Annotated in this window: 52 protein-coding genes and 1 pseudogene (2 of these 53 only partly in view); 35 read left to right on the forward strand and 18 right to left on the reverse strand. The window is 62.8% G+C overall.

Going from position 1 to position 56967, the window contains the following annotated elements:
- Both MKZ40_RS08160 and MKZ40_RS08165 read left to right on the forward strand, forming a co-directional pair.
- Window positions 1-186: the 3' portion of a type II toxin-antitoxin system RelE/ParE family toxin gene (locus MKZ40_RS08160; RefSeq protein ID WP_175088830.1), read on the forward strand. 108 nt of this gene lie to the left of the window's left edge; only the last 186 of its 294 coding nucleotides appear in the window; the start codon falls outside the window, past its left edge; it ends in the stop codon at window positions 184-186.
- A gap of 14 nt (window positions 187-200) precedes the next feature.
- A complete protein-coding gene (locus MKZ40_RS08165) occupies window positions 201-530 on the forward strand; it encodes a HigA family addiction module antitoxin (protein WP_153635856.1) in 330 nt (109 codons plus the stop codon).
- Between the two features lie 144 nt (window positions 531-674).
- On the opposite strand, the gene MKZ40_RS08170 is transcribed toward MKZ40_RS08165, so the two are convergent.
- The 4 genes from MKZ40_RS08170 to MKZ40_RS08185 form a co-directional block, all read right to left on the reverse strand.
- Entirely contained in the window at window positions 675-1667 is a 993-nt protein-coding gene (locus tag MKZ40_RS08170; protein ID WP_175088829.1) for an EamA family transporter, read from the reverse strand.
- 163 nt (window positions 1668-1830) lie between these two features.
- On the reverse strand, window positions 1831-3012 hold the full coding sequence (locus MKZ40_RS08175; protein ID WP_175088828.1) for a DMT family transporter: 1182 nt from the start codon (window positions 3010-3012) through the stop codon (window positions 1831-1833).
- 198 nt (window positions 3013-3210) lie between these two features.
- Window positions 3211-3945, reverse strand: coding sequence for an AraC family transcriptional regulator (locus MKZ40_RS08180; RefSeq protein ID WP_175088827.1), 735 nt, complete (start codon window positions 3943-3945; stop codon window positions 3211-3213).
- Window positions 3946-4008: 63 nt separating this feature from the next.
- Window positions 4009-4470: a carboxypeptidase regulatory-like domain-containing protein gene (locus MKZ40_RS08185; RefSeq protein ID WP_175088826.1), complete on the reverse strand. Its 462-nt coding sequence runs from the start codon at window positions 4468-4470 to the stop codon at window positions 4009-4011.
- A gap of 583 nt (window positions 4471-5053) precedes the next feature.
- Between MKZ40_RS08185 and MKZ40_RS08190 the strand changes: the two genes are divergently transcribed.
- The 4 genes from MKZ40_RS08190 to MKZ40_RS08205 all read left to right on the forward strand — a co-directional run bounded on the left by MKZ40_RS08190 (window position 5054) and on the right by MKZ40_RS08205 (window position 9834).
- Window positions 5054-5602 carry a sugar dehydrogenase complex small subunit gene (locus tag MKZ40_RS08190; protein ID WP_175088825.1) on the forward strand — a complete coding sequence of 183 codons (549 nt, stop codon included), beginning with the start codon at window positions 5054-5056 and terminating at the stop codon, window positions 5600-5602.
- Window positions 5603-5756: 154 nt separating this feature from the next.
- Window positions 5757-7370: a GMC family oxidoreductase gene (locus MKZ40_RS08195; RefSeq protein WP_175088824.1), complete on the forward strand. Its 1614-nt coding sequence runs from the start codon at window positions 5757-5759 to the stop codon at window positions 7368-7370.
- A gap of 2 nt (window positions 7371-7372) precedes the next feature.
- Entirely contained in the window at window positions 7373-8902 is a 1530-nt protein-coding gene (locus MKZ40_RS08200) for a cytochrome c (RefSeq protein ID WP_175088823.1), read from the forward strand.
- A 398-nt stretch (window positions 8903-9300) separates the two neighbouring features.
- Entirely contained in the window at window positions 9301-9834 is a 534-nt protein-coding gene (locus tag MKZ40_RS08205) for a hypothetical protein (protein ID WP_175088822.1), read from the forward strand.
- A 121-nt stretch (window positions 9835-9955) separates the two neighbouring features.
- Here MKZ40_RS08205 and MKZ40_RS08210 read toward each other — a convergent pair whose 3' ends face one another.
- From MKZ40_RS08210 to rbsD, 8 genes are all read right to left on the reverse strand, one after another.
- Window positions 9956-11002 (reverse strand): hypothetical protein, encoded by a 1047-nt coding sequence (locus tag MKZ40_RS08210; protein ID WP_217485811.1) that lies wholly within the window; start codon window positions 11000-11002, stop codon window positions 9956-9958.
- A gap of 340 nt (window positions 11003-11342) precedes the next feature.
- Entirely contained in the window at window positions 11343-12554 is a 1212-nt protein-coding gene (locus tag MKZ40_RS08215) for a dicarboxylate/amino acid:cation symporter (RefSeq protein WP_175088820.1), read from the reverse strand.
- A gap of 312 nt (window positions 12555-12866) precedes the next feature.
- Window positions 12867-14009: an MFS transporter gene (locus MKZ40_RS08220; protein ID WP_175088819.1), complete on the reverse strand. Its 1143-nt coding sequence runs from the start codon at window positions 14007-14009 to the stop codon at window positions 12867-12869.
- A 363-nt stretch (window positions 14010-14372) separates the two neighbouring features.
- Window positions 14373-15398, reverse strand: coding sequence for a LacI family DNA-binding transcriptional regulator (locus tag MKZ40_RS08225; RefSeq protein WP_175088818.1), 1026 nt, complete (start codon window positions 15396-15398; stop codon window positions 14373-14375).
- A gap of 146 nt (window positions 15399-15544) precedes the next feature.
- Window positions 15545-16447, reverse strand: coding sequence for a ribose ABC transporter substrate-binding protein RbsB (rbsB, locus tag MKZ40_RS08230; RefSeq protein ID WP_175088817.1), 903 nt, complete (start codon window positions 16445-16447; stop codon window positions 15545-15547).
- Between the two features lie 122 nt (window positions 16448-16569).
- Entirely contained in the window at window positions 16570-17547 is a 978-nt protein-coding gene (gene rbsC, locus MKZ40_RS08235; RefSeq protein WP_107334720.1) for a ribose ABC transporter permease, read from the reverse strand.
- On the reverse strand, window positions 17547-19178 hold the full coding sequence (locus MKZ40_RS08240; protein WP_153635846.1) for a sugar ABC transporter ATP-binding protein: 1632 nt from the start codon (window positions 19176-19178) through the stop codon (window positions 17547-17549). The genes rbsC and MKZ40_RS08240 overlap by 1 nt, the downstream gene beginning before the upstream one ends.
- Window positions 19178-19831: a D-ribose pyranase gene (gene rbsD, locus MKZ40_RS17205; protein ID WP_217485810.1), complete on the reverse strand. Its 654-nt coding sequence runs from the start codon at window positions 19829-19831 to the stop codon at window positions 19178-19180. Before rbsD ends, MKZ40_RS08240 begins: the two co-directional genes overlap by 1 nt.
- Before the next feature lie 175 nt (window positions 19832-20006).
- Here rbsD and fliD point away from each other — a divergent pair, with 175 nt between their 5' ends.
- From fliD to MKZ40_RS08335, 18 genes and pseudogenes are all read left to right on the forward strand, one after another.
- Window positions 20007-21464, forward strand: coding sequence for a flagellar filament capping protein FliD (fliD, locus tag MKZ40_RS08250; protein WP_153635844.1), 1458 nt, complete (start codon window positions 20007-20009; stop codon window positions 21462-21464).
- Window positions 21465-21645: 181 nt separating this feature from the next.
- Window positions 21646-22047 carry a flagellar export chaperone FliS gene (gene fliS / locus MKZ40_RS08255; protein WP_153635843.1) on the forward strand — a complete coding sequence of 134 codons (402 nt, stop codon included), beginning with the start codon at window positions 21646-21648 and terminating at the stop codon, window positions 22045-22047.
- Window positions 22048-22049: 2 nt separating this feature from the next.
- Window positions 22050-22385, forward strand: a complete 336-nt coding sequence (locus tag MKZ40_RS08260) for a flagellar protein FliT (protein WP_153635842.1) — start codon at window positions 22050-22052, stop codon at window positions 22383-22385.
- Between the two features lie 454 nt (window positions 22386-22839).
- Window positions 22840-24381: a hypothetical protein gene (locus MKZ40_RS08265; protein WP_153635841.1), complete on the forward strand. Its 1542-nt coding sequence runs from the start codon at window positions 22840-22842 to the stop codon at window positions 24379-24381.
- Between the two features lie 927 nt (window positions 24382-25308).
- Window positions 25309-25641 carry a flagellar transcriptional regulator FlhD gene (gene flhD / locus MKZ40_RS08270; RefSeq protein ID WP_166018115.1) on the forward strand — a complete coding sequence of 111 codons (333 nt, stop codon included), beginning with the start codon at window positions 25309-25311 and terminating at the stop codon, window positions 25639-25641.
- A complete protein-coding gene (flhC, locus tag MKZ40_RS08275; RefSeq protein ID WP_153635839.1) occupies window positions 25638-26204 on the forward strand; it encodes a flagellar transcriptional regulator FlhC in 567 nt (188 codons plus the stop codon). The genes flhD and flhC overlap by 4 nt, the downstream gene beginning before the upstream one ends.
- A 315-nt stretch (window positions 26205-26519) precedes the next feature.
- A complete protein-coding gene (gene motA / locus MKZ40_RS08280; RefSeq protein ID WP_131432100.1) occupies window positions 26520-27389 on the forward strand; it encodes a flagellar motor stator protein MotA in 870 nt (289 codons plus the stop codon).
- Window positions 27390-27535: 146 nt separating this feature from the next.
- Complete coding sequence (motB, locus tag MKZ40_RS08285) at window positions 27536-28510, forward strand: flagellar motor protein MotB (RefSeq protein WP_153635838.1); 975 nt, start codon at window positions 27536-27538, stop codon at window positions 28508-28510.
- Window positions 28511-28592: 82 nt separating this feature from the next.
- A complete protein-coding gene (gene cheA, locus MKZ40_RS08290) occupies window positions 28593-30800 on the forward strand; it encodes a chemotaxis protein CheA (RefSeq protein WP_175088816.1) in 2208 nt (735 codons plus the stop codon).
- 75 nt (window positions 30801-30875) lie between these two features.
- On the forward strand, window positions 30876-31415 hold the full coding sequence (locus tag MKZ40_RS08295; protein WP_153635836.1) for a chemotaxis protein CheW: 540 nt from the start codon (window positions 30876-30878) through the stop codon (window positions 31413-31415).
- A 281-nt stretch (window positions 31416-31696) separates the two neighbouring features.
- Window positions 31697-33493 (forward strand): PAS domain-containing methyl-accepting chemotaxis protein, encoded by a 1797-nt coding sequence (locus MKZ40_RS08300; protein WP_153635835.1) that lies wholly within the window; start codon window positions 31697-31699, stop codon window positions 33491-33493.
- A gap of 71 nt (window positions 33494-33564) precedes the next feature.
- Entirely contained in the window at window positions 33565-34401 is an 837-nt protein-coding gene (locus MKZ40_RS08305; RefSeq protein ID WP_153635834.1) for a CheR family methyltransferase, read from the forward strand.
- 176 nt (window positions 34402-34577) lie between these two features.
- Window positions 34578-35777 carry a chemotaxis response regulator protein-glutamate methylesterase gene (locus MKZ40_RS08310; protein WP_153635833.1) on the forward strand — a complete coding sequence of 400 codons (1200 nt, stop codon included), beginning with the start codon at window positions 34578-34580 and terminating at the stop codon, window positions 35775-35777.
- A 165-nt stretch (window positions 35778-35942) separates the two neighbouring features.
- A complete protein-coding gene (gene cheY / locus MKZ40_RS08315) occupies window positions 35943-36332 on the forward strand; it encodes a chemotaxis response regulator CheY (protein WP_131432094.1) in 390 nt (129 codons plus the stop codon).
- 155 nt (window positions 36333-36487) lie between these two features.
- On the forward strand, window positions 36488-37246 hold the full coding sequence (cheZ, locus tag MKZ40_RS08320) for a protein phosphatase CheZ (protein ID WP_153636876.1): 759 nt from the start codon (window positions 36488-36490) through the stop codon (window positions 37244-37246).
- A 253-nt stretch (window positions 37247-37499) separates the two neighbouring features.
- Window positions 37500-38624, forward strand: a pseudogene (gene flhB / locus MKZ40_RS08325) (flagellar biosynthesis protein FlhB); the annotation flags it as partial.
- 390 nt (window positions 38625-39014) lie between these two features.
- Window positions 39015-41111 carry a flagellar biosynthesis protein FlhA gene (flhA, locus tag MKZ40_RS08330; protein ID WP_153635831.1) on the forward strand — a complete coding sequence of 699 codons (2097 nt, stop codon included), beginning with the start codon at window positions 39015-39017 and terminating at the stop codon, window positions 41109-41111.
- Window positions 41112-41343: 232 nt separating this feature from the next.
- Window positions 41344-41784, forward strand: a complete 441-nt coding sequence (locus MKZ40_RS08335) for a flagellar protein FlhE (RefSeq protein ID WP_172978674.1) — start codon at window positions 41344-41346, stop codon at window positions 41782-41784.
- Window positions 41785-42053: 269 nt separating this feature from the next.
- Here the strand turns inward: MKZ40_RS08335 and MKZ40_RS08340 are convergent, their stop codons facing one another.
- From MKZ40_RS08340 to flgA, 3 genes are all read right to left on the reverse strand, one after another.
- Window positions 42054-42527 (reverse strand): flagellar protein FlgN, encoded by a 474-nt coding sequence (locus tag MKZ40_RS08340; protein ID WP_153635829.1) that lies wholly within the window; start codon window positions 42525-42527, stop codon window positions 42054-42056.
- The gene (gene flgM, locus MKZ40_RS08345) at window positions 42524-42802 is read right to left on the reverse strand and encodes a flagellar biosynthesis anti-sigma factor FlgM (protein WP_153635828.1); all 279 of its coding nucleotides are present in this window, start codon (window positions 42800-42802) and stop codon (window positions 42524-42526) included. The genes MKZ40_RS08340 and flgM overlap by 4 nt, the downstream gene beginning before the upstream one ends.
- Window positions 42803-43106: 304 nt before the next feature.
- Window positions 43107-43940: a flagellar basal body P-ring formation chaperone FlgA gene (gene flgA, locus MKZ40_RS08350; protein WP_172978673.1), complete on the reverse strand. Its 834-nt coding sequence runs from the start codon at window positions 43938-43940 to the stop codon at window positions 43107-43109.
- A gap of 362 nt (window positions 43941-44302) precedes the next feature.
- Here flgA and flgB point away from each other — a divergent pair, with 362 nt between their 5' ends.
- From flgB to flgL, 11 genes are all read left to right on the forward strand, one after another.
- Complete coding sequence (gene flgB, locus MKZ40_RS08355) at window positions 44303-44698, forward strand: flagellar basal body rod protein FlgB (protein WP_306424408.1); 396 nt, start codon at window positions 44303-44305, stop codon at window positions 44696-44698.
- Window positions 44698-45174 carry a flagellar basal body rod protein FlgC gene (gene flgC, locus MKZ40_RS08360; protein ID WP_175088815.1) on the forward strand — a complete coding sequence of 159 codons (477 nt, stop codon included), beginning with the start codon at window positions 44698-44700 and terminating at the stop codon, window positions 45172-45174. The genes flgB and flgC overlap by 1 nt, the downstream gene beginning before the upstream one ends.
- A 54-nt stretch (window positions 45175-45228) precedes the next feature.
- Window positions 45229-45918, forward strand: coding sequence for a flagellar hook assembly protein FlgD (locus MKZ40_RS08365; protein WP_153635824.1), 690 nt, complete (start codon window positions 45229-45231; stop codon window positions 45916-45918).
- Between the two features lie 132 nt (window positions 45919-46050).
- Entirely contained in the window at window positions 46051-47310 is a 1260-nt protein-coding gene (flgE, locus tag MKZ40_RS08370) for a flagellar hook protein FlgE (RefSeq protein ID WP_153635823.1), read from the forward strand.
- 76 nt (window positions 47311-47386) lie between these two features.
- Entirely contained in the window at window positions 47387-48154 is a 768-nt protein-coding gene (locus tag MKZ40_RS08375) for a flagellar basal body rod protein FlgF (RefSeq protein ID WP_153635822.1), read from the forward strand.
- Between the two features lie 26 nt (window positions 48155-48180).
- Window positions 48181-48963: a flagellar basal-body rod protein FlgG gene (gene flgG / locus MKZ40_RS08380; RefSeq protein ID WP_153635821.1), complete on the forward strand. Its 783-nt coding sequence runs from the start codon at window positions 48181-48183 to the stop codon at window positions 48961-48963.
- Between the two features lie 106 nt (window positions 48964-49069).
- Window positions 49070-49747 (forward strand): flagellar basal body L-ring protein FlgH, encoded by a 678-nt coding sequence (locus MKZ40_RS08385; RefSeq protein ID WP_153636875.1) that lies wholly within the window; start codon window positions 49070-49072, stop codon window positions 49745-49747.
- A gap of 158 nt (window positions 49748-49905) precedes the next feature.
- Window positions 49906-50991 (forward strand): flagellar basal body P-ring protein FlgI, encoded by a 1086-nt coding sequence (locus MKZ40_RS08390; RefSeq protein ID WP_172978739.1) that lies wholly within the window; start codon window positions 49906-49908, stop codon window positions 50989-50991.
- Window positions 50991-52448: a flagellar assembly peptidoglycan hydrolase FlgJ gene (flgJ, locus tag MKZ40_RS08395; RefSeq protein ID WP_175088814.1), complete on the forward strand. Its 1458-nt coding sequence runs from the start codon at window positions 50991-50993 to the stop codon at window positions 52446-52448. The genes MKZ40_RS08390 and flgJ overlap by 1 nt, the downstream gene beginning before the upstream one ends.
- Window positions 52449-52608: 160 nt before the next feature.
- Window positions 52609-54240 carry a flagellar hook-associated protein FlgK gene (gene flgK / locus MKZ40_RS08400; protein ID WP_153635819.1) on the forward strand — a complete coding sequence of 544 codons (1632 nt, stop codon included), beginning with the start codon at window positions 52609-52611 and terminating at the stop codon, window positions 54238-54240.
- Between the two features lie 10 nt (window positions 54241-54250).
- A complete protein-coding gene (gene flgL / locus MKZ40_RS08405) occupies window positions 54251-55510 on the forward strand; it encodes a flagellar hook-associated protein FlgL (RefSeq protein WP_175088813.1) in 1260 nt (419 codons plus the stop codon).
- A 135-nt stretch (window positions 55511-55645) separates the two neighbouring features.
- On the opposite strand, the gene fliR is transcribed toward flgL, so the two are convergent.
- From fliR to fliP, 3 genes are all read right to left on the reverse strand, one after another.
- The gene (fliR, locus tag MKZ40_RS08410; protein WP_242007635.1) at window positions 55646-56443 is read right to left on the reverse strand and encodes a flagellar biosynthetic protein FliR; all 798 of its coding nucleotides are present in this window, start codon (window positions 56441-56443) and stop codon (window positions 55646-55648) included.
- A gap of 60 nt (window positions 56444-56503) precedes the next feature.
- Window positions 56504-56773 (reverse strand): flagellar biosynthesis protein FliQ, encoded by a 270-nt coding sequence (fliQ, locus tag MKZ40_RS08415; protein WP_153635817.1) that lies wholly within the window; start codon window positions 56771-56773, stop codon window positions 56504-56506.
- A gap of 170 nt (window positions 56774-56943) precedes the next feature.
- Window positions 56944-56967: the final stretch of a flagellar type III secretion system pore protein FliP gene (fliP, locus tag MKZ40_RS08420; RefSeq protein WP_153635816.1), read on the reverse strand. It continues 744 nt past the right edge of the window; only the last 24 of its 768 coding nucleotides appear in the window; its start codon lies off the right edge, out of view — the gene reads right to left on this strand; it ends in the stop codon at window positions 56944-56946.

Raw genomic sequence — 56967 nt, forward strand, 5'->3', positions numbered from 1 at the left:
ATTCTCGATGCCGCAAGTCAGGAGTCTGATCTGAGGGTTCCACCGAGCAATCGGTTCGAGCATCTGCAGGGCAATCTCGCAGGTTATTGCTCGATTCGTGTCAACAAGCAGTATCGACTCATCTTCCGGTGGGAGGCGGGGGTCGCCCATCAAACATATCTAGACCCGCATGCTTACAAGGGCTAGAGGAGGTAGCAGTGATGAGAAACACCCAGCGACGCCCGCTGACGGTAGGAGAGATGTTGACGGCAGAGTTTCTGGAGCCGATGAACATCGATATCCGCACCCTGGCCGAGGCGATGGGAGTGCACAGAAATACCCTGAGCCGTATCGTGCATGACAAGGGCACCTTGACGGCACCGATGGCCATCAAGCTGGCGGCTGCGCTAGGCAATACGCCGGAGTTCTGGCTCAACATCCAGCATGCCGTGGAGCTTTGGGATGTGCGACATCGTGCCTACGCGCAGGATGCCAAGGGCGTACGTCGGATAACACCGCAAGTGGATGCCGGCGAGCTTGCCTCGCATTGACGGCGCGCGCTCTTCACGGCGAGTGATTGAGATGGCGTGAGCCCGAGAGCTTATGCCCAGCAATGCAAAGCCCCAGCCTGAAACTCAGGCTGGGGCTTTGTGCTTTGCGCATTTGGTAACGCCTCGTCGTGCCGCTCACATTGATCAAGCGGTCGCTGGCTTCACCTGAATTACTAGACAGACGGCGATCAGCGCCATGCCGAGCCAGCCGAGCGGAGCAATATGTTCCCCGACGATGGTGACGGCGAGCAGGGCGGCGACCAGCGGTTCGAACAGGGTGAGCAGGGTGGCCTTGCTGGCGGCAACGGTCTTCAGGCCGTAGCCGAATGCAATATAGCCAAGGAACATCGGTACCAGCGCCATGTAGAGTGCGACCGATGTGTTGCCGGGGGTGGCGAACAGGCGCGGGTCGGCCACCAGCATGCTGAGACCCAGGCCGGCGATCAGCGCGATACCGGCGACGCCGAACAGGCTGCCCATGGCAGCGCGGGCGTGGGTGCCGTGGTCCATCATGCGCCGGGCGATCAGCGAATAGGCGGCGTAGGTCGTGCCGGCGATGATGCCCAGCAAGATGCCGGTCAGGCGTTGCCAGTGAGCGTCAGACACGCTCCCTGACCCTGTCCCCATCGTGTCGCCGCCGGCGCTGATGGCGGCAATATCTCCTCCATGAGTGGCCGTTTCGCCCACCGCCATCATCACCACACCGGCAATGCCCAGCGCGAGGCTGAGATACCAGCTCAGCGTGAGTCGGTGGTGGCCGAACAGGCGCTCCAGAATCGCCGCTGCCAGTGGCGACGTGGCGATGGTGATCACCGTGCCGATGGCGACACCGGCCAGATGCAACGAGGAGTAGAAAGCCAGCGGGTAGATGACGACACACACGGCACCGAGCAATACCCAGCGCTTCTGCGCCAACAGCAGGCTCAGACAGCCCATGATATTGGGTCGTGCGATCATTGCCTGAAGCAGGCCGCCGATACCCATGGCGAAGGCGCCGGTTGCCAGCGGACTGACATCCTGGTTGAAGTGGGCCGCCGTGCCGGTGGTGCCCCACAGCAGCGCGGCAAACAGCACGGCCAGGCTACCCATGTCGGTCGACAGTGAAGAGGCCGCGATATCAGAGCGATTGGTTGTCATGGTGATGTCCTTGCGTGTCTTGCCAATCCCGCGGCCTATTTCAGTCGCAGCATGAGTCCTGCGAAAGTGTGCTGAAACCACTTTCGGTCAAGTGAGTCGCCGTTGCCGGCTGACTACCGCTCAGGGCGCGCACTCCAACTTGCCAACAATTCGCTCATGGCCGTCAGGCGTCGTGATGCTGCCATGGCGCCAACCCTTGCTCAGCCCCTTGCTCCGACCCTTGCTTGGCATCGCGGCCATGCTCGGTTCCGCTCCACGGGTCACGCCACGAATCACGCTCACCCCAATGGGCAGCGTCGTCTTGTGGCTCAACCAGAGCGTCGGAGGCCGTGTCGGGCGTCGTCCAGGCCGCGAGGTCTGCCTGCGGGCTGGCCATCGGCGCCTGCGTTGCCTGCGGCCGCAATTGCAGCATCAGACAGGTCATGATCAGCACCATGCCGATGGCGCCCATCAGCGTGAACTGCTCGCCGACCACGATGACGGCCAACAGTCCCGCCACCAGTGGCTCGAACATGGTCAGGACTGTCACCCGGCTGATGGGCGCGCTGGCGAGCCCGCGTCCGAAGATGAGGCTGGCCAGCAGCATCGGGATCAGCGCCATGTAGATGGCGACCGCCGAATTCACCGGCGTGGCAAACAGGCGCGGATCGAGGAACAGGCAGCTGATGGCCAGGCCGATCAACAGTATGACGCCGGCACAGCCGAACATTGTCCCCATGGCTGCACGGCGATGCACGCCCAGCAGCATCATGCGTCTGGCAAGCAGCGAATAGGTGGCGTAGCTCGCGCCGGCCAGCACGCCCAGCCCGATACCGATGAGCTTGCGGCTTTCGCTGGCAACGCCGCTGGCAGTGGCTTGCGCTGCCGTATCCGCCAGACGTGTCTCGCCCACTGCCATCAGCCCCACGCCAGCCATGCCCAGCATCAGCGCTGCGTACCAGCGCACACTGACGCGCTTGCGGTCCAGCACATATTCCAGCACCGCTGCCGCCAACGGCGCCGTGGCGATGGTGATCACGGTGCCCATCGCCACGCCGGTGTATTCCATGGCCGAATAGAATGCCAGCGGGTAGACGATGATGAACAGCGCTGCCCACAGCACGAGATGCTTGTGAACCAGCAGGGCGGCCAGCTCCTCATGAAGGATTCGTCGCGACAGCACTGCCTGCAGAATGCCGCCAAAGCCCATGGCGAAGGCGCCGGTGGCCAGCGGACTGACATCCTGATTGAAGTGGGCGGCGGTGCCGGTCGTGCCCCATAGCAGGGCGGCCGTGAGGACGGAAAGGTTGCCGATCTGGCGTTCCAGCGCTGGGCGGAAGGGCGTCCGGGAGAAGGAGTGCTGCATGGTGGATGGCTCGCAATGAAGTGTGTCTCGGTGTGCACGAGATTACGCCTCATCGCGAGAAATATATTGTGCTGAAACTACGCTCTGATCTGCCAGGAGAAGCAAAACGTCATATACCGCCAGAGTGCGGTGGTGGACTGCTGGTTCGGATGCTCAATCGGTTGTTCAGATGATCGAATCAGTCGGTCATTCAGTCATTCAGTCATTCGGGGGAGTGAGGCTCGAATACTGGCGCGTCATCTCGCGTGGCGACTGGCCGAAGTAGCAGGAAAAGCGCCGCGAGAAGGCGGAGAGGTTCTGATAGCCGACGGCCTCGGCGACCTGCTGGACGCTGAGATCGGTATGGATCAACTGCGCCCGCGCGCGCTCCATGCGTCTGGCAGTCAGGTACTGCTTGACGCTGACGCCCAGATTGTCGCGGAACACCTTGTGAAACTGGGTCGGGCTCAGGTGGGCGAGTCGGGCCAGTGATGCCACGTCGTGGGGCTGCTCAAGCTGCGCGTTCATGACATCGAGCACCCTGAGCAGACGACGGTCGACGCGTTGATCACAGGTCTGCTTCTCCAGCAGGCCGAGAAACAGCGCGATGGAGAGCTGATCGATGTGCTTGTCGACCTCACCTTGCAGCTGCGCTTCGAGAAACAGCAGGTAGTTCATCAGCAGGGTGCTGATCGAGAACACCACGCGTTGCGACGCCGTAAGGTTGTCGGGCAGGTAGTCCAGGTCAGCGACGATGAAGCGCGCGGCGTCCTTGGCATGAAACAGATGTGACTCCCCGGGGCGAATGATGACGCACTCGCCGGTGACCACGGTGCCGTGATGGTTGCCGACCTGGATATCGAGATGGCCGCGGATCGGCAGCACCAGCTGGTGGTGGTCGTGATCATGGACCGTCGCCTGTGGCGTATAGGCGCGCAGCGAGAGTGTCGTCATGGTGCGGTGGCCATCATCCGGCGATGCAAGGGCAGCATGGAGAGCAAGAGAGACATGCGCCTGTCATCGGCTCAGCTCGATGCTGCGGGTCTGGCCACGGCCGACCTGAACCTGACTGAGGATCAACGGGCTGCGTGTGCCGTCCGGCAACTGGACGACACCGGCGACATAGAAGGTGCCGGATGGCAGGCCAGTGGCATTGAAGTAGCCATTGCTGTCAGTGCGCACGCTGTGGGTGTAGGCCTGGGCGCGCGGGTCGGCGCGAGACGCCGTCTTGCCTGCCAGTGCCAGTTCCGCGGCTTCCGCGGAGTAGGTGGTGACCGGGGCGATCGAGATGCCCGCCCGGTTGGCGTAGATCGTCTGGCCCTGCCACTCATAGGACATGCGGCCCTTGATCACCGAGGTGCCGGTCTTGTCGAGCCTGGCGTACTCCGCCTCCGGGAAGGCGACGGTACGCTGGACGCGCTGCTCGCCCTGTTCGGGCTGTGAAGAGCCGAAGTCCGGCAGCGAAATGCTGTCGGCCATGCGCGAGGCGCTTTCACACCCGGCAAGAACGGCGGTACACATGAGCAGAGCGAGCGGAGTACGCAAGTGACGAAGCATGGCGAGTCTTCCCTGAAGTCGAGTGATGGGTGGCGCGTGCGGCTTGAGAGCGAATCAGTCTGACCACATCTATTGCTCTTGCCCCACATCCTACTGCGCTGAGCACGGCCAGGGAACTGCCGGTGGGCGGGAGGCAGGCGAGGGTGACTCCCCCGTCAGGCATCGGCATTCGCTGGCATCCGCTGGTAACTCTCGCGGTTTCGACCGACCCTTGTCGGTAGGCCAGCAGCAAGCGTTTGCCCGCTAGCGGGCTGGGTTGCGCAAAGCACGCCTCTGGAGTTGCTTAAACAGGAACTCCTTGTTCATTATACGTTTGTCTATAACGTGATGGCGCTTGTTACCATGCTGCTCATCAAACCCTGTGCAAGGGCTACGCAAGAGCTGTTCGAAACCGCTCGAGGTCTGCTTGTGTGCTGTTAGAGCGCTATTCGAGTGCAGCACACAGGCGTCAATACTGCCTTGTGCACTGGCGTCGGGTGAACCATTCATTGTCCGGGAGGGCCGCATGTCGACATCCCAGAGTGCTACTGATCCTTCACGTCGCCAGCTATTGAAGCTGGGACTCGGTGGAGCAGGCATGGCCGTGTTCGGCGGCCTGTCCCTTCAGGCCCTGGCCGAGACGGTCGCTGACGATCAACAGACGCAGGATGACAGTGCCTTCGCGACGTTCATGGTCCTGTCGCGCTGGCTGCTCAGCGACAAGACCCTGGATGAGTGGCTGGGCCAGCGCTACTTCGAGGCGCTGGCGAGAATTCCGGCCGAGGGTGTACCCGGCGTCGGCAGCTTGCCAGCCCTCAAGACCCGCCTGCTGGCCCTGGGCGAGTCGCGAGAGTACGTGACAAAGGAAGACCTGAGCGACGGTGAGATGGCGCTGGTGCGCCGTCTGCTGCAGGCCTGGATGCTCGGCACGGTCGGCAAGTCGATCAGTGACCCTGACGCCGAGGTCATCGCCTTCGAGCGCGCTGGCATGTATGCCGGGCCGCGCGATGTGCAGGTGGTGCGTACCTATTGCCCCAACCGTCCGGGGTTCTGGGCTGAGGCACCCAAGGCCTGACTGGTCACGCCTTCTTCAGATCTGCGCGTGACGGATGGTAGGGCCTCGGGTTCGTGCTGAGACCTCCGCTTCTGATATCGCCCGCGTGCCAGACCTTCCAGGGGCGTCCTGACCGCTCCTGTTGCTGTTTCCAATTTCCCGAGGAGAATCCTGCATGGCCGAGGAATCCCGTTCGTATGATGCCGATGTGATCGTGGTCGGGTCTGGTGTCGCCGGCGCCCTGATCGCACATCGCCTGGCCGAGGCCGGCAAGTCGGTCATCATGCTGGAAGCAGGCCCGCGCATGCAGCGCTGGCAGATCGTCGAGCGCTTCCGCAACCAGGCCAACAAGATGGACTTCATGGGGCCTTATCCTGCCAGCAACGCAGCGCCCCATCCGATGCTCTACGGCGAGAATGCCGACTATCTGGTACAGAAGGGGGAGCAACCCTACGACGCCCAGTACATTCGTGCCGTCGGCGGCACTACCTGGCACTGGGCGGCGTCTGCCTGGCGTTTTCTGCCCAGCGATTTCGTGCTCAAGAGCGAGTATGGCGTCGGGCGCGACTGGCCGATCGGCTATGACGAACTGGAAGACTATTACTTCCGTGCCGAGGTCGCGCTGGGTGTCTGGGGGCCGAATGATGTCGATCTGGGCAGCCCGCGCAGCGCCGAGTATCCGATGGCACCGCTGCCGCTGTCGTGGAACGAGCGGCGGGTCAGCGAGCGTATCAATCCCCATGGATTTGACATGGTCACCGAGCCGGTGGCGCGCAACAGCCGCCCCTATGATGAGCGCCCGACCTGCTGCGGCAACAACAACTGCATGCCCATCTGCCCGATCGGTGCGATGTATTCCGGCATCATCCATGTCGAGAAGGCCGAACGTGCCGGTGCCAGATTGATCGACAATGCCATCGTGCATCATCTGGAAAGCGACGCCAGCGGCAAGATTCGCGAGGTGCGCTATCTGGACCCCGACGGCAAGCAGCATCGCCTGAGTGCGGCGCGGGTGGTGCTGGCGGCCAATGGCATCGAGACCCCCAAGCTGATGCAGATGTCGGTCAACGCCCATACCCCCGATGGGGTGGGTAACCAGAACGACATGGTCGGCCGGCATCTCATGGATCACCCCGGTACCGGGGTGAGCTTTCTGGCCGATGAGCCGCTGTGGGCGGGGCGTGGCCCTCAGGAGATGACCTCGATCATCACCTGGCGTGACGGCGACTTCCGCAAGGGCTTCGCATCCAAGAAGCTGCATCTGTCCAACATTGCCCGCACGCAGCAGATGACCACGGAGGTGCTGTCGGAAACACCGCTCAGGCTCGGCGCGGATCTGCAGGCGCAAATCGATAATCGGGCCAGCCGCTATGTGCAGTTCGACAGCTTCCACGAGCTGTTGCCAGAGGCCGCCAATCGCATCACGCCGTCAAAAAAACGTGACGCTCTCGGCCTGCCGCGCCCGGAATTCCGTTATGCTATCGATGATTACGTCAAGCGCAGCGCCGCGCATACCCGTGAACAATATGCGCGTATCGCTCAGCTGATGGGAGGCACCGACATCGCGTTCCGTGATGAGTTCTCCAACAACCAGCATATCTGCGGTACGACCCTGATGGGAGACAACCCCAAAGACTCCGTGGTGGATCGCGATTGCCGAGTGCATGGCCATGACAACCTGTTTGTCGCCAGCTCCGGCAGCATGCCCACCGTCGGGTCGGTCAATTGCACCCTGACCATCGCGGCGTTGTCTCTGCGTATTGCCGATCTGCTCGAACAGGAAATATAAGCATGGTCCCGCACGTCCGTACTGCTGGCACCCGTGATGCCATTGATGAGAAAGGTCGCGGTGCCCGCCCGACCCTTCGCCCCGCACGCCTGACCCGTGCCGTCCGCCTGGCCGCCATTGCGGGCACCAGTGCCATGTTGCTCAGCGCCTGCGGCAGCGGCGAGGATGAGCACGCCAGACAGGTACAAGCCGACAAGGCCGCCACCGATGACCCCGCGCTGATCGAGAAGGGCCTGTACATGGCGCGCGCCAGTGATTGCGCGGCCTGTCACAGCACCGAGGACGGCGATGAATATGCCGGTGGCCTCGGCTTCGAGACCCCGGTGGGCGAGATATACGCCACCAACATCACCCCGGACACCGAGCACGGCATCGGCAACTACACCCTCGAGGAGTACACCCGTGTGCTGCGCGAGGGCGAGGCTGCCGATGGTCACAACCTCTATCCGGCGATGCCGTTCCCGTCCTACGCTCGTCTGACGGATGAGGACATCAAGGCGCTCTATGCCTGGAACATGCATGAGGTGACGCCGAGCAGCACGCCCAACCGCGAAAGCGAGATTCCGTTCCCGCTCAACATGCGTTGGCCGATGGCGCTGTGGGAAGAGATCTTCTCGCCGCTGGAGCCGTGGCAGGACCACGAGGACAAGAGTGCCGACTGGAACCGTGGCGCCTATCTCGTCCAGGGGCCGGGCCACTGTGGCAGCTGTCACACCGAGCGTGGCTTCGCCTTCCAGGAAACGGCGCTGACCGGTGATGAAGAAGGCTATCTGGGCGGGGCGATGATCGAAGGCTGGCGCGCCTTCAACCTCACGCCGGACATGCAGGATGGTCTGGGCAGCTGGAGCGAGCAGGATATCCAGACCTATCTGGCGACCGGCAACCTCAAGGGCAAGGCGCAGGCTGGCGGCCCGATGGCGGATGTGGTCGAGCACTCCATGCGTTACATGAGTGAAGACGACCTGCGCGCCATCGCGGTCTATCTGAAGTCGATTCCGGCGGTGGATGGCAAGGGCGAGCAGGGCGAGGCGGTCAATGATGGTGATCGCGAGGCCGAAAGCGAGCCGCAGGTCGCCACGCGCTTCAATCAGGGGGCACCGGCCGATGATGTGCTGTTGCTGCGCGGTCAGCCGCTGGACAAGCGTCCCGACGATGAAGATCTGATCGGCCAGCTGACCGATGCCACGCCGGGCGTGCGTCTGTATCTGGGCCACTGCGCCATGTGTCACGGCGCGGATGGTGCCGGCACCCAGGATGGCTACTACCCATCGCTGTTCCACAACAGCGTGACCGGCAGTGTCTATCCGGACAATCTGGCCCAGGCGATCCTCAATGGCGTGCAGCGTGAGAACAATGGTCACAGTGTCTTCATGCCGGCCTTCGATGACAGCCTGACCGATGATGAGCTGATCAATCTGATGGACTATCTCGAGAATCGCTTCGGGGAAGGCCATCAATCCGAGACGCTGGCATCGCCCGAAGCACGTCGTCAGCAGCTGAGCGACAAGCTCGAGGACTGGCGCAAGCACTGAGTCCGGTGCAGGCTCTGAGATCTGTGCTGACAGGCCTGCGCAAGTGCTGGGTCGCCGAGTAAAAAGACAGCCCATGAAAGCGGGCTGTCTTTTCCGTGACCTGCGCCACGGCGCCGACATGCGATTGTCGTGTGCGTTCAGTGCCGTCTCATCCCGCGCTCGGTATCCTCCACGACTGGATCGTCCACGACTGGATCGTCCATGACTGGATCGTCCATGACTGGTTCATCCGTGGCTGGCGATGTCACACAGTTGGGGTAATATTGCCCCATGCAGGCCCCCCGATTCACATTCATCCCGCTCGGGTTGCGCTCAAATGCAGCACAAACTGAAGAACTGCGGTAGAATGTGCGCCCAGACTTTAGCTCTTTATCAATTATTCGAGGCAACATAGCAGTATGACCGACGCTAATCTTGACGACCAGCTTGCATCCCTGTTTCAGGAGCAGGACACCAAGCAGGACCAGAACGCCCGCATCAAGGAGCTGGAGCGTCAGCTGCGTGAAGCCAGCAAAGAAGCCGACAAGCTCCGCAATGCCCGTGACAAGGCAAAGAAGGAAGTCGAAGACCTGCGCGCTCGCAACGAACGCCTGAGCGAGAAAGCCGCAGCCTCTGACAAGCACCGCAAGCAGGTCGAACACGAGTTCAACCAGAAGCTGGTGCAGTACAAAGCACGTCTGGCACGCGAACAGGCCATCGCCCAGTCTCGCATGATGCCGATGGGCGCAGCCGTCGAGGAAGCGACCGAAGAAGCCGATGCGACCTCTCTGGAAGACCTCGGCCTCAACGCTGCCGCTATCCGTGCCCTGACTGACGCTGGCTACGACGATGTTGCCAAGGTTCGCAAGGCTCACGCTGATGGCGTGATCTCTGAAGTCAAGGGCATCGGCCCGAAGGCTCAGTCCCAGATCGCTGAAGCCCTCGACGCCTGATCGTTGCCCTTGATCGAAAAAACCCGCCAATCGGCGGGTTTTTTTGTGTCTGTCATTTGCCCTGTGGCGGGCATGACTGTTGGGCCTACAGCCGGGTCTTCACCTGGGTCTACTGCTGTAGCTACTTCTGAATAGCAGGCCAGCTGACCGCTGACTGCTGCTCGCCCAGCCAGTCCTTGAGGGCGGTGCGCATGTCGGCGCTCGGGATAGCGCGCCCGTTCAGCGCATGCACCACCTTGGGGAGACTCGGCGCCTCACCGGCATCCGCCGGCCAGGCCTGCTTGAGCGTGAAGGCGAGCTTCATCGGCTCCTCGCCGTGCAGGCTCTGTTGCATACGAGCGTGCTCAACGGCCAGCAACTCGAGCTCGGCCTCAAGGCTCGCATCCTCGATATCGGCACGACTGACCAGCAGCATGCGCGGCAAGTCGAGCATGTTGGCGCGCGGCAGCCAGTCCTTGGACAGCGGATGCAGCGCCACCAGACGCGTCGCGTCATCGCCGTTGAGGAAGGCGGCGTGCATCTTGCGGCTGTTGATCAGTGCCTGAGGCGCATCCCCGACATATTCATCGCCTTCCAGCTCTTCCAGCGAGCGCGGGCTGACCAGCTGCATGCTGGAGCCGACCTTGACCTCGACCCACTGCTTCAGCGCCAGATGCGAGCGTGCATCGTCATGGCGCATCACCACTCGCACGGCACGCGTGGTGTCATTGAGGAAGCGGATCAGTAGCTCCTGCGGCTCGAACAATTCGGTGTAGCGGATCAGTTCATCGCGCGCGACCAGGCTGACATCGTCGAGATCCGCGCCGTCCAGCACTCGCAGTGACATGCCGCTGTCGGCCAGTGCCTTGAGCATCTGCGGTGTCAGGTAGGCGGCGTCGAGGCTGCCATCGCTCAGCCCTTGCTCCACGGCTTCGTAGCTTGAGAACTGCTTGAGCATCAGCGGGCTGCTCAGTTGGTCGTCGAGGGTGCCCTCGGCCTCGAGCATCACGGCGGGACTGACGCTGACGCCGCCATCGGCAGGCATGCCGATCTCCAGCGCGCTGGCGTGCTGGGCAAGGGTCAGGCTGGCAGTGGTGAGCGACAGGGTGGCGAACATGCGTGCCAGACGCGGGCGAGATATCGGTAGCGATATCAAACGACAGGACAGTGCAGGGGAAAGCAGGAACATCTGGCACTCCGACAACGGTAACAGGGTGATGGCGTACGGCAGCAATGACAGCTCGCGCGCGCCAATGGTAGCTGTTTGGTCTGTGGGTGTCAGGCACGGCGCGGCGTCATGTCTCACCTCGCTGCTAGGCACGCCATCCTGCGGGGTGGCTGAGAGGATGATCGCGAGCACGACCGTGAGGAAGACCGTGGAGACGATCGTAAGGTTGCATGCGGGCATGAAAAAAGCCCCGTCTCCGAGAGAAGACGGGGCTTTTGACGACTATCCGCGCAGGTGGCTCAGTCCAATTCAGCGCACGGCTGAGCACAACGGCAGCTCACGGCTCAGCACATATGGAAGCTCACGGCTGTGAGCGTGCCACCGGTGCTTCGCCGGTCGCGGCAGCTGGCCCCGGCGTAGCCACCACACCATCGCGGCGTGCGAAGTGATCGACCCACAGCGCGATCACGCCATCGCCGGTGACGTTGGTGGCGGTGCCGAAGCTGTCCTGGGCCAGATATAGCGCGATCATCAGGCCGAGTTCCGCCTCTCCAAAGCCGAGCATGCTGCCCAGCACGCCAAGTGCCGCCATCACCGCACCACCCGGCGCCCCGGGCGCAGCGATCATGGTCAGGCCCAGCATGATCAAGAACGGAATCACTTCGCCGAGGCTTGCCAGCGCCAGATTTGGGCTCATCATCATCACGGCAGTAGCACAGGTGACGATGGTGATGGTTGAACCGGAAAGGTGGATGGTGGCGCACAGCGGCACGCTGAAGTTGGCCACTTCATCGCTGACGCCGTTGGCCTTGGTCTGACGCAGGCTGACCGGGATTGTCGCCGCCGACGACATGGTGCCCAGCGCCGTCAAGTAGGCCGGCAGCATGTTGCGCAACAGGCCCAACGGAGAACGACGCTGGATCAGACCGGTGATCATGTAGGCCGTGCTGAGCCAGATCCAGTGCATCACGATCGCCAGCACCAGCACCTTCCAGAAGGTATCCAGTGTCGACAGCGCCTTGCCCTCGTAGGCCATCTCGGCAAAGGTGCCGGCGATGAACAGTGGCAGCAGCGGGATGATGACGCGATTGAGGAACACCTCGACCACTTCACGCGATTCGAAGACGGCGCTTTTCAGGGTCGGCAGTTCGCGGCGGCTGATGACCACACCGAAGACGAAGGCCAGCACCAATGCCGTCATCACCGGCAGTGCCGCGGGGATTTCGAGATCGAGAAAGGGAGTCAGGGCATCGCGGCCTTCAGTGACCGGCGCCATGCCGGACAGCATGCCGGGCAGCAGGTTGCTGGCCACCAGGAAGGCGAAGATGCCGGCCAGAATCGTCGACCCGTAGGCCATGCCGACGGTGCGACCCAGCATGGCGCCGGAATTCTTCGGCAGCGACGCGATGCCGCTCATGACGTAGAACAGGATGATCAACGGGATGGTGAAGTTGATCAGCTGGCCGATGATGACCTTGGCGGTCAGCGCGGCACGTACGAGGGCATCCGGGGCCATCAGGCCGATCAGCAGGCCGGCAATGATGCCGAGGATAAGTTTGACGATGAGCTTCATGTGGATCTCGAGGGTTTGACGGGTTCTTGCCCCGATAACGGGTCGTGAATCGCGTACCACCTCGGCGACGCACCGAAATGGCGCGCAGAGTTTACCTGAATTGCGCCACCATTTCAGGCGCCTGGCCAGCTGCCGTGGCATGGGGTGTGAATGCCCATGACTCGACGTGTTGACCAGGCGCCATCTCAGGCTCTCAGCCGTTCATCGCTTCGCTTTCATCACTTTCGCGTTGTCTCTCTTTCGCGCCTCGCTTGCCCACCCAACGCTTCGCTTGCGCTCTCGTTTCACTGTCCTGGTCTCACTGTCCTGATCTCACTGTGATGAAGAGGCCGAGCGACGCTGCTTTACACCATGATGCACCAGTGCCACCGCTGCCAGTACCAGCCCGAACAGCGACATGCCCTGCCAGCCGTAGACGCTCATCATCTTGACGCCGATGGCGGAACCGGCTGCCGCACCGAGGTAGTAGCACAGCATGTAGACGGCGTTCATGCGGCTCTGTGCCTTGGGGTCGATCGAGAACACGCGCACCTGGTTGGGAATCTGGGCCGCGAAGACGCCCAGGTCCAGCAGGATGATGCCGATGATCAGTCCGGCCAGGCTGTTTCCCCAGAGGCCGAGCACCGCGAAGGACGCCAGCACCATCACCAGGGCGAAGCTGATCAGGCGCCCTGCGCCGACACGATTGACCAGACGGCCCGCCGCCTTGGCCCCGAAGATGCCGGCCAGCCCGATGATACCGAACAGCCCCGCCTGCTGGACGCTGTAGTCAAACGGCGCATCGGTGACGTGAATGGCCAGCGTCGCCCACATGGCATTGAAGGCCGCGAACCACAGTGCGCCGGTCAGTGCTGACTCTCGCAGCAGGGCATGTTGCTTGAACAGCGTGCCCATCGAGAGGATCAGTCTGGGGTAGGCCATCTGCACGGCAGGCGCGCGACTGGGCAGGTGACGATGCAGCAGCGCACCGATGATGACGGCGAGGATGGCCGCGACCAGGAAGACGCTGCGCCAGCCCCAGTATTCGCCGATGCTGCCGCTCAGGGTGCGTGACAGCAGTATGCCGATGGTCAACCCCGTCATCAGGGTGGCGATGTTCTTGCCGCGCGCCTCGGGGGTGGACAGCGAGGCGGTCAGCGGAATCAGTTGCTGGGTGATGTTGGCGCCCAGCCCGGCCACGAAGCTTGCCAGCAACAGCGGCCAGAAGCTGGGGGCCAGGAAGATGCCCAGTGAGGCCAGTGCCAGGGTGATGGACAGATTGCGGATAAGTTGGCGCCTGTCCATGGTGTCGCCCAGCGGCGAGATCAGCAGGATGGCGGCGGCGTAGCCGAATTGGGTCGCGGAGGGAATCAGGCCGATCATGCCCTGGCTCACGCCCAGTGAGCGGGCCATCTCTGCCAGCAGCGGCTGGTTGTAGTACAGATTGGCGGCAGTTGCAGCGACCGCGATCGCCATCAGCAACAGCAGACCACGCCCAATGGCGGGCGTGCTGTCGGCGTCCGATGTCGATGTCGGTGAGGCTGTGCCTGACTGGACAGTATCTGATCGGCCAGTATCTGACTGGACAGTAACTGATCGGACTGTGTCCGATCGGGAAGTGCTGGAAGGGGGAGTGCCTGTCACCTGGGTGTCCTCATGTGCGTGCTGCCAGCCGTGGCAGCGGTGATTCACGAGGGGCAGGGTAGGCAGTGTTCACCTATAAGAGAAATGTTGGTGTTTGATATGTTTGATGCTCTACCGGTATAGATCTGTGATCTATCCTGGAGGCGCTCAATACTTACTGTGCTCAAGCGTGGCTGTGCTCAAACACGGCTGCGCTCAAGCCTGGCCCTGAAGGCGCTGGTCTGGCCGCGCGACACTGTCGCGTTCCACCAACCTCGGGGCCAGTTGGGTCTGGCCCGGGAAGGGGGTGCCCTCCAGGCGCGCGATCAGCTGATCGACGGCCGTGGTGCCCAGCGCATAGATCGGCTGGCGGATGGTGGTCAGGGCGGGTGAGAGGTAGGCACTGATCTCGATATCGTCGTAGCCGATGATCGAGAGCTGCGTGGGTACCTCAAGGCCCAGGTCCCGAGCGGCGCGCAGACAGCCCAGTGCCAGCAGATCATTGAAGGCAAAGATGGCATCGGGCCTGTCGGCCGGATCGGCCAGCAGCAGATGGGCTGCGCGATGACCGTCGGCCAGCATCAGCTGGGTCTCGATCTGCCAGTCCTCGGCAAGCCCCAGGCCGGCGGCGTGCAGAGCGTCCAGTGCTCCGCTCAGTCGCTCGCGGGAACGGGCATGATCGCGAGGCCCGGTCAGCAGGGCGATGCGTTCGATCCCCTGCGTCAGCAGGTGTTCGATGGCGAGCCTGCCCCCCAGGCGTGAATCATCATTGACCACCGTCATGTCCCAGCCAGGCTGGGGCTCGGCGTCCATCATCACCGTGGGCAGTGGCAGGGCGCTGAGCGCCTCGAGAAAGCCGGCACCGTTCTCGGCGGTCATCACCACCAGTCCATCGATGCGTCGGTCCCGCAGTGTCTCGAGATAGCTGAGCTGCTTGGCGTCGATATCGTCGCTGTTGCACAGAATCAAGCTGTAGCCTGCCTGGTAGCAGCGGTCCTCGACGCCGCGGATCACCTCGGCGAAGAAGGGGTTGTGCGCATTGGTGACGATCATCCCGAGGGTGTGGCTACGGTTGGATTTCAGCGCGCGGGCGACGCTGTCCGGTCGATAGCCGAGTGCGGCGATTGATTCGCGTACTCGGGCCTCGGTCGCACTGGCCACCGGGCGGGTGGCATTCACGACATGCGACACCGTGGTCACGGAAACTCCGGCGTGTGCCGCCACATCCTTGAGTCGAATCACATCTCTGTCCCTGGTGGTGAAAGTCGAGCGGGCGTCACTGGCCCTGCGAGGCAAGCAATACACGCCATTGAAGGAAAGACGGAAAAACGCCGGCCAGTGGCCGGCGTCCTATCTTGCGATGAAGAGGGTGCGAGCCGTGCGGTCGCTTATTCGGTGATCAGCTTGAGTGGCACGGAAATGGTCTTCTCGACGTCTTCATCCTTGAGCAGCTTGTCGGCGGTATCGACACCGAGGCTACCGATCAGTGCCGGTTGCTGGGCGACGGTGGCGTCCATCTTGCCGGCCTGCACGGCCTTGATGCCTTCGTCGGTACCATCGAAGCCGACCAGCAGAATGTCCTTGCCGGCGGCCTGCAGGGCACGCTGTGCGCCGAGCGCCATCTCATCGTTCTGGGCAAAGACGGCATTCACGCCCGGGTGCGCCTGCAGCAGGTTCTCCATCACGTTCAGCCCCTGGGTGCGGTTGAAGTTGGCCGGCTGAGTGGCCACCAGGCTTAGGCCTGACTGGCCGTCGATGGCCTTCATGAAGCCTTCACCGCGATCGCGCGTGGCCGAGGCGCCGGCGACACCTTCCAGCTGCACGATCTCACCCTTGCCTGCGAGCTTTTCGGCGATGAAATTGCCCGCCAGTTCACCACCGGCGACGTTGTCGGAGGCGACGTGCGCCGCGACCCGACCGCCGTTGGCGCTGCGATCCAGTGTCACCACCGGCACATCACGGCCATTGGCGGTGCGCACGCTGGAGACCACGGCATCGGAGTCGGTCGGGTTGATCAGCAGCAGATCGACACCGCGGGACAGAGCATCCTCGACGTTGGACAGCTCACGCGCGGCGTCATCACCGGAATCCAGCACGATCAGCTCGTGGCCCAGTTCCTCGGCCTTGTCCTTGGCGCCCTGCTGGAGGCTGACGAAGAACGGGTTGTTCAGCGTCGAGACCACCAGCGCGATCTTGTCGGCCATGGCGGATTGCACCGGCATCAAGCTCAGGCCTGCGGCAGTGATGGCAGTGGTCAGCGTGGAGGTGAGCAGTTTTCCGTTCTTCTTCATGGCGATGGTCCTTTCATTGTTGTCGGCGACCCGCTGGAGGGCCCCCGTGGTTGGCGCACGGGGGCGAGGGTCTTCGATGCTGCAGGGAATGAAATCGTGTCGTGTCTTACGAACTTGCGCTTCTATTTCTGCGCACGGCTGTCGATCAGTACCGCAAGCAGTATGACAGCGCCCTTGGCGATCATCTGGTAGTAGCTGGAGACGCCCATGATGTTCAGCGCATTGTTCAGCACGCCGATCACCAGTGCCCCGATTAAGGTGCCGAAGATGCGCCCGCGGCCACCCATCAGGCTGGTGCCGCCGATGACGACTGCCGCGATGGCGTCCAGCTCGTAACCGGTGCCGGCATTCGGCTGTGCCGAACCCAGGCGAGCGGCGAGTATGGCACCGGCCAGTGCCGCGAAGGCACCCGCGATGGCATAGACGCTGATCTTGATGCGATTGACGTTGATGCCGGACAGGCGCGCGACCTTCTCACCACCCCCGACCGCATAGACGTGGCGTCCGAAGCGGGTGTGATGCAGCACGCCCCAGCACAGCACGTAGACGAAGAACATCATGTAGATCGGAATCGGCACGCCGAGCCAGTAACCGCCGCCCAGATTCCAGAAGCTGTCCGCGGCTTCGCTGACGCCGATGGAGACCGGACGGCCATCGGTGTAGACGAGCGTGGCACCGCGCAGCACCGTCATCGCCACCAGCGTGACGATGAAGGCCTGGATGCGACCGAAGGCGACGAACAGGCCGGAAATGGCGCCCAGGCCGGCACCGGCGATGATGGTGCCCGGCACGCTCAGCCAGGGGGAGAGGCCGGCGGCGGTCATCGAGGCCGCGAAGGCGCCGGTCAGCGCCAGTACCGCGCCAACGGACAGATCGATGCCCGCGGTGAGAATGACGAAGGTCACGCCCATGGCGATGATGGCATTGATGCTGGTCTGGCGGAGCACGTTGAGCAGGTTGTCGGAAGACAGGAAGTTGTCGGACAGGCCGGCACTCACGGCGATCAACAGGGCCAGCGCGATCAGCGCCTTGTTGTCGACCAGCAGGCGCATGACGTCGAGGCGGCGGCCGCTGGCGGCAGAGGAAGAAGGAGTAGACATCAGTTCGGCATCTCGTGGCGGGAAGCGGAGGAATCGGGGGTAGAAGACGGGCGGGTGGCGCCGCGTGATGCAGCGCTGGACGTTGACGTGCCGTTCGCGGCGTCGTTGCCACTGCTGAGGGGGCTCTCGAGGCCGGAGGCCGCGGTCATGATCGCTTCCTGGGTCGCGTTCTCTCGGCTGAACTCGCCGGAGATGCGCCCGTCGGCGACCACCAGAATGCGATCGGCCAGGCCGAGCAGTTCGGGCATCTCCGAGGAGATCAGCAGTACGCACTTGCCCTGGCGCTTGAGCTCGTTGATCAGCAGGTAGATCTCGCGCTTGGCGCCGACATCCACGCCACGGGTCGGTTCATCGAGAATCACCAGCTCCGGCGCCGGCATCAATGCCTTGGCCAGCGACACCTTCTGCTGGTTGCCGCCGGACAGTGTATCGACCGGCTGGTCGGTATTGCTGACCTTGATCTGCATGCTCTTGACGAAGCTTTCGACGGCGGCGGCTTCCTCGCCATGGCGAATACGCCCGAACGCGCCACAGAAGCTGGGCAGGGCGCTCAACGACATGTTGCTGGCCACCGAGTGAGGGAGAATCAGGCCCGCCTGCTTGCGGTCTTCCGGCACATACACCAGACCCGCGGCCAATGCCTCGGCCGGCGAGGCGAAGCGCACCGGCTGGCCATGCAGCTTCACGCTGCCGGCGCTGATACGGGTATCGCCACACAGGGCGCGGGCCAGTTCGGTACGCCCGGCGCCCATCAGGCCGCCAAAGCCGAGCACTTCCCCACGACGGGCCGAGAAGCTGATGCCCTTGACACCCGGCGCCTCGAGATCCTCGACCTCGAGCATCGCTTCGCCATCAGGGGTGGCGGGCGTATAAGGGTAGCGCTCGGCCAGCTCGCGGCCGACCATCAGGCGAATCAGGCCATCCTCATCCAGTTCCGCCGTCGGGCCCTGGTGGATCATCTGGCCATCGCGCAGCACGGCGACTTCATCGCACATGCTGAAGATCTCGTTCAGGCGGTGGGTGATCAGGACCAGCGAGCGGCCCTCGGCGCGCAGTTCGGCCACGACCTCGGCGAGAATCTCGGTCTCGATGTCGGTCAGCGCATCGGTGGGCTCGTCCATGATGATGATCTCGGCGTCCAGCGACAGCGCACGCGCGATCTCGACCATCTGCTGCTGACCGATGCTCAGCTCGCTGACGGCGGTGCGGGAATCCAGCGATTGACGCAGGCGGTCGAGCAGCTGGCGGGCATCGCGATGCAGACGCTTCCAGTCGACGGTGCCTAGCGTGGTGCGTGGCTCACGGCCGAGGAAGATGTTCTCGCCGGCGGACAGGCCCGGCACCAGATTGAGTTCCTGGTGGATGATGGCGATGCGGCTGTCCATCGCCTGACGTGGAGTGGTGAAGACCACTTCCTCGTCACGCAGCCACAGCGTGCCGGCGTCATAGCGATAGACGCCGGAGAGAATCTTCATCAGCGTCGACTTACCCGCGCCATTCTCACCGGCCAGCGCATGCACGCGCCCCGCGCGTAGGGTCAGATCGACACCCTTGAGCACGCTGACCCCTGAGAAGCCCTTGTCGATGCCCTTGAGCGCCATCAGCACTCTCGGTTGTGCATGGCTCTGCATCAGAAGGGCACCCCACAGTGCAGGATCACGTTGGCGTACGGCGTGCACTCGCCCGTGCGCACGATGACGCTCGCCTCGGGTAGCGCCGCCTTGAAGGCTTCATGACTGAGTTGCTGGCGAGCGATCGGCGTGAGTGACAGACGATCCAGTGTATCCAGACGTTCGACGATGGCGTCATGGAAGGAGGGGCTCTTGACCGGCAGCTCCTCGGCCAGGGTCGTGGCCTCGATGCACAGCTCGGCCAGCAGGGCGTCCAGTACCGGCAGCATGGCGGGCAGGCCGGGAACCACCGCGAGGTCGACACAGGGCACGCCCTCGGGAATCGGCAGGCCTGCGTCGGCGATCACCACGGTGTGGGTATGGCCGAGACGGGCGAGGTGGCCACTGAGAGGTCCGTTCAAGATGCCGTGTCGTTTCACGTCGCAGTCCTTGGGTAAAGCAGGAATGAGTCGATCCAGTATCTGAATCCGCTGGTTCACAATGGCGCCAATTATGAACCGCAAACGTTTGCGGTGCGGTAAGCGATACGTCGTAGGCGCTGTAGGGTGACTACCTTTCTGTAGTCTGAGGTCTAGTGCGGGGTGCGCTCGGAAGGTGAGCTTAAAAGAGAAGGCGATCCAAAAAGAGGGGAATCGAAAGAAGCGGGTGACCATGAAAAGACGGCGCTCACACAAGAGAACATCTGAACAAGAAAGCCCTCAAGTTCACCAGGCCCGTGCCGATAGCCCCAACACTCAGACAGACAAATACGCCCGGTATGCGTGCTTTTTCGCCTGATGGCGGCTCAGCGGGCATGTGAAAATACCTTCACCCTATCGAGAGGTGCATATGGCGACGATTTCATCGCTGGGGATTGGCTCTGGGCTCGACCTCAACAGTCTGCTGACGGATCTGGAGACGGCAGAGCGTCAGAAGCTCACGCCGATCGAGAACCAGCAGGCAAGTTACGAAGCCGAGTTGTCGGCCTGGGGCACGATTCAAAGTCGCCTGGAATCCCTGGATACCGCTGCCGCGGCGCTGGCCGATGCCGAGACCTATGCCGGCATGACGACCACCGCCAGTGGCTCGGGCGTCAGTGCCACGGCAACCTCGGAAGTGAGTGCGGGCAGTTATTCGGTGGCTGTCACCCAGCTGGCACAGGCGCAGAGTCTGGCGACGGCGGGGCAGGCGAGCCGCGATGAGGCCATCGGTGATGGCACCGCGACCACGCTGACGCTGTCATTGGGCACGCTGGCCACTGACGGCAGCTATGCGGCGGATGCCGAGCGCAGCGCCAGCATCGTCATCGACGAGAGCAACAACACCCTGGAAGGCATTCGTGATGCCATCAATGAGGCGGGCCTCGGGGTCACGGCCTCGATCGTCAATGATGGCTCCGACACGCCGTATCGCCTGGTGATGACCTCGGATGAGACGGGCAACGAGGCGGTGATGAGCCTCGCGACCAGCGGCGAGGTGGCAGAGCTCGAGAGCCTGCTCAGCCATGACCCGGCGAGCTATGACGCGACAAGCAGTGACCCGGCCGCCAGCGGGATGGAGCAAGTCGTCGCGGCGCGCAATGCCGAATTCAGCGTCAACGGCATCAGCATGCAAGCCACCTCCAATGTCATCGATGATGCCGTGGATGGTTTGACCCTGACGCTGAGCGAGACCAATACGACTGCGAGCGTGGTCACCGTCAAGGAGAACGCCGAGTCGGTGAGCAAGGCGATGGAGACCTTCGTCAATGCCTACAACGATCTTCAGGACACCATCGACAATTACACCGCCTTCAATGCCGATGAAGGGACCGCGGGGGAATTGCTGGGGGACTCGACGCTGCGCACCATCGAGAGCCGCCTGACCTCGGCGCTGAATTTCACCAGTGAGGGCGATTTCTATGCGCTCTCCTCGCTGGGAGTGAGCCGTACCAACGATGGCAAGCTCGAATTCGACAGCGCCGTGATCGAGGCCGCCGACAGTGAGCAGCTGGCGGCGATGTCGGGATTCTTCATCTCCGATGATAAGGCGGGTACCAGTGGTTTCGCCAGCCAGATGTCCAGTCTGCTGGAAGAGGTGGTCGGGGAAGATGGCACGCTGGAAAGCACTAAGGAAGGCATCGAAGGGTCGCTGGAGAGTCTCGCCAGCCAGTATGAGCAGACCGAAGACACCATCGAGGCCACCATCGAGCGCTATCGTGAGCAGTTCACGGAACTCGACATTCTGGTGGCCAACCTGACATCCACCAGTGATTACCTGACCAGTCAGCTGGAAACGCTGGAAAACAGCTGGGACATGACGGGCTGATCGGCGGCTGATGCCCTGAGACATTGGTCTTTGGCCACTGGGCCCAGGCCCGGACCATCCGCCATGCGCCTGCGAGATTCGATGAGTCCGGCCATGCCCGCAGTCGAGGCCACGTGCCGCCGACGGCTCCACATCTGACAGAGATACTGACAAACGTCATGAACAAGGGAACCCAATCACCATGAGTCGCTATCGTGGCGCCAATGCCTATGCCCGTGTCGGCGTGGAATCCGGTGTGCTTTCCGCCAGCCCGCACCAGTTGATCGTGATGTTGTTCGAAGGAGCAGACCGCGCGCTGGCGGCGGCGCGTCTGCAGATGGAGGCCGGCGACGTGGCCGCCAAGGGGCAGTCGCTGGCCAAGGCGACCAGCATCGTCACCGAAGGCCTGCGTGCCTGCCTGGATCATGAGCAGGGCAACGAGGTCGCGACCAATCTCGATCGCATGTATGACTACATCGCGCGCCTGATCATGCAGGCCAATCTGGGCAACGACCTAGAAAAGCTCGACGAGGCACGTCGCCTGCTCAACGAGCTGGGAGACGCCTGGCGTCAGATTGCCGTACACGACAAGGGAATGGGCTGACCATGGACAGCAATGCAATGCTCGCCGATGACACCTTCCAGCAATGCGATGAGCTGTTGGAGCAGATGAATGCCATGCTGCGCTCAGCGCGCCTGGGTGACTGGCCCGCGGTACTCGGCGGGCAGGCCAGCTATATCGAGAAGATGCAGCAGCTGCGCATGCCGCGAGGTGGCAACGCCGAGACGCGCAGGGCGCTGGAACAACGCCTGCGCACGCTGACTACGCTGGAGTCAGAGCTGACCGTCCAGCTCAAGGCGCGTCAGAGCCAGTTGCAGGAAGTGCTCGGGGACGTGAGTACGCGCCGCAAGCTGGCCCGCAGCTATGGCCAGGGCAGCTGAAGCCAGCACAGAAAAGCCCGAGGAAGCTGCGATCAGGGCCGGGTCGCCGAGGCTGCGCGCATGGCTCCCAGACGTCCCACTTGGGCAATGAGGACTGCACGACATGAGCGGCATCAATCCCTTGATCGATAGTCTGCTCCATCAGGTGTTGGGCAGGGCGGCACAACGCCCGCCGCCGGCGGACGCCGGTGTCGTCTTCCCGACCTCCGCTCTCCAGTCGCGTCAAGGGCTGGGGGCGGAAGATGGCAAGGGCAGCAGGGGTCAGGATGGCACCCAACAGCTTTTCCAGACAGGCACAGGAGCAGGCGCAAGGCCTGCGTCTTCGTCATCGAATGCCAGCGCAGCATTGCTGTCAGCCTCGCAAGCTTCCACTTCTCCAATCGGCGTCCCCGCGTCATCTTCCTCTTCTCTTGCATCGTCTGGTGCTTCCGTCGAACTGACGACGCAGACTCAGATGATATCGCGTTTGCTCGACGCCCTGTCGCAGCTGGTAGCCAGCGGCTCAGCCTCTGCGCGGGTCGGGTTGGCGCTGCCGGAAGGGCAGACGCTAGCTTCTCTACTTGCCAGCGGCCATCCCTTGCCCGGCTTTCTGGCCCCCATTGCGCTGCCCAACGCATCGCTTCTGAGCCTGTCGGCGGCCTTGAGCCAGCAGATGCACCAGAGCGGGCTCTTCTACGAGGCGGACCTGCTCGCCTGGGTCGACAATCGCCTGGGTTTGGCTGACCTCGCCGGGCACCCTCAGCTTGCCAATGCCAGGTTGGAGGCTCTGTTGGCCTGGCGGCAATGGCCGGTGCTTGCGGAGGCGCGCTTCACCCCCTGGGAAGAGACGCGCGAGGACGCCTTTGTCTGGCGCATGCGAGACATGCGAGAAGAGCTGCGCCGTGAGGCGCGCGCAGGCATGGCACGGCCGCGCAGTGACATGCTGTTGCCGCCAGGTAGTGTGGACGTGGCCCGACAGGGCGTCAGCGCCCATGAAGCCAGTGCGCTGGGTGCCTATCGCGCCAACATGCAATTGGGCGTCGCTCAACCTGCCGCCTCTGAAGTGTCTCGTTCGGATGCGCTCGCCAGCGGGCTGGTGCAGCAACAGCTGTTGTTGATTCTGGGTCAGCCCTTCAATTGGCAGGGCTTGTTGATGCCCGGCCTGCATGTCTTCTTCAGTCTCTATTTCCCGGGGCCGCCTTATCGGCATCGCTCGCGGGATGAGGAGGAGCGACGTACAGCGCCATTGGCCGTGACGCCCATGTCTGCGCATGACGCCACACCCGACAGCCGCCGCAGTGATCACGGCGAGGCTCAACAGTGGAAGATGTTGCTGACATTGGTGGCAGGCGGCAGCGATGACGAGGAGAGCAGCGATCGCAAGCCACAGGTGACTTCCGAGCAGGAAAACCTTGCCGCGAAGGACAATGCAGAACAGGGCGAAGGGCAGGCGCCAGCGTCCGGTAGTGCGGAAAGTGAGGGTGGTGAGGAGAGCAAGAGCAGTGAGAGCGGTGATACTGCCGCGCGGGCAACGCTCGCACTGAACCTGACCTGGTATCAGCTCGCTGCGCCTGTGGCATTGGTGGTCGAGATCGAGCGACTGACGCAACCTTCCAGCAACGCTGGCGATCATGAAGCCACCTTGCGCGAGATGCAGCATGTGCTCGCGCAAGGTCTGGCCGGGATGGCGCCCAGGGTGCACGTGCGTCCCATCGATTCAGTGCGTGATCATGACTCGCCCGCGCCTTCTGATGACACTCCTGTCGATGCCCCCCGGGCCACAGCAGAGCAAGCGATGGATTTCATGCATACCCAGGGTGAGAGGCTGGGGCAGCGCATCCAGCAGCGGGCCAGGGCGCTGGGTCTGAGCGTGCATGAAATGCCCGAGCTGGTCGAAATGCTGGCCACCGGCCTGCCGGCACGCAAGGAATTGCCTACAGCCTTGATGCAGGTCGTCGTCAAGATCGCCGAGCTATGGGCAGAGGGGCATCGCTCACGGAAGACGCCTTCCGAGTGAAATCCTCGAATGTCCTGCCCTGCAGGATGATGTTCATCCTTGTACGATTCTTGCTCATTGAGCCTTGGCGAATGTTTTTTTGGCATGCCCCAGCATGATGACTATGGGGGTATGAAATGACATTTCAGGCGTCATGCCATAGTCCATGATATCGAGAAATATAATTTATTTATAATATTTAAATAAATCGTCACTCAGGCGCACTGCTTGCGTGGAGGCAGTATTGTAACTCCGCCGAGAGTCAGCATGGAGATACGGCTCGATCCTGCAGGTTGTTTGTGTCATGACCCTCATATCCTGTGTTTTTATTCTGTTCAAGCGGCGAGAGAAGCCCATTTCGGTGAGTCGCTGGTGGGGCCTCTCATTGCGTTGAAATAGCAGTTGGCCCGTCTTGGTCAAGTGCTGCCATTTCATTATCTCTCGCTTTTACGCAGGGATAACTTGCTGCCTGTTGCCGGCCCGTTCGGGGCCATTGCTCGATATTGTACAAGGTATGCCCTCGGTGTCGGGTAAGAGGCAGGGCTGCCTTTCACGAAAATGCCACACACTGTGCGCACTATCCGCTTGCTATTGCTTTGTATGACAAATCTGGTGCATCGTGATTATGCAAGTCGTCTTGAAGACAAGATTGAGAGCTTTTCTGACACACCTTGCTGCCATTTCGGCGGCTTGATGCAGTTTTTGTGCATATAGCGTAGCGGTATGTAAAAAAATGTTGATGAAGAGTCTGGTCCATTACGTGATTAAGTATTAGAATCGCCATCTTAATGTGGGTGGCTCATCTGGTCATGAAGTCACTGCCCCGCATGGCGCCACTGGTCCGGCGCCGTGAGTATTGCGTTTCATCACATCAAAACCATAAGGAATGACGGTCGAGCGCCAGGGTTGGCGGTAGCTCGGGACGATCAGACCACTCAGGGAATCATGATGTCCTCACTGCTCAATGATATACAGAGTGTCAATCTGTCGTATCTTCTGCTTGTGCAGCGCTTGTTGGTCGAAGATACGGAAATGGCGCTGGTACGCCTGGGTCTCGATCAAGAGATGGCGGATCTTTTGTCTGGCATGAGTGTCAGTCAGCTGGTGTCGTTATCGTCCTGTAATCAACTGTTGTGCGAGCTGGCATTGGATGATGCCTCACAGCTCAAGGGAGTCTTGCAGGGCGGGCGCGACCAGGATTTCAGTGCGATGCACACTGCCATGTTGCTGAACGCGCGCCAGAACGACGCTGGACTCCGGCAGGGGGGAGTCAGCGGATGACCCAGAAAAGTCTCGTCGATGAACTGCAGCAGCTGCAGTTGGCAGTAGAGTTGATCGAACTGGGTGCCCGCCTGCAGGTGCTCGAGACGGAAACGGAGATCAGCCGCGCGCGTCTGGTCAAGCTGTACAAGGAAGTTCGGGGCGTCTCGCCGCCCAAGGGCATGCTGCCGTTTTCCACCGACTGGTTCATGACCTGGCAGCCCAATCTGCATGCATCGCTGTTCCACGGTTTCTATCGTCGACTAAAGGCGCAGGGCGCGTCGCGCATGAATGCCTTCGTCAAGGCCTATCGCTTCTATCTGGAGCATGTCGGCGAAGATGAGCCGGTGCTGGCGCTGACGCGCGCCTGGACACTGGTGCGCTTTTTCGAAAGCGATCTGCTGGAAGTGGCCAGCTGCAAGACCTGCAGCGGCCATTTCGTGGTGCACGCCCATACGCCATCACATGATTACGTGTGTGGCATCTGTCAGCCGCCATCGCGTGCCGGCAAGACGGCCGCCCGTCGCAAGGCTCGTGAAGAAATGGCATTGGAGCAGTCGGCAGCCGTCGCCAGTCTCGGCTGATAGCTGTCTCGTGTCAGTGAAGGCGCTGAGATTGCGTCAGGCGAACGAGCAAGACGAGCGTGCAAAGACCAGAAGGCTTGCCCATCCCCGGGCAAGCCTTCTTGCGTTGTGCACCATTGATCGCTCGCCTGTCTCGATGCCGACTGTTTCGACCATGACTGTTTCGATCATGACTGTTTCGATCATGACTGTTTCAACAACGGCCCTTGCTACAGCGGCGGCCTCAACGAATATTCCGCCGTGACCCTAAAGACATGCTCAGCGACGCCGATAGTCAGATTCAAGCGACGTTGACCGAATGCCAAGGGGGTTATTGTGTTGTTGTTCATAGGCTATCTAGTGGTCATCGGGTCCACCCTGGGCGGGTATCTGATGGTGGGCGGGCACCTGGCGGTGCTGTTGCAGCCAGCGGAATTGCTCATCATCTGTGGCTCTGCCGTCGGCGCCTTTCTGGCCGGCAACAACGGCAAGGCCATCAAGGCCACCGGCAAGGCATTCTCGAAGTTGAAACGCACGCGTGGCTACAACAAGTCCCTGTACATGGAAGTCATCGGGCTGCTGTATCTGCTGCTGTCGCGTGCCCGTCAGCAGGGCATGCTGGCGATCGAGCAGGACATCGACAACCCGCAGGAAAGCGCCTTGTTCGCCGAGTATCCTCGCCTGCTCTCCGACCCCATTCTGATGAATTTCATCACCGACTACCTGCGCCTGATGGTAAGCGGCAACATGGACCCCTTCGAGCTCGAGTCGCTGATGGAGCACGAGATCGAGACCTTCAAGCATGAGACCGAGATTCCGGTGCATTCTCTCTCGGCGGTGGCCGATGGCCTGCCGGCCTTCGGTATCGTCGCTGCCGTGATGGGGGTGGTGCATGCGCTGGCCTCGGCAGACCAGGGCGCCGCCCAGCTGGGCGTGTTGATCGCCAATGCCATGGTCGGCACCTTCCTCGGCATCCTGCTGGCCTATGGCTTCGTCACGCCGGTCGCCAACAAGATCCAGCACGAGGTGCATGAGGCCGTGAAGATGATGCAGTGCATTCGCGTCATCCTGATGGCTTCGCTCAATGGCTATGCCCCGCAGGTCGCGGTGGAATTCGGCCGCAAGGCGTTGTTCACCGCCGAGCGTCCCAGTTTCAACGAGCTGGAAGAGCATGTGCGCGAGATCAAGAACAAGGGTGCGGGCTGATATGACGTTGCTGTTTCTCGCAAGTGCGTCAGTCGCAAGTGCGTCTCTCGCGAGTGTGTCCGTCACCTGCGTGTCAGTGGCACAGGTGTCGCAGGCCGTCGTGCTAGAGCCGGTGGGTGTCTCTGGATTGAAGACCGGAGGTCTCGATGAGTGAAGAGCGCAGACCCATCGTCATCAAGCGGCCGCGTATCGTCAAAGGCCATCATGGCGGTGGCTGGAAGATCGCCTACGCCGACTTCATGACCGCGATGATGGCCTTCTTCCTGGTCATGTGGGTGATCTCGAATGCCTCGGATGAGGACCTGCGGGAAATCTCCGATTATTTCGGTGCGCCGCTGGAAGTCTCGCTGCTGGGGGGCGATCGCAGTTCGGCCTCCAGCAGTGCCATTCCCGGCGGCGGCTTCATGGCCGAGCAGACCCAGGGCGAGAAGGGCGCTGATCTGCAACGCCTGCAGCGTCAGGCGCTGGCCGATGATTCTCGCATGGCCGCCCTTCGCGACGAGATCGACACCACCATGGCGCAGCGCATGGCCGATGACGCGGACCTTGCCGAACTGCGAGAACAGCTGCAGATCGAGCTGACCTCCGAAGGCTTGCGTATCCAGATCACCGATAGCGATCAGCACCCGATGTTCGCGTTGGGCAGCAAGCAACCTTCGCCACAGCTTTCGCAGCTGCTTGGCTTGCTGGCGCCGATTCTCAAGCGGCTGCCCAATCATCTGAGCATCACCGGGCATACCGACAATCGCCCCTTCGTCGGCGAAGGCGGCTACGGCAACTGGGAGCTCTCCACCGATCGCGCCAATGCCGCCCGCCGCGTGCTCGGCAACAGTGGGCTGCCCTATGAGCGCATCGTGCGCGTGGTCGGCATGGGCTCGCGCATCAGCCTCGACAGCCAGAATCCCGAGGCCGCCATCAATCGTCGCATCAGCCTGATGGTGCTCAGCCAGTCGGCCTATCGCGATATCACCGACAGCAACGGCGTCAATCCACAGCCCGCCGAGGACATCAACAGCCTGCGCGAGCGTCTCGAGCAACTGGCAAGCCCGGTGCGCGTGACGAATCCCGTCGCTGGCAGTCCAGTCATCGACAGCCCCGTCGCCTCCGGGCTGGACAGCTGAGTGCGCTCAAGGCGGCTGACGTAAGAACCGACGCGGCGCCGCTTCCCGTGTGATAGCGCAATGACAGCCAGCGAGAACATGCATGGATATCAGTGAGTTTTACGACACCTTCTTCGAGGAGGCGCAGGAGCTGCTGGCCGAGATGGAGCGCCTGCTGCTGGCGCTGGATGTCGAGGCGCCGGATGCCGAGCAGCTCAACGCCATCTTTCGTGCGGCCCACTCCATCAAGGGCGGGGCCGCGACCTTCGGCTTCACGGTCTTGCAGGACACCACCCATCACCTCGAGAACCTGCTGGACCGTGCCCGCCGTGGCGAGTTGCGGTTGAGCATTCAGCATATCGATCGCTTTCTGGAGACAAAGGACATGCTCGACGACCAGTTGGCGGCCTATCGCAATGCCCAGTCCCCCGACCCTGAGGCCTACGCGCATATCGTCGCGGTGCTCAAGCAGCTGGGCGAGGAGTCGTCGATGATGGATGCCCCGAGCGCACCAGTGCCGTCAGGCGAAGCGTCTGGACCCGTCGTCGATGTGGAAATGCCACCTACGGTCGAGTCACAGGCCGGTGTCGAGGCAAGTGTGCCGTTGCTTTCGGTCACTCTGATGTTCGTCGCCGACCGCGAGCGTGAACTGTTGATCGAAGAACTGGCCAACCTAGGTGAGGTCATCTCCAGCAGCGGTGATGAGCAGGTATGTCGCGTCATCGTGAGTACCACGGTCAGCGCAGAGGATATCGAAGCGGTGCTGTGCTTCGTTATCGAGCCGGAGCAGATTCTGATCGAGCCCGCGACACCTGCTCTATCAGCGGGGGGTGATGGCGTAATGGGAGACGGCGTCGCTGATGGGCAGGTTGAAGCGCTGTCTGAAGCGCTGGTCAAAGAGCAGGCCGAGGGAGTCGCCAATGGCATGTCTGCCGATGCGGCAAGCGATCTTGCCGATCAGACAGCACCTGCTGAAGCGATAGTCGACACAGGCTCTTCGGCAGATGTCCCTTCCGCTGCCCCGGCGAGTGGTGAGCGACGCAGTCAATCGGGGCGGCGCACCACAGATGCGCCTGCCGAGCAGGGCTCCATCCGCGTCGGCGTCGACAAGGTCGATACCATCATCAATCTGGTCGGTGAGCTGATCATCACCCAGTCGATGCTGGAGCAAACGGCATCGGCGACCACACCGCCGGATCAGGCAGCACTGGTCAGTGGCATCAGTCAGCTGCAGCGCAATGCACGAGATCTGCAGGAAGCGGTGATGTCGGTGCGCATGATGCCGATGGACTACGTGTTCTCGCGGTTTCCGCGTCTGATTCGCGACCTTGCCTCGCGGCTGGGCAAGCAGGTCGAGCTGGTCAGTCAGGGGCATGACACCGAGCTGGACAAGAGCCTGATCGAGCGGATCATCGATCCGCTGACCCATCTGGTGCGCAACAGCCTCGACCATGGCATCGAATCGCCCGGCGTGCGTGAGGCAAGCGGCAAGAGCGCCCACGGCACCCTGACGCTGTCTGCCCGTCATCAGGGTGGCAATATCGTCATCGAGGTAACGGATGACGGCGCCGGGCTCGATCGTGCGCGCATTCTGGCCAAGGCGCGCAGCAACGGCCTGGCGGTCAGCGATGGCATGAGTGACGACGAGGTCTGGCAGCTGATCTTCGCTCCTGGCTTCTCGACGGCCGAGCAGGTCAGTGACGTCTCGGGGCGTGGAGTCGGCATGGATGTGGTCAAGCGCAACATCCAGGCGCTGGGCGGGCAGGTGGAGCTTGCCTCCGTGACCGGGCAGGGCACCACCACGCGTATCGTGCTGCCGCTGACGCTGGCGATTCTCGAGGGCATGGCCATTCGCGTCGGCGAGGAAATCTACATCCTGCCGCTGTCGGTGGTGGTGGAATCGTTGCAGCCGCAGGCCGACATGCTGTTCAGCATGGTCGGCAATGATCGCTTGCTGAAGGTGCGAGATGAATACCTGAGCCTGGTCGCCTTGCATGAGGTGTTCGCGGTACCCGGTGCCCAGACGCAGCCCGAGCAGGGCATCGTGGTGGTGGTGCAGGGCAAGGGGCGCCACTACGCCTTACTGGTGGATGAGCTGATCGGTCAGCAGCAGGTGGTGGTCAAGAATCTCGAAAGGAATTATCGCAAGGTGCCGGGCGTCTCTTCGGCGACGATCCTGGGCGATGGGCGGGTATCGCTGATTCTCGATGTCTCGGACCTGCATCGCCTCGCCAACCTGATGCCAGCGGTGCAGAGGCAGGCAGAGGGCGGCACTGAGTCCGCCATGCCCCAGGACGCCATTTTCAGCTGAGGCGATCGCCATTCACCGGCCGCATCCTCGCCCCTTGCGCCTCGGCGCGAAGCGTTACCCCATCACAGACAGGAGATGAGCATGTCTCACACTCAAGTTGCCGCGGCGCAGACGTCCAATGTCGGCCTGGCGCAGGACCACGCCTCCAAGACCAGTGACGGCGGCGAATACCTGGTATTCAGCCTCGGCGAGGAGCACTACGCCGTGGATATCCTCAAGGTGCAGGAGATTCGCGGTTACGAGAACGTCACGCGCATCGCCAATGCACCGGCCTTCATCAAGGGCGTGACCAACCTGCGTGGCGTCATCGTGCCGATCGTCGATCTGCGGCTGAAGTTTCAACTGGGCCAGGCCGAATACACGGCGCAGACGGTGGTGATCGTGATCAATATCGGTGAGCGCGTGGTCGGCATCGTCGTCGATGGCGTCTCCGACGTGATCAGCCTTGCGGCCGATCAGGTGCTGCCGCCGCCGGAATTCGGTGCGCGCATGAACAGTGACTTCCTGGCGGGGCTGGCGACCGTCAATGATCACATGCTGCTGATAATGGATATCGAGCACATGATGACCAGTGATGAAATGGCGCTGATGGAGCCCGCGGCGCAGCCGGCATGACCTGCTGTCTCGCGGCATGAACCAGACGCAAGGCGCGGCATGTTGCCTGCAGTGTGCGCCCGTCTGATCCCGCGAACATTTACCCCCGTTTCGTCTCGAGCGCCGCTAGCCTTCTGGTCAGCGGCGTTCTTGCGTTCAAGAACTGCCGACAGCGGCCGATAAGGTGTGCACCACAAGGTCGTGGGCGGCTGTACCGGGCAATGACGGTCATGCTGCCGGTCAGTGGTCTCGCCGGGTCAATGACGATCACGCTGTGACGAGTACGAGGCTAAGCAAGGGCAATGCGAAACAATCAGCCGGTGACGGCAAGGGAATACCCCATTGGTGAGCATGACTACCTGATCTCGCGTACCGATCTCAAGGGACGCATCACCTACGCCAACTCTGTCTTCATCGAGGTCAGTGGCTTCACGCGTGATGCCTTGATCGGTGCGCCGCACAATCTGGTGCGCCACCCCGACATGCCAGAAGCCGCCTTCGAGAATCTGTGGTCGACGCTCAAGCAAGGCGAGAGCTGGCAGGGACTGGTCAAGAATCGACGCGAGAATGGCGACTATTACTGGGTCGACGCCTGTGTGACGCCGCTGATCGAGCAGGGCGAGGTGATGGGATTTGCCTCGGTGCGCGTCAAGGCCAGTCGCGAGCAGATCGCCCAGGCCGAGCAGGTCTACGCGGGCCTCAAGCAGGGCAAGCGCGACTATCGCTTGATCAAGGGTCGCATCGTGCGTGCTGGCCTCACGGGGGCCTTCAAGCGCCTCACCCAGTGGCGCATGGCGCCGCGTATCGCGCTGCTGGCCGCACTACCGCTGGTGGCCGGAGCCATAATGGGCAGCGAGCTGCTGCAGGTGCTGGCCGATAGCCAGGCGCATGCGCGTGCCGTGCTGACCCAACTTGCCGCCGAGCTGCCCGCGGCGCAGCTGGCGACGCTCGAGCAGCGGCAACAAGCGCTTGAGGCAAGTCATGCGCGTCTGCAGTGGGAATTGTGGGCCGCCTTCGCTGGTGTGGGCGTGGCATCGCTGTGGTTGGCGCTGCTGACCTACCGCAGTCTGGTTCGGCCGCTGCGCAGCACCCTGGATTTCGCGCGCCAGATCGCCGCGGGCAATCTTTCCCAGTCGATGACGCTGGCGGGCAATGATGAGATGGCACGCCTGGTACGAGCACTGGACAGCATGCGCAAGTCGCTGGTCGGCATCGTCAGCGAGGTCAATGCGGGTATCAATGTGGTCAGGCCTGCCGCTGGCGACATGGCACACGGCAATCAGGAATTCTCGGCGCGGGTCGAGCAGCAGGCGGCATCGCTTGAGGAGACGGCGGCCAGCATGGAGCAGATGACCGGCACCGTGCGCCAGAATGCCGACAATGCCATCCAGGTCTCGCAACTGGCTGATCAGGCCACGCGCTCCTCCAATGAAGGTGGTGAGGCGATGCAGGCGGTGGTGGAGCGCATGCAGGGGATTACCGCCACCTCTGAAAAGATGGCCGACATCGTCAAGGTGATCGACTCGATCGCCTTCCAGACCAACCTGCTGGCCCTCAACGCCTCGGTGGAGGCCGCACGCGCCGGTGAACATGGTCGCGGCTTTGCCGTGGTGGCCGGTGAGGTGCGCAATCTGGCCTCTCGCAGTGCCGAGGCGGCGCGCGAGATCAAGACCCTGATCGACACCACCCAGCGGGAGATCAGCGATGGCGGTGATCAGGTCGAGGCGGCGCGCGGCACCATGGAGGCGATCGTGACCGGCATCTCGCGGGTCAATGACCTGATCGCCGAGATCTCCTCGGCCTCGCGTGAGCAGAGTGGCGGCATCGAGCAGATCAACACCGCCATCAACGAGATGGACCAGGCCACCCAGCAGAACGCCCAACGTGTGATGAGCAGCGCCCATCTGGCGCAGGATCTCGAGCGGTCGGTCGCGGGTCTGTCGCATGCGGTCAACGTCTTCCGCTTTGGCGGCGAAGGTCCGGAGCAGATTCCCGAGCGCCTGCCAGAGGGTGCATCAGCCCAGCAGTCTTCTTCTGTGCACGCTCAGGCCGCGGCCCGAGCGCAGGTGCCTGGCGGCTCACAGGGTCCGCGACGGTGACAGACCTCACGCCGCCACGCGTCTCCTCCACCTCGTCATCGGCCTCCCATGCCCTCGGACGGGACCTGGTGATGACCGATGACGACTTCGAGCGCATCGCGCGCCTCATCTATCAGCGGGCCGGAATCGTCTTGGCGCGTCACAAGCGTGAGATGGTCTACAGCCGTCTGTCGCGCCGACTCAGAGTGCATGGCCTGACACGTTTCCATGACTATCTGACCATGCTGGAGGCCACCCTGAGCCGCAGTGATCACGACGAGTGGCCTGCCTTCATCAATGCGCTCACCACCAACCTGACCGCGTTCTTTCGCGAACCTCATCACTTCGTCATGCTCGAGAACTTCCTGCGCGAGCGCCAGGCGTCGGGGCAGCGAGCACCGTTGCGTATCTGGTGTGCGGCTGCCTCGACCGGGGAGGAGCCCTATTCCATCGCGATGGTGCTGCGCGAGGTGCTTGGGGGCGCGGCCAATCAGGTCGAGCTGATCGCCACCGATATCGACACGGATGCGCTGCGGGAAGCCGAACTCGGTATCTACCCGTTTGAACGTATCGTCAAGCTGGGTGAGCAGCGCTGCAAGCGCTTCATGCTGCGTGGCAGCGGCAGTCGCCAGGGGCTGGTGAGAGTGCGCCCGGAGATCAGGCAGCTGGTGCGCTTTCGCCACCTGAACCTGCTGGACAGCCACTGGGATCTCGGTAGCGGCTTTGACGTGATCTTCTGTCGCAACGTGATGATCTACTTCGACAAACAGACACAGTCACGCCTGCTGGATCGCTTCGCGCTGATGCTCAAGCCCGATGGACTGCTGTTTGCCGGTCATTCCGAGAATTTCTCATGGCTCAATGATGCCTTCACGCTGCGCGGCCAGACGGTCTATACCCTGTCTCGCCGCCGGACGGAGGGCGCATGATGCGTCGTGATGGTTGGTGATGATTCCCTTTCCCTTACCCACTCTCCAGGAGTGTCTGGATGCCTACCCCCGCTTCATCGTCATGCCCGGTCTCAGGATCAAATGCTGGTTCACGCTCAGGTTACAACTCAAGTGCCGCTGCTGGCGCAGGCATGCCCCGGGGAGGGGCGGAGCGCATGATCCGCGTGCTGTGTGTCGATGACTCCGCGCTGATTCGTGAGTTGATGGCCGAGATCATCAATGCCCAGCCTGACATGCAGGTCGTGGCCACCGCGCCGGACCCGCTGGTCGCGCGAGACTTGATCAAGCGTCACGAGCCGGATGTGCTGACGCTGGATGTGGAAATGCCGCGCATGGATGGGCTGGACTTCCTCGAGCGCCTGATGCGCCTGCGACCGATGCCGGTAGTGATGGTGTCTTCGCTGACCGAGCGCGGCGGGGAAATCACGCTACGTGCGCTGGAGCTGGGTGCGGTGGATTTCGTCTCCAAGCCGCGCCTGGGAATACGTGGCGGGATGCTCGAGTATGCCGAGACGATTGCCGACAAGATTCGCGCCGCCGCGCGGGCGCGTGTGCGGCCTGCGGGTCGCACCGTGACGCCGCCATCTGCTGGTGGTGCACAGGCCGGCACGGTGCTGTCCAATTCGACCCAGTCCAGTCAGGCCCTGTCCAGTTCACCCCTGTCAAATTCGGTGCAGTCCAGCCTTTCTCAGTCCCATCCTTGTCCATCCAGTCTGGCAGACAGGCCAGTCGTCGCTGCTGCCAGCCGCCGGCCATTGCTGTCGAGCGAGAAGCTGATCGCGGTGGGGGCCTCGACCGGTGGGACCGAGGCGATACGCGCGGTGTTGCAGTCGTTGCCGGCGGATGCACCGGCCATTCTGGTGACTCAGCACATGCCGCCGGGCTTCACACGCTCGTTCGCCGAGCGCCTCAATGGGCTGTGTCGCATCGCCGTCAAGGAAGCCGTGCACGGTGAGCGCATCCTGCCCGGGCATGCTTATATCGCGCCTGGCGACGCCCACCTGACGCTGTCGCGCAGCGGGGCCAACTATGTGATCACCCTCGATCAGCGTCCGCCGGTCAATCGTCACCGCCCGTCGGTGGATGTGCTGTTCGATTCCGTGGCGCGGGTGGCCGGTCGCAATGCGGTGGGCGTGATCCTCACCGGCATGGGTCGCGACGGCGCGCGGGGGTTGTTGCAGATGCGCGAAGCCGGCGCCCACACCATCGCCCAGGATGAGCAAAGCTGTGTGGTCTACGGCATGCCGCGGGAAGCCGTCGAGCTCGGGGCCGCGGAAAACATATTGCCGTTGAGTCGCATCAGTGGGCAGCTGCTCCACCAGGTTCAGCTGGCCGGACGTTCGCAACGCGTCTAGAGCGCCTCGATCTGCCGGAGCGGGTGTTAGTGGGGTGTGAGTCGCCGACAAGGTGAAGATGGGCGCAGAGGGTAAAGTCTGCTGGCTGGTGGCCGATAACCCTCTCACAAGGCTTGAATTTTCAGCCGTTTCCTCATGTGATTCTTCAAGAGAGCCCGACCGCTGATGGCCGACAAGAACCTGCGAATCCTCGTCGTCGACGACTTCCCCACCATGCGTCGGATCGTGCGCAACCTGCTCAAGGAGCTCGGCTTCACCAATGTGGAGGAAGCCGAAGATGGACAACAGGCATTGGAGTTCCTGAATCAAGGCAGCTTCGAGCTGGTGATCTCCGACTGGAACATGCCCAACCTCGATGGGCTCGAGATGCTCAGGCGCGTGCGTGCCAATCCCGCCACGGCCACGCTGCCGGTACTGATGGTCACCGCTGAGGCCAAGAAGGAAAACATCATCGCCGCTGCCCAGGCCGGTGCCAGTGGCTATGTGGTCAAGCCCTTCACGGCCGCAGTGCTGGAAGAGAAGCTGGGCAAGGTCTTCGAGAAACACGGCCTCTGAGCCATCGGGCCACGCTAGCCGGTGCGCGGACCGATCCGCGCTGGTCAGGCAAGGCTGGCGCGCTCAGCGTGGTTGGTCACATCAAGGAGGGTGTCATGAGTCATCTGGAATCATCATCTGAACCCCAGTCATCCTCGGGCGCTGATCCTGGTGTGATGGCGCGCGATGGGGCAGACACCCCCACCAGGGCGGGTGACAGCAGCGAAGACCTGATTCGGCGTATCGGCCAGCTGACGCGCATGCTGCGCGACAACATGCGTGAGCTGGGGCTGGATCGCGAGATCGAACGTGCTGCCGAGGCGATCCCCGATGCTCGTGATCGCCTCAATTACGTGGCCAGCAAGACGGAGCAGGCGGCAGATCGTGCTCTCAACGCCTGTGAGCGGGCCCAGCCGCTGCAGGATGCTCTGGCCAGTAAGGCGAAGTCGCTCAGTGGTCGCTGGGACGCCTGGTTTGCCGAGCCGGTGGCTCTGGATCAGGCGCGTGAATTGGTGATCGACACACGGGCCTATCTGGCTGTGGTGCCTGATCAGACCAGCGCCACCAACAGCGAATTGCTCGAGATCATGATGGCTCAGGATTTCCAGGACCTTACCGGCCAGGTGATCAAGCGCATGATGGATGTCATCCAGCAGATCGAGATGCAGCTGTTGCAGTTGCTGCTCGACAATGTGCCGGAGGGCCATGCACGTTCGGCGCTGGCGTCTTCCGGGCAGGCCACTACCACAACGGCCGCTGAGGGGCTTTCGCCAATGGAGCTTTCAGCCTCGGCGCTGGATGAGCAGGCAGCATCCAGTGCCGGGGATGCCCTATCTGGCACCTTGCTCAATGGCCCCCAGGTGCGAGCCGATGCGCCGGGGGTGGTCGCCAGTCAGGACGAGGTCGATGACCTGCTGGATAGTCTCGGTTTCTAGCCGCCTTCCCTGAAGTGGCTCCTGCTGGTTCTTGTTCTTCATGCCCTGGCCTGACCGTCATGCCCTTGCCCGTCCACGTCCCGTGAGGCGGGCAAGGGCATTTTTGGGCGCTATTCCTCGCTTTGATCCCTGCTGTGTTTGCCACAATGAGCCCCATTCTCGGCATGATGCGTTCGCCGTGCGTGCCAGTGTGAGCGAGCGTCATGCTCCCCGGCGTTCAGGTAGATGCGATCCCAGGCAAGCGGAGTAGCCGGTGGCTGACGAGCAGAGCAGCGACGACAAGACAGAAGAGGCCACGCCCCACCGAATACAGAAGGCCCGCGAGGAAGGGCAGGTGCCCCGCTCGCGGGAGCTTGCGACCTTTCTGTTGCTGGGCGGAGGAGCGGCAGGTCTGTGGCTGTTGGCGGGCCCGCTTGGCGATACCCTGGAGCGTGTGCTGGGTGCCTCGTTCGGCTTTGATCGCGCTCAGGCACTCGACAGCCGCGTGATGCTTGCCAACGCGTTGATGCTGGGCCAGGAGGCCTTGCTGGCACTGTTGCCGTTGTTCGCCCTGCTGATGGTGCTGGCGCTGGTCGGCCCGGTGCTGCTGGGCGGCTGGATGTTCTCCACCAAGTCGCTGGCGCCGTCGCTGGGCAAGCTCAATCCCGTCAAGGGGCTGGGCAGGATGGTCTCCTCGCAGGCGCTGGCCGAGCTGCTCAAGACCATCGCCAAGTCGATACTGGTCGGTGGCGTGGTGGTGATGTATCTGCATGCCCAGCGCCAGGAATTGATGGCGTTGATGATGATGCCGCTGGGCAACGCCATGGCGGATGCGCTGGCGATCGTGGCGCGCTGCACGGCGCTGGCGATATTGATGCTGATCGTGCCGACGCTGATGGATGTTCCGTATCAGTTGTGGAGTCACGCCAAGAAGCTGCGCATGAGCCTCGAGGAGATCAAGCGCGAGCACAAGGAGACGGATGGAGACCCGCAGATCAAGGCACGCATCCGTCAGCAGCAACAGGCCATGGCGCGCGCGCGCATGATGAGCGCCGTGCCCACTGCCGATGTCATCGTCAACAACCCGACACACTACTCGGTGGCGCTGGTCTATCACGAGGGTGACATGCGCGCGCCGCGGGTGGTGGCCAAGGGGCGTGATGAGGTGGCGCTGCGCATTCGTGAGGTGGGCGAGGCGAACGGGGTACCGATGCTGAGTGCGCCGCCCTTGGCGCGTGCCCTGCACACCCATGTCGATCTCGAGCAGGAAATTCCCATTGCGCTCTATCAGGTGATCGCCGAGGTGCTGGCCTGGGCGATGCGACTCAAGCGGGCCCGCCAGCAGGGTGGCCTGCACCCGAGTCTGCCGCCAGATCTGTCCGTTCCCGATGAGTATCAGGTGCCCGAGGAGGCGCAAGGGGCGGCTGAGGGGACTGGCCCGCCAGGCACCGAGCGTGAGGACGGGAGGGCGGCAGCCGAACTTGAGGTTTCAGCCGTAGGCGCGCCGCCCTCTCACGCAATGTCTTCTGATCATGATTCTGATGACGCCGATGCTGGGGCGGTGTTCCAGCCCAGCGCCAAGCCAGGGGCAGACGGTGATGCGACGACGGATCCTCGTGTCGGAAGTTGATGACCGATGTGGCTGATCGAAGTTGAGGCCCGAACTTGATAACCGTGCTGCTGCCCGATGCTGCTGCCCGAACCCCATGACTGACCGCCATTTCTGCTCCCCAAGCCCGGGCCGCTGCGCCGCACGCGCAACGCCCTCCACGATCGATGAGCCGCTTGCATGAATACCTTGCTGACACTGTTTGACCGCGTGGGGCTCAACACCTCCAGCCAGCTGAAGGTGCTCGCCGGGCCGCTGCTGATCATGATGATCCTGTCGATGATGGTGTTGCCGCTGGCGCCCTTCATTCTCGATCTGCTGTTCACCTTCAATATCGCGCTGTCGATCATGATCCTGATGGTCAGCATGTTTGCGCAGAAGCCACTGGATTTCTCGGCCTTCCCCGCGGTGCTGCTGTTCTCGACCTTGCTGCGCCTGTCGCTCAATGTCGCCTCGACGCGGGTGGTGCTGATGGAGGGTCACAATGGCGGTGACTCGGCGGGCAAGGTCATCGAGGCCTTCGGTCAGTTTCTGGTCGGCGGCAACTTCGCCGTTGGCCTGGTGGTGTTCTCGATTCTGGTCATCATCAACTTCATGGTCATCACCAAGGGCGCCGGGCGTATTGCCGAGGTCGGCGCACGCTTCACGCTGGATGCCATGCCCGGCAAGCAGATGGCGATCGATGCCGACCTCAACGCCGGCCTGATCGGCGAAGATCAGGCGCGCGAGCGTCGCCGGGAAGTGTCGCAGGAATCCGATTTCTTCGGTTCGATGGACGGTGCCAGCAAGTTCGTGCGGGGCGATGCGGTGGCGGGGCTGGTGATCATGGTGGTCAATATCATCGGCGGGTTGATCATCGGGGTCGGTCAGCACGACCTGAGCATGTCCGATGCGGCGCGCACCTATACGCTGCTGACCATCGGCGATGGCCTGGTGGCCCAGATTCCGTCGCTGGTCATCTCGACCGCTGCGGGCGTGATGGTGTCGCGGGTCAACACCAATGAAGACGTCGGTCAGCAGATGATCGGCCAGCTGTTCAAGAGCTCGCAGGTACTGTGGTTGGCGGCTGGCGTGATGGGGCTGCTGGGTCTGGTACCGGGCATGCCCAATATGGTCTTCATTCTCTTCACCTTGTTGCTGGCGGGGCTTGGTTGGTGGGCCTCCCAGCGCGAGAAGGAGATCAGCAGCGAGGCGAAGGAAGAGGCGGCGCCCGGGCCTGCGGCGGCCGTGCAGGAGGTCAGCGAGGCCAGCTGGGATGACGTGCGACTGGTGGAGCCGCTGGCGATGGAGGTCGGTCACCGCCTGATCGCGATGGTCGACATGCGTCAGGGCGGTGAGTTGCTGGCGCGCATCAAGGGGGTGCGTCGCAAGTACGCCCAGGAGATCGGGTTCCTGCCGCCGGTGGTACATATCCGCGACAACCTCGAGCTTGGGCCCAATCAGTATGTCATCAGTCTCAAGGGTGCCGAGGTCGGGCGGGGCGAGGCCTATCCGGGCCGCTGGTTGGCGATCAATCCGGGCAAGGTGTCCGGCAAGCTGCCGGGCGTGGCCACCACCGAGCCGGCCTTCGGCCTGGCCGCCACCTGGATCGAACCGGAAACCCGCGAGCAGGCCCAGGTCTATGGCTACACGGTGGTCGATACTCCGACCGTGATCACGACCCACCTCAATCATCTGATGACCCGCCATGCCGATCAGCTGCTCGGGCGCAGTGAGGTCAGCAAGCTGCTCGAGAAGCTGGGCCCGCAGGATGGCGGCCTGGTGGAGGAAGTGGTGCCGGCCTTGATCAGTCAGGGCACCCTGCAGCGTATCCTGCACAACCTGCTGGATGAGGAGGTCTCGATTCGTGACATGCGTACCATCCTCGAGGCGCTTGCAGAGCATGCCCCGCACAGCAAGGACCCCAATGACCTGACTGCCATGGTGCGCGTCTCGCTCGGGCGCGCCATCACCCAGTACTGGTTCGGCGCCGAGCGCGTCTTGCGCGTGATCGGTCTGGAGGCACAGCTCGAGCAGGTGCTGATGCAGGCCTTGAGCAGCGGCAATGCGCTGGAACCCGGCCTTGCCGATACCTTGATGCAGCATGCCGAGAATGCCGTCGCCGCGCAGGATGCCAATGGCGAGCCCAGCGTATTGGTGGTCGGGCATGCGCTGCGACCCTTGGTGGGGCGCTTCCTGCGTCGTCGTTTCAAGAGCCTGGCGGTGCTGTCCCAGGCAGAGATTCCCGATGACCGCGAGCTGCGGGTCACACAGATGATCGGGGGTCGTGCGGCGTGACGCCGGGGCAGCGCGACTCCCCAATGAGCAAGACAACAACATGCCGCAAAGGCAGAAACGTGCGACAGGAAAGGCGCCGGCAAGGGGTGTGTCGAGCGTCTGCAGCAAGATGGATCTGAAGGAGTCAGCGGTGCAGAGAAGAAGACAAGTGGCGACAGGGTGGAGGACGCTCAGAGCGCGAGTCGTGTCGAGAGCGAAGCTGGGTGTGGAGCCTGGAAGCAGGACAGCACCAATGGCGGCCTTGATGACGGCAGCAGCGCTGTGGGCCGCGGCGCTGTCCACGCCGGCGCAGGCGGCCAGCGCTGCGGTGATGATGTCCGTCGAGTCGCTGACCATCGCTCAGCGGGGGCATTGGTATATGCGCCCTCTGGCGGTGGCAGATGCCGTACGTGATTCAGGGCTGATGGCGCCTGACAGGACGCGCGTCACGGCGATTCACTGGCGCTATTCGCTCACACGGGCGCCGGGGGAGTGGCAGGTCATGCTCTGCCTGGAAGAGCGCTGCGCCATGCTCGAGGCGAGGCGTGGCAAGTTGATCCTGCCCACCCGAGAGCTGGCGACGGCGCCTTTCTCGCTGAAGGTCTATCGCAATGGGCGTGGCGTACTCAAGCCGGCGGCACATCTGGATGACATCCAGCTGGTGATCGACGTCGAGAGTCTGAAAGGCGCGTGACTGGCGGCGTTGTCAGCGAAAGGGGGCTGGTTTTGAATGACTGATGATGAATGACGGCGATAAGTGGCTGGCGATCACTGGCTGATTGGCTCGCGAGTGGCGTGCAGCAGCAGTGTCTGGAGGCTCGGCAGAATGCCGGGCCTCGCGTGTTTCCGGGGCAGTAAAGGGAAAGACAGTCGGGCGTGCAGCCCGCGGGCCTCACGCCTTGGGTCTTCAAGCCAAGACGCTCAGGCCAGGACGCTCAGGCCAGGACAGTCTGGCCAGGACATTCAGGCCGAGACGTTCAGGCGTGAGGCTCCCACCGCAGGTCGTCCATCGGCGCCGTAATGGCCGGGGGAGCGTTGATGCAGGCTGTCGAGAATCTTGCTGTGCAGTGCCATGCGCTGACCGATCAGTTCACCATTTAAGCGATTGCGCGCCTGGGCGCGGCGCGTCAGCGTCACCAGATGCCACCACTGGGTGGCCAGTACCGGCTGGCTGGCGAGCACCGTATGCAGTTCCAGTGGGTCATTGGTAAGCCCGGCGTTGCTCAGCCAGCTACGTCGGCGGATCTCCAGCGCTTCCAGGCGGGCGGCGTTGGCCAGCTTGGCTTCGCGCGAGGCCTCAAGGTCCGCCGCGCTCGGCAGGCGTTGGCCCAGCAGGCGCTGTTCTTCCTCGAGCAGGGCGATGAAGTCATTCAGCTCCTGCTCGAGGCCGGAAAAGATCTCGCCCAACAAGGCCGTCGAGGCGTCATCGAGTGTCATGCGTCACCTTCGAAGGCATCGATCAGCCCTTGTGCGATGCGGTCGACATCGATCTTGATGCTGCCATCGGCGATGGCTTGCTTGAGGCTGTCGACGCGCGCCTGGTCGATGTCCTGGCTCGCATCGATCGCGCTGCTGGAAAGCTCGACCTGAGTGGAGTCGGCCGTGGAGGTCGCCGCCGTAGTGGCGGTGGTGTCCTTGGCCGTCTCGGGGCGCAGTTCGCGCGGGGCTTGAGTGTCGCTGCGCTGTATCGGGCCGCCATGTTCAATCTTCATTGACTGTCCTCTCTGGCCGTAGGGCCGGGCTCGACGACGAGCCTGTCATGGATGGGTTGCGTGCGTCATCTGCGCGCTTGAACCGACTATCGGCCATGCCAGCCCAAGCTTTACCCCACACAGGCAATATGGTCCCTCAGGAATGAGGTATCTGGTGTGGGTGGCGGCTTGCAGTACCAAGCTTGTCGGCCTTTGAGCGTCAGCATGTCTCTCCGGTGCGTCAGCGTGTCGTGGCTGGGCGTGCACAGTCAACAGGATGACTCGGGTTGGCCCGGTGCGGCTAATCTCAACTCAACTGAAGTCATCATGGCGCTACCCGTCGTGGCCCGATGATGCGGGCGCGCACCCAGTCGCCCGGAGCGAGTTCGATGCGGATGCGCTCATCGAGCCCCCCAGTCTCCAGCGCCCGCGCACTGCGCTGCATGCTGAAGCCTGTGCCGCTGACCTGATAGGTCACGGTATCGCCGAAGTCTACCAGCGGGATGGCGCGCACACTGTTGCGGGTGATGACCTCGCCGGCGCGAAGGCGGCGGCGTACCTCGAAACCTGACAGTGCCGCAGCGCTCTCGAAGCCATTGCCACGCAACTTGCCCAATGGCGTCAGTACCGGCGTCAATCTCGCGGGTGCCAGCGGGGTGCCGCTGGCAAGCGGTTGTGGCGTGCTCTGGCGCCAGGCATAGCGTTCCATGCGAACGCTGACGATGTGTTGCTGACCGTTGGCGCACAGCAGCTGCAGACGTTTGAGTCCCGGTGCATGGCGGTCACTGCGCGCGGAATTGAGGCTCAGCTGGGGCGCCGAGCAGTCTTTCAGGCGGGCGGGCAGGCGACGCAGCTCGAGTTGCACGGAGGCCTCGCTGGGCGCGCCCAGTGGTGGCTCGTCGGGCATGCGCACCCTGACGGGACCGCTGTCTTCGGCAGTGAAGAAGTCGCTCAATTGCCAGCGCAGGGCCTCGACGGCGCGTGTCTGCGAGTCTTTGGCTGAAGGCGCTGTTGTTGAGGCTCTTGCTGATGCCTGAGCAGCAGGCGACTGAATGGCAGAGCTCACCGTGTCTGAGGTGTTGGCATGGGCAACGGCGGCCACGGGCAGCAGGGCCAACAGCCCGCTGCTGGCGATGGTGCGCCACAGTCCTCTAGTCACAGACAGTCCTCTTGCCACAGACAGGCCCTTCGCTACGCAGATTTTCGGCATGCAGTCTCTCATCGCGAGTGGCGTCCGGGGCGGAAGGCGGGAACAAGCGCTCCTCGGCTCAGGGCGTAGGTTCAGGGTGCTGGATCAGTACCGCGAGAGATTGTAAGCCGCCCCCGACACCGGCATGGCCAGAAATAGCCGCGATAAAGTGGCTTGTTCTTACCTTCATCCTGGCGCTGGCTGACTATTCTCAGTCCTGCTTTCCGTCATGCTCCCCTACGCGTGAGCTGATCGATGGATGTTCCCTCGCTCACATCAGGGCGAGGTGCCGACAGCGGGGCACTTCCATGTTTGACCGACTTGATTCCCTCATGAGCTTTCACCAGCAGGCGCTGGGCCTTCGTGCCGAGCGTCAGCAGGTGCTGGCCACCAATATCGCCAATGCCGACACGCCGGGCTATCTGGCGCGCGATATCGACTTCTCTGCCACCCTGGCCAAGGCGACGGCGGGCAATGCCGCGCCAGGGCCGCTTGCGCTGAACACGACCCAGCCAGGCCACCAGGCAGCCAGCGGGGCCGGGCTGTCGCTGGGTGCGGACCTGCTTTATCGCGTGCCGACACAGCCGAGTCTGGACGGCAATACCGTCGACATGGATGTGGAGCGGGTCAATTTCGCGGACAACAGTCTGCATTACGAGGCCAGCCTTGAGCTTCTGACCGGCAAGATCCAGGGCCTGCGTCTGGCCATGCAATCGGAGAACAGTTGATGGCAGCGTTCAGCATCTTCAACCTCGCGGGTTCCGCGATGGCGGCCCAGTCGCAGCGCATCAATGCCGTGGCCAGCAACATGGCCAACGCCGACAGCGTGGCGGGCCCGGACGGCAAGCCCTATCAGGCGCGTCAGGTGGTGTTCGAGTACGCGCCCCTCGCGCGTCAGGCCAATGCGTCGCTTGCGACGGCCAGCCTGGCCGGTGGCGGCCTGGCGACACAGATGGCGTCGCGCAGTGCCGGAGTAGGCGGTGTCAGGGTCAGCTCGGTGGAGCTGAGCGATGCCCCGGCGCGCCAGGAGTATCGTCCCGATCATCCCCTCGCCGACGAGCAGGGCTATGTGACCTTCTCCAATGTCGATCCGGTCGCCGAGATGGTCGACATGATCGCGGCCTCCAAGTCTTACGAGGCCAATGTCGAGGTCTTCAATACCTCCAAGTCCCTGTTGCGCAAGACGCTGACACTGGGGGAATGACCCTTGCTCAGGGCCTTGGCCTTATGACCGCTTCTTCTGATTTCGGGTAACCGCATGGCGACGCTAGACACCAGTGTGCTCAACAGCATCAACCAGACCACCACCACCTCCGGCGTCACCGACAGCACGCAGTCGGTGAGCAGTACCGAGGAGCTCAATGATCAGTTCATGACCCTGCTGGTGGCGCAGATGCAGAACCAGGACCCGATGGACCCGGTGTCGAATTCCGACCTGACCGCACAGCTGGCCCAGATCAGCACCGTCAGTGGTATCGAAGAACTCAACACCACGCTTGAGGGCATCACGGCGCAGATTTCCAGCAGTGAAGCGCTGCAGGCGGCCAGTCTGCTCGATCAGGGCGTGCTGGTCGGCGGCAATGCGGTGCTGGTGGGCAACGCGACCTCGACACCCTTCGGCCTTGAGCTGGCCGACGATGTCGACAACGCCAGCGTCGAGGTGCTGGGTGCGGATGGCAGTGTGGTCAAGACCTTCGAGTTGGGCGCATTGGAGGCGGGTATTCATGGCTTTGTCTGGGACGGTTTGCTGGATGATGGCACTGAAGCCGCCGATGGCTCCTACCAGCTGGCCGTGACGGCCGAGCGGGCAGGCGAGAGTTATGACGACCTGCAGACGCTGAGTTATGGCGTGGTCAGTGGAGTCAATCAGACCGACAGCGGTGCTCAGCTGGACTTGGGTCCGGTGTTGGGTGTCGTCAGTCTGGACGCCGTGCGTCAGGTGCTTTGAGCTGAGCCCATGGCGTCGGGATAACGCCAGCGAGCCCGCCGGACGGGCCACCAGTTTCAGGCCGTTTGGCCGCCCCCGAGCTCGCTGACAGGTCTCGGGCTTTCATCTTCATCGCGATCAAAGGGACAGACCATGGCGTTTTCACAGGCATTGAGCGGCTTGAGTGCGGCTGCAACCAATCTGGATGTGATCGGCAACAACATCGCCAACTCGGAAACGGTAGGCTTCAAGTCCTCCGAGACCCAGTTTGCGGATCTTTATGCCAGTTCCCAGGCGGCGGGTATCGGGGTCCAGGTTGCCTCCATCTCCCAGGACTTCTCGACCGGTTCGCTGGAAACCACCGGGCGTGATCTCGATATCGCGATTTCCGGCGAAGGATTCCTGCGCTTTGCCGATAGCACCGGGCAGGTGGTCTATTCGCGCAATGGCCAGCTCAATGTCGATGCCGATGGTTACATAGTCAATACGCAGGGTGCCCAGCTGACGGGCTATGCCGGTGAGCGGGTCACTGGCGAGCCCGTCGTGCTGCAGGTGCCGACCGCGCCCCTGGCGGCCAGTCAGACCCAGGACAACCTTGCCAACAGCATCTATGGCGCGCAGATATCCATCAATCTGGATTCCGAAGCCGAGCCGACTACCACGACCTTCGATCCGATGGATCCGACCAGCTATGACTATGCGTCGTCGATGACCGTGTATGACAGTCTGGGTAGCGAGCATGTCGTGACATCGTTCTATACCAAGACCGGCAGCAATACCTGGGATGTTCAGCATGTCATGGACTTCGCCGGCAAGTCGGCCGAATACCAGTCGGATGTGAATGCCGGCATCACCCCGACGGTGAATTTCGATGTCCAGGCGGAGCAGATCAGCTTCGGCACCAATGGCCAGCTGAATAGCGACTATACCCAGACAGCCATGACCTACACCCTCACGAACGGTGCCGAAGACATGAACTTCAGCATCGATCTGACGGGCAGCACCCAGTACGCCAACGACTACGAGGTCACCTCGCTATCCCAGAACGGCTACACCTCGGGCAGCCTGGTGGGCATCTCCATCGACGGTGACGGGCGGGTGATCGGCAGTTACTCCAATGAACTGACCCAGACGCTGGGCACTATCGCGCTGGCCAACTTCGCCAATGATCAGGGCCTCAAGCCCAATGGCGACAACAGCTGGCTGGCGACCGCGGAATCCGGTGAGCCGCTGGTCGGCGTGCCGGGTGAGGGGGTGTTCGGTGATGTGGTCTCGGGGGCGGTGGAAGCCTCCAACGTCGACCTGACCACTGAGCTGGTCGATCTGATCATCGCTCAGCGCAACTACCAGTCGAATGCCCAGACCATCTCGGTGCAGGATGAAGTCCAGCAGACCGTGATCAACCTGCGTTGATCCGGGCTGACATGAAGCCATTTCGCCTGACAGCGACACCGTTGCACGCGTTATCTGACCAGTTTGGAGTCGGCTGATGGACAGAATGCTCTACACCGCCATGAGCGGCGCCCAGCGCAGCCTGGCGGATCAGGATGTCGCCAGTCATAACCTGGCCAACCTCTCGACCACCGGCTTTCGCGAGATGCTGACGCTGTCGCGGGCGGTGGATGTGCAGGGCGAAGGGCTGGCGACACGCGTATCCAGTCAGCTGACTACCGCGGGAGCCTCGATGGCCCAGGGCACGATCCAGACCACGGATCGCGCACTGGATATCGCACTCGACGGCCCCGGCATGCTGGCCGTGCAGGGCGCGAATGGCGAGGAGCTCTACACCCGCAACGGTGCGCTGCAGATCGATGCCGATGGTGTCCTGACCTCCGGCGGCTTGCCGGTGCTGGGCGATGGCGGGCCGATCGAGCTGCCGCTCAACGCCATCGTGCATATCTCCGCCGATGGCAGCGTGAGTGCGCGCTCGGCGGCGGATGCACCTGACACCATGGTGCTGCAGGCCCAGCTCAAGCTGGTCAATCACGAGGCCATTCCCGGTAGCCCGGCGCTTGTGCGCGGCGAGGACGGCTATTTCCGTCAGCCGCCGACTGCGGCGGGAGAGGCCGCGCCACCGCTGGCGGCCGACCCGCTGGTGCGGGTCGTCTCCGGCGCCCTGGAGAGCAGCAACGTCTCGGCGACCGACGCGATGGTCGCCATGATCAACAACGCGCGCAGTTTCGAGATGCAGATGAAGAGCATCGACACGGCAGAGCGCATGGCCGAGCGTGGCAACAGCCTGCTTGGTACCGACTGACCCCGTAAACACGGCGGAGCCCCCTGATGATTCGTGCCCTATGGACAGCCAAGAGCGGCCTTGAAGCTCAGCAGATGCAGATGGACGTCACGGCCAACAACCTGGCCAACGTCTCGACCAATGGTTTCAAGCAGTCGCGCGCGGTGTTTGAAGATCTGCTCTACCAGAACATGCGCCAGCCCGGCGCTGCCTCCTCTGCCACCACCGAGCTGCCCTCGGGGCTGCAGGTGGGCACCGGAGTGCGCGCCGTGGCCACCGAGCGTCTGCACGTCCAGGGCAATCTGGAACAGACCGAGAACTCCAAGGATGTCGCGATCAATGGTCAGGGCTTCTTCGCGGTGATGCTGCCGGATGGCACCAATGCCTATACCCGCGATGGCTCCTTCCAGCTCGACAGCACCGGCCAGATGGTCACCGCCAGTGGCTACCCGCTGGACCCGGCGATCGTCATTCCGGCCAATGCCCTGAGTGTCGATATCGCCTCCGATGGCGTGGTCAGCGTCACCCAGCCCGGCTCCACCAACAGCACCGAGGTCGGTCAGCTACAGCTATCTACCTTCATCAACCCGGCTGGGCTGTTCAGTCGTGGCGAGAATCTGTATTCCGAGACCGATGCCTCGGGGCCGCGCAGTGACAATGTGCCGGGCTTCAATGGTGCGGGCACTCTCTATCAGGGCTTCGTCGAGACCTCCAACGTCAACGTGGTGGAAGAGATGGTGGGCATGATCCAGAACCAGCGTGCCTACGAGATCAATTCCAAGGCCGTGACCACCACCGATCAGATGCTGGAGCGTCTGGTCCAGATGTAGGGGTTGTCGCATGTCGCTTTCACGTGATCTTCCGGTGGTGGCACTGACATCCCTGTCAGCGGGTGTTGCGTGCCAGGATGGCTTGGCGTTGCCTGGCTGGCGCTGCATGCGCCGCGTGCTGGCCGGATTGGTGATGCTGGCCATGACGCTGGCAGGGGCAGGGTGTGCCCATATCCCCAGCGAGCCGCTGGTCGATACCACACCAATGGAATCGGCGATGCAGCCGCGCCCGGAACCGATGGCCAATGGCGCCATCTTCCAGCCGTTGTATGGCAACCAGCCGCTGTTCGAGGATCGCCGCCCACGTGCCATCGGCGACATCATCACCATCCTGCTCGACGAGAATGTCAGCGCCAGCAAGAGCTCGGCCAGCAATGCCAGCCGTGACGGCAGCCTCGGTTTCTCGCTGACCGCCATCCCCGATTTCATGACGGGGCTGCTGGATGGCACCGATGCCGATATCGAGGGCGAGAATGACTTCACCGGCAGCGGTGGCTCGAATGCCAACAACAGTTTCACCGGCACCATCACCGTGACGGTCAGTCAGGTGCAACCCAACGGCAATCTGGAGGTGCGCGGCGAGAAGCGCATCGCGATCAATCAGGGCACCGAGTCGATTCGCTTCTCCGGGGTGGTCAATCCGCGCACGATTTCCTCGGCCAATACGGTGCAATCTACCCAGGTGGCCAGTGCACGCATTGAATATGTCGGTGATGGCTATATCAACGAGGCGCAGAACATGGGCTGGATGCAGCGCTTCTTCCTCAATCTGGCGCCGTTCTGAGCCTGGAGTGGCGATTGCCGTGCAATGATCTGTAGAGAATTGCCCTGTTCTGAATGCTTCGTCCCGATCTCTCACCACGCTGTCTTATCATGAGTCGCTATCCGATGCCTGAGATGCTCCCTTCTCCACGCTGGCGCGCTGCGCTGGCCGCCTGTCTGATGCTGGTGAGCTGCCTGACCTTGACACTGCAATCGGCGCAGGCCGATCGCATCAAGGACCTCGCCCAGGTGCGCGGCGTGCGCGACAACCCGCTGGTCGGCTACGGCCTGGTGGTGGGGCTGGATGGCAGCGGGGATCAGACCACCCAAGCGCCGTTCACCGGCCAGAGCCTGACCAACATGCTCTCCCAACTGGGCGTGACGGTGCCGTCGGGCACCAACATGCAGCTCAAGAACGTGGCGGCGGTCATGGTCACCGCCAGCCTGCCGGCCTTTGCAAGCTCCGGTCAGCCCATCGATGTCGTGGTGTCGTCGCTGGGCAATGCCAAGAGCCTGCGCGGCGGCACCCTGTTGATGACGCCGCTCAAGGGCGTGGATGGTCAGGTCTACGCACTGGCGCAGGGCAATCTGATCATCGGCGGCGCCGGTGCCCAGGCCGGCGGTTCCAGCGTGCAGGTCAACCAGCTGACCGCCGGTCGCATCCCCAATGGGGCGACGGTGGAACGCGGCGTGCCGACGCGTCTCGGAGATGAAAATGGCGTGATCCATCTCGATCTGTTCGAGGGAGATTTCAATCATGCCCAGAATGTCGCCAGCGCCATCAACCGCGACTTCGGGGGCTCGCTGGCCTCGCCGCTCAGCAGTCGCGATATCGTGGTGCAGGCGCCGCGTGATCTCAGTCAACGTGTTGGTTTCATCGCCAGGCTCGAGAACATCGAGGTCGCCCTGGGCGTGCCGCGTGCGCGTGTGGTGGTCAATGCACGGACCGGCTCGGTGGTGATGAATTCCGAAGTGCGCCTGGCGCGCGCTGCGGTCACCCACGGCAACCTGTCGGTAGTGATCGACGCCAATCCGGTGATCAGTCAGCCCGCGCCGCTGTCCCAGGGACAGACGGCAGTGGTCAACGACCCCGATATCAGCGTGAACCAGCAGGGCGGTGCGCTGCGCATGGTCGAGGGGACTGCCAGCCTGCAGGAGGTCGTCGATGGCCTGAATGCGCTGGGCGCCACGCCGCAGGACCTGGTCTCGATTCTGGAAGCGCTCAAGGCAGCCGGTGCGCTGCGTGCTGATCTCGAGGTGATCTGATGAGTGTGCTTGGTAGCGGTGCCAACGTGGACGCCGGTCGTCTGGCCTTCGACACCCAGGGACTGGCGAGTCTCAAGGGGGCGGCCAGCAGTGGCGGTGAACGCCAGCAGGAAGCGCTGGAAGAGAGTGCGCGCCAATTCGAGGCCTTGATGCTCAACATGATGCTCAAGCAGATGCGCTCGGCGGCCGAGAATTCAGCGCTGACCGGCTCCCAGCAGCAAGAGATGATGACCTCGATGCTGGACCAGCAGCTCTCCCAGCAACTGGCCAGTGTCGGCGACGGTGTCGGTCTGTCGAAGATCCTGATTCAGCAGTTGTCTTCCAGCTCGGGGATGGGCACGAACACGGGTAGCAGCACCGTAATCTCCCCCAGCGCAGCAGCCGATGGGAAGTCTGTTGATGAACAGGGTGCCGACGGCTGGTTGTCGGCGGTGGGCCTGACCCCGGGGATGGGCGCGGCTCGCGAAGATGACTGGCAGGCGGCGGTGGAGACACACCCTGCAGACGAGGTCACCGGCTTCATCGCGATGCTCGATACGCTGGCGCCCGGCGACACGGCGCGAGGCGTCTACGCCGAGCTGCCGATGGCGACGACAGGCAAGGATGATGTGTCTGACACCGTCAGCCCGGAGACAGTGACCGACATGGCAGCGCTCAGCGAGCAACAACGTCGTCGGCCGGAGAATGTACAGCGCTTCGTGGCGGAATTTGGCCCCGCCGCTCAGGCGGCCAGTCGTGAAAGCGGGCTGCCTGCAGAATTGATTCTGGCCCAGGCCGCGCTGGAGACAGGCTGGGGTCAGCGACGCATTCACACCGAGGCCGGCACCGACAGCCATAATCTGTTCGGCATCAAGGCCGGCAGCAGCTGGCAGGGCGACAGCACCACGGTGCTGACCACCGAATACCGTGATGGGCGGCGCATGCGTCTCGAGGACAGCTTCCGCGTCTATCCCGATCAGGCCAGTGCGCTGCGTGATCATGCCGCGCTGCTGACCGGCGCTCAGCGTTATGCCCACGTGACCCGGTCGCCGGACCCCGAGAGTGCCGCGCGTGCCTTGCAGGAGGCGGGCTACGCCACTGATCCGCACTATGCCGACAAGCTGATCTCGATCATGAGCCGTGTCGGCCCGCTGGAGGCCAGCGGGTCTCTCGAGACAGCGGAGACCCGCCTGGCGACACGCGATACCGTGCCTGCGTCATCGTCTGTCGCTACCGACAACTCAAGCTCCCCGCGTGGGTTGCTTGAGGCCTCCGCGCCGCTGTTTGCCCTCGATGCGCGCGATTCTGAGCCGCTGGTCGAGCTGGCGTCTGCGAAGGATGCGGCGTCTACGCCGGGTGTGGCGTCTGCGTCGGATATGGCGGCTGCGACGAATGAAGAGATCGGTGCTGGCAGTGAAGGCACTGCATCAGGGGCCATTCAGGTGGCGATGGGCCGTTCAGAGCCGCTGTTCCGCTAGAGTCGCTGATGACGAATCCCTGTTGATGAATGGCTGGCAACTATTGCTGCCTACGGCCTCAAGTTGGCGTTTGACGCGCCGATATTTACAGCATCCGTACGCCGCGGTGTGGCGTCATTAATCCTCCCCCTCTATCCATTGTTCCTTTCAGGTAAACGCCATGGCCAGCAGCATGTTGAGTATCGGTGTCAGCGGTCTGCAAGCCGCCCAGACGGCGCTTGCCACCAACAGCAACAACATCGCCAACGTCTACACGCCGGGCTATAGCCGTGAAACGGTCGAACTGAGTGGCAGCAGTGGTGGCGGTGTCAGCGTGGCGTCGATCAGCCGTCAGACCGACAGCTATCTCTCAGCGCAGCTGGACAGCGCCATGAGCGCCAGCACGGCGCTTGAGACCCACGAAGCCAACATCAGCCAGATCGACAATCTGCTCGCCGATGACGAGGCGGGCCTGGCGCCGTTGATGCAGGAGTTCTTCGGCGCCATCGAAGGCGTGGCCAGTCAGCCGAGCGACCCGGCGGCGCGCGAGAGCCTGCTGGGCAGCGCCGAGAGCCTGGCCGGGCAGTTCAATGCCTTCTCCGCCTATCTGGATGACATGGACGCTGCGGTCAATTCACGGCTCGGCGATGTGGTCGGCGACATCAACACTGCCACCAGCCAGATCGCCTCGCTCAACGAGCAGATTTCCCTGACGCGTGCGCGTACCGGCGAAGAGCCGCTGGGCCTGATGGACCAGCGCGATCAGGCGGTGACCGACCTGCAGACGCTGGTCGGCGTCGAGGTGCAGGAGCAGGATGGTCGGCTGAGCGTCAGCCTCGGCAATGGCCAGCTGCTGGTCAACGGCAGCAGCAATCATGAACTGGCCGTGGAGCCCGACCCGCAGGACATGAGTCGTTCGGTGGTTACCTACAGCGTGGCGCCGGGAGTGACCAGCGCCATCGATGAGGAACAGCTCGAAGGCGGCACCCTGGGCGGGCTGTTGAGCTTCCGCGCCGACAGCCTCGAGCCGACTCAGAATCAGCTCGGCCAGTTGGCAGCGGGTCTGGCGTTGACCTTCAATGCCCAGCACGCCGACGGTGTCGACGCCAATGGCAACACGGGGGGCGACTTCTTCACTCTCGGCGATCCGGAGGTGCTGCCGGTCAGCGGCAATGCCGCCGGAGCGGACCTTGAGGTGACATTCGCCCCCGCCACCCAGCAGGAAGGTGACGACTTCTACAGCGTCGCGCTGACCGGCGATGACTACCGCCTGAGTCTTGACGGCGGCACCTACCAGCTGGAGAACCTCAGCAGCGGCGCCGTGCAGACCCTGACCCCGGACAGAGAAGGCGTGATGCGCCAGGACGGCCTGGTGTTCACCGCCACCGGCATGGCGGACGGTGACAGCTTTACCATCCAGCCGACGCGCAATATCGCCGACACCTTCGGGGTCGCGATCGACGAAGGCGCCGAGATCGCCGCGGGCTCAAGCGGCGCCAGTCTCGACAACCGCAACATTCTCGCCCTGCAGTCACTGCAGAGCAGCGACGCCCTGGGTAGCGCCGGCAGCTTCAATGATCACTACGCGTCGCTGGTCAGTCAGGTCGGCAACCAGACCCGTCAGGTGCAGGTCAATCTGGAAGCTCAGCAGGGTCTGACCGAGCAGCTGTCGGCGGCAGACCAGTCGATCTCGGGGGTCAATCTGGATGAAGAAGCCGCGGATCTGATCCGTTATCAGCAGTATTACCAGGCCAACGCCCAGGTCATCCAGACCGCGTCGACGGTGCTGGATACCATTCTGAACATCCGCTAACGAGGCCGTGATGCGCATCAGTACCCAAACCCTCTATGCCCAGGGCGTCACTTCGATGCTGGATCAGCAGGCGGCGTTCTCCAAGGTGTCCGAGCAGCTGGCCACCGGCAGGCGCGTGGTCAATCCCTCGGATGACCCGAGTGCGGCCAGCCAGGCGGTGACGATCTCGCAGTCCCAGGCCGTCAACGAACAGTTCAGTGACAGCCGCACAACGGCGCGCAACAATCTCTCCATCGAGGAAAGCGCGCTCAATCAGGTCACCGACACCATCACGCGAGTCCAGAGTCTGATCGTGCAGGCGGGCAACGGCACTCTCAGTGACAGCGACCGCGATGCGCTGGCCACCGAGATTGAAGGCAATCGCGAAGTGTTGCTGGGGCTGGCCAACAGCACCGACGGCAATGGCAACTATCTGTTCGGCGGCATGAGCGGCGACACGGCGCCCTTTGACGAGGATGGCAGCTATCGCGGCGATGATGAGCAGCGCCAGCAACGCGTCGACAGCTCGCGCCTGATGGAGGTCAATCATACCGGCAGCCAGATCTTTGGCGGCGTGGCATCCGGCAATCAGCAGCTGGCCCGCCAGACCAGCGAGAGCGCGTCGTCACTGCCGATCACCTTCAAGGGGCCGGAAGTCATCGACGCCTCGGCGCGGGTCGATGGCGCGGCCTATAGCGTCAGCATCGATGCCGCCGGTGTCACGATCAGCGGCACCGATGCCGAAGGCAATGATCTCTCGATCCTGGATGATGAAGGCAACCCGCTGCCATCGCCCGTGGCATTCAGCGATGGCATGACACTTGCCTTCAATGGCCTGTCGATGACGCTGTCCGGTGATGAGCAACAGGTCGCTGAAGCTCAGGCCTCCGGCAAGGCAACCCAGCTGGTAATCGAGGAGGGTGAGGCCAGTGCCGATCTGTTCGCCAATCTGGATGGCCTGATCACTGCGCTGAGCACGCCGATCGAGAGCGAGGCCGACCAGGCCGCCTTCAACAATGCCATCTCGACCGCCAGTCGCCAGTTCAGCAACAGCCTCGACAATGTGCTGGCGGTGCGTGCCGATGTCGGCACCAAGCTCAACGAGCTGGATTCGCTGGATATCATCGGTGATGACCGTGAGCTCAACTATGCCTCGACCCGCTCGGGCCTGATCGATCTGGACTACAACGAGGCGATCTCCGACTACTCGCTGACCCAGGTGGGGCTGCAGGCCTCCCAGCAGGCGTTCTCGGATATCTCGGGCATGTCGCTGTTCGACTATCTGCGTTGAGTGAGGGCGTGACCGCGTTCGAAGAATGATGAAAAAGCCGCACTGGATACTCGCTCTCGCGATGGCATCCGGTGCGGCTCTTGCGTGCTGGTGGTTGCTTTTCAGATCTTTGCTTTTCAGATCATTGCTTGCATGTCATGGCATCGTGCCCAGGCCCTCATGCACGGCCTGGAAGGCGCCCAGCGCCTGACGGAACAACAGCGACAGCCAGTCCGTCATGCCCGGCATCATCAGCCACAGCATCGCGATGCCCAGCAGCAGGGTCAGCGGGAAGCCGATCGAGAACACCGACAGCTGCGGCGCCGAGCGATTGAGTACGCCCATCGCGAGGTTGATCGCCAGCAGCGAGGCCACCAGCGGCAAGGCCAGCAGCAGGCCGGCGCTGAACAGGCTGGCACTCCACAGCAGCAGATTCTCCAGCCCGACGGGCCCCATGCGGCGCAGGTCGAGGGGAATCTCGTGGAAGTGGGTGACCAGGATTTCCAGCACCAGCAGATGGCCATTGAAGGCCAGAAACAGCAGCATGGCCAGCATGCCCAGCAGACGCGACAGCACCTGGGTATTGGTGCCGGTGTCGGCCGAGAAGAAGCTGGCGAAGGCCAGCCCCATCTGCAAGCCGATGAATTCTCCGGCCGCCTCGACGATGGCGAAGGTGATGCGCATCACCAGTCCCAGTGCCAGGCCGACGCCCATCTGCAATACCAGCTGCCAGACGGCGGCCGGGCCGAGCACATCCACCGGGGGCGGGCTCTCGACCAGCGGTGCGATGATCAGCGCCAGGCCAAAGGCCATCAACAGGCGCACCGGCGTTGGCAGGCTGCGGTGACCGAACAGCGGCGCGCTGATCATGAAGCCGGACAGGCGCGCGAAGGGCCACATCACGCTCAGCAGCAGGGCCTGGAGATGCTCGGGGGACAGCAGGTCATTCGGCAATGGAGCGACCTCCCGCCGGGCTTGCGTCGGGCTTTGCGGTGACGCTCATCGGTGCATCGCTCATCCGATTAGGTGCGGGAAGCTGGTGAAGACGCTGCGCGTGAAGTCCATCAGCGTCTCCAGCAACCAGGGGCCGGCCAATACCAGGGTGCCGAACACGCCGAGAATCTTGGGGATGAAGGACAGGGTCATCTCGTTGATCTGGGTTGCGGCCTGGAACAGGCTGACGATCAGGCCGATGAACAGGGCGCTGGCCAGCAGTGGGCTTGCCACCAACAGGATGATGTACATGGCATGCGAGGCCAGGCTGGTGATGACTTCAGGGGTCATGGCGGCGCGTTCTCGATGGGCAGGTGGGCAGATATGAGCTGTCGAGGCTGGCAGTGCACGGTGGCGCGGCACGGTCGCGAGTCACGGCTGGAAAGCCCGGTAATGGGGTGACGCCAGGGCCTGGCTCAATAGAAGCTCTCCCAGAAGAAGTTCTCCAAGAAGAAGTTCTCTCAGTAGAAGCTCTCGGCCAGCGA

This window comes from Cobetia sp. BMC6 (assembly GCF_029991385.1).
Taxonomy (GTDB): domain Bacteria; phylum Pseudomonadota; class Gammaproteobacteria; order Pseudomonadales; family Halomonadaceae; genus Cobetia.

What these genes read in the sequence shown, in the direction of transcription:
- flhD (WP_166018115.1), top strand. Translation starts at nt 25,309, where the DNA reads ATGTCCTCACTGCTCAATGATATACAGAGTGTCAATCTGTCGTATCTT.
- cheY (WP_131432094.1), top strand. Translation starts at nt 35,943, where the DNA reads ATGGCCGACAAGAACCTGCGAATCCTCGTCGTCGACGACTTCCCCACC.
- flhC (WP_153635839.1), top strand. Translation starts at nt 25,638, where the DNA reads ATGACCCAGAAAAGTCTCGTCGATGAACTGCAGCAGCTGCAGTTGGCA.
- MKZ40_RS08260 (WP_153635842.1), top strand. Translation starts at nt 22,050, where the DNA reads ATGGACAGCAATGCAATGCTCGCCGATGACACCTTCCAGCAATGCGAT.
- cheZ (WP_153636876.1), top strand. Translation starts at nt 36,488, where the DNA reads ATGGCGCGCGATGGGGCAGACACCCCCACCAGGGCGGGTGACAGCAGC.
- rbsD (WP_217485810.1), bottom strand. Translation starts at nt 19,831, where the DNA reads ATGGTCACCCGCTTCTTTCGATTCCCCTCTTTTTGGATCGCCTTCTCT.
- flgG (WP_153635821.1), top strand. Translation starts at nt 48,181, where the DNA reads ATGATTCGTGCCCTATGGACAGCCAAGAGCGGCCTTGAAGCTCAGCAG.
- MKZ40_RS08340 (WP_153635829.1), bottom strand. Translation starts at nt 42,527, where the DNA reads ATGACACTCGATGACGCCTCGACGGCCTTGTTGGGCGAGATCTTTTCC.
- flgE (WP_153635823.1), top strand. Translation starts at nt 46,051, where the DNA reads ATGGCGTTTTCACAGGCATTGAGCGGCTTGAGTGCGGCTGCAACCAAT.
- motB (WP_153635838.1), top strand. Translation starts at nt 27,536, where the DNA reads ATGAGTGAAGAGCGCAGACCCATCGTCATCAAGCGGCCGCGTATCGTC.
- MKZ40_RS08170 (WP_175088829.1), bottom strand. Translation starts at nt 1,667, where the DNA reads ATGACAACCAATCGCTCTGATATCGCGGCCTCTTCACTGTCGACCGAC.
- fliD (WP_153635844.1), top strand. Translation starts at nt 20,007, where the DNA reads ATGGCGACGATTTCATCGCTGGGGATTGGCTCTGGGCTCGACCTCAAC.
- MKZ40_RS08365 (WP_153635824.1), top strand. Translation starts at nt 45,229, where the DNA reads ATGGCGACGCTAGACACCAGTGTGCTCAACAGCATCAACCAGACCACC.
- MKZ40_RS08375 (WP_153635822.1), top strand. Translation starts at nt 47,387, where the DNA reads ATGGACAGAATGCTCTACACCGCCATGAGCGGCGCCCAGCGCAGCCTG.
- MKZ40_RS08180 (WP_175088827.1), bottom strand. Translation starts at nt 3,945, where the DNA reads ATGACGACACTCTCGCTGCGCGCCTATACGCCACAGGCGACGGTCCAT.
- MKZ40_RS08335 (WP_172978674.1), top strand. Translation starts at nt 41,344, where the DNA reads ATGGCGGCCTTGATGACGGCAGCAGCGCTGTGGGCCGCGGCGCTGTCC.
- MKZ40_RS08240 (WP_153635846.1), bottom strand. Translation starts at nt 19,178, where the DNA reads ATGCAGAGCCATGCACAACCGAGAGTGCTGATGGCGCTCAAGGGCATC.
- fliQ (WP_153635817.1), bottom strand. Translation starts at nt 56,773, where the DNA reads ATGACCCCTGAAGTCATCACCAGCCTGGCCTCGCATGCCATGTACATC.
- MKZ40_RS08305 (WP_153635834.1), top strand. Translation starts at nt 33,565, where the DNA reads ATGACCGATGACGACTTCGAGCGCATCGCGCGCCTCATCTATCAGCGG.
- flgM (WP_153635828.1), bottom strand. Translation starts at nt 42,802, where the DNA reads ATGAAGATTGAACATGGCGGCCCGATACAGCGCAGCGACACTCAAGCC.
- MKZ40_RS08310 (WP_153635833.1), top strand. Translation starts at nt 34,578, where the DNA reads ATGATCCGCGTGCTGTGTGTCGATGACTCCGCGCTGATTCGTGAGTTG.
- MKZ40_RS08210 (WP_217485811.1), bottom strand. Translation starts at nt 11,002, where the DNA reads ATGTTCCTGCTTTCCCCTGCACTGTCCTGTCGTTTGATATCGCTACCG.
- MKZ40_RS08165 (WP_153635856.1), top strand. Translation starts at nt 201, where the DNA reads ATGAGAAACACCCAGCGACGCCCGCTGACGGTAGGAGAGATGTTGACG.
- MKZ40_RS08205 (WP_175088822.1), top strand. Translation starts at nt 9,301, where the DNA reads ATGACCGACGCTAATCTTGACGACCAGCTTGCATCCCTGTTTCAGGAG.
- fliS (WP_153635843.1), top strand. Translation starts at nt 21,646, where the DNA reads ATGAGTCGCTATCGTGGCGCCAATGCCTATGCCCGTGTCGGCGTGGAA.
- MKZ40_RS08390 (WP_172978739.1), top strand. Translation starts at nt 49,906, where the DNA reads ATGCTGGTGAGCTGCCTGACCTTGACACTGCAATCGGCGCAGGCCGAT.
- MKZ40_RS08185 (WP_175088826.1), bottom strand. Translation starts at nt 4,470, where the DNA reads ATGGCCGACAGCATTTCGCTGCCGGACTTCGGCTCTTCACAGCCCGAA.
- rbsC (WP_107334720.1), bottom strand. Translation starts at nt 17,547, where the DNA reads ATGTCTACTCCTTCTTCCTCTGCCGCCAGCGGCCGCCGCCTCGACGTC.
- MKZ40_RS08190 (WP_175088825.1), top strand. Translation starts at nt 5,054, where the DNA reads ATGTCGACATCCCAGAGTGCTACTGATCCTTCACGTCGCCAGCTATTG.
- MKZ40_RS08220 (WP_175088819.1), bottom strand. Translation starts at nt 14,009, where the DNA reads ATGGCGATCGCGGTCGCTGCAACTGCCGCCAATCTGTACTACAACCAG.
- MKZ40_RS08200 (WP_175088823.1), top strand. Translation starts at nt 7,373, where the DNA reads ATGGTCCCGCACGTCCGTACTGCTGGCACCCGTGATGCCATTGATGAG.
- MKZ40_RS08265 (WP_153635841.1), top strand. Translation starts at nt 22,840, where the DNA reads ATGATATCGCGTTTGCTCGACGCCCTGTCGCAGCTGGTAGCCAGCGGC.
- MKZ40_RS08385 (WP_153636875.1), top strand. Translation starts at nt 49,070, where the DNA reads ATGCGCCGCGTGCTGGCCGGATTGGTGATGCTGGCCATGACGCTGGCA.
- MKZ40_RS08175 (WP_175088828.1), bottom strand. Translation starts at nt 3,012, where the DNA reads ATGCAGCACTCCTTCTCCCGGACGCCCTTCCGCCCAGCGCTGGAACGC.
- cheA (WP_175088816.1), top strand. Translation starts at nt 28,593, where the DNA reads ATGGATATCAGTGAGTTTTACGACACCTTCTTCGAGGAGGCGCAGGAG.
- flgK (WP_153635819.1), top strand. Translation starts at nt 52,609, where the DNA reads ATGGCCAGCAGCATGTTGAGTATCGGTGTCAGCGGTCTGCAAGCCGCC.
- MKZ40_RS08195 (WP_175088824.1), top strand. Translation starts at nt 5,757, where the DNA reads ATGGCCGAGGAATCCCGTTCGTATGATGCCGATGTGATCGTGGTCGGG.
- MKZ40_RS08300 (WP_153635835.1), top strand. Translation starts at nt 31,697, where the DNA reads ATGCGAAACAATCAGCCGGTGACGGCAAGGGAATACCCCATTGGTGAG.
- flgB (WP_306424408.1), top strand. Translation starts at nt 44,303, where the DNA reads ATGAGCTTTCACCAGCAGGCGCTGGGCCTTCGTGCCGAGCGTCAGCAG.
- MKZ40_RS08215 (WP_175088820.1), bottom strand. Translation starts at nt 12,554, where the DNA reads ATGAAGCTCATCGTCAAACTTATCCTCGGCATCATTGCCGGCCTGCTG.
- MKZ40_RS08295 (WP_153635836.1), top strand. Translation starts at nt 30,876, where the DNA reads ATGAGCATGTCTCACACTCAAGTTGCCGCGGCGCAGACGTCCAATGTC.
- flgL (WP_175088813.1), top strand. Translation starts at nt 54,251, where the DNA reads ATGCGCATCAGTACCCAAACCCTCTATGCCCAGGGCGTCACTTCGATG.
- rbsB (WP_175088817.1), bottom strand. Translation starts at nt 16,447, where the DNA reads ATGAAGAAGAACGGAAAACTGCTCACCTCCACGCTGACCACTGCCATC.
- flgC (WP_175088815.1), top strand. Translation starts at nt 44,698, where the DNA reads ATGGCAGCGTTCAGCATCTTCAACCTCGCGGGTTCCGCGATGGCGGCC.
- flgJ (WP_175088814.1), top strand. Translation starts at nt 50,991, where the DNA reads ATGAGTGTGCTTGGTAGCGGTGCCAACGTGGACGCCGGTCGTCTGGCC.
- flhA (WP_153635831.1), top strand. Translation starts at nt 39,015, where the DNA reads ATGAATACCTTGCTGACACTGTTTGACCGCGTGGGGCTCAACACCTCC.